Raw genomic sequence first — 40530 nt, forward strand, 5'->3', positions numbered from 1 at the left:
CCGGCTGGTGTGATCGCCGCGCGGGTTACTCCGCGTCAACTGCTCGCGCTCGGCGTAAGCATCGATGTCGATGCATTGCCGGCCGCCATCCGGACTGCCATCGCCGCTTCGAACGCAGCGGTGCTGGACGATCCAGCGATGACTTTAGCGATTTTCAACGCCAATGCGGTTATCGGCCTGCCGATCAAGGACACGAACGCCGACGGGGTCATGAACGCCGCCGCTGGCGACAAGATTGGAACCAGTTGCGCTCTCTGCCACACCACCGCAATGGACGGCAGGATTTTTAACGTGGAGGGTGGCGGTTCAGTCGGCCGGCGGGAAGATGGGCGGGCCTCGCACAATCTCAATTTCGGGCGCCTGATGGCGGTTGGCACCAATTCCAGAGCGCTGTATCCGATTCTCCAGCTCGCTCTGAGCGCTAACGGTGGCGGTACGATCGGCCGGGCGCCCACCGGGCTCAATGAGAACTCCACCGAGGCGGAAGTAGACGCGTATCTGTCGAATCCGGCGTTCTATCCGGTCGGAATGTTCGACGACACGTTCGATGGCAATGGCGATCCGATGCACAATACGCCGCTGTTCCGCCAGGACCTGGCGGGCTCGTTCGGCAGCGAGGGAGCGATCGCACGGCTCGACAACTTCAGCAATCTTGTGTACACGGGCCTGCTCGATCCGACAACTCTGACCACCCCCGGCGGCCGCGCCTTCCTGATGAAGCTCGGCGGAGCGGCGGGCATCGAGATCGCAGACGACTATGTCAAGGTCCTCACCGCAACCGGCGTGACCGGATACCCCTTCGTCACCGCGCCGGCGAGCCCCGCCGCCGGTACCGAAGACGCGCCTCTGGGCATACGGGTCGACAACGCCCGCCTCCTCGCGATGAACGCATATCTTGTCAGCCTGCCCGCGCCACCCGGAGTGGGAACCAGCGATCGCGGCCGCACTTTATTTCGCACAACGGCCGGCTGCACTACCTGTCACAACGTCAATCAGGGAAGGCCCGTTCCGACCACGATTCACGCGATGAAAACCATTTTCCCGGGTGACAACCCAGTGCAGCTCGCGACGCGCATGCCACCACTCAACCCGGTGCTGAACACGGTAAACAACATCTTCGATGACAAGATGGTCATCGTAAACGCCAGCATCCGTGGCGAGAAACGCGGGATTGCGATGCCTCTGCTGCTCGACCTGGCGCGCAAGCCCGTGTTCCTGCACGACAATTCGGTGCCATCCATGGAGCTGTTGTTCAATCCCAGCCGCGGCGCAGATGCTCCGCATCCGTTCTATGTCGCGAATGCGGCAGACAGGGCAGCAATTATCTTGTATCTCCAGGGGCTGGACACCAACAGCAGGTAACTCGTTCCGGCTCGGTGCAGCGAAATCGTGCCGAGGGATGCGCCGCGCCCTTCCTGCTGGACGGTGGGAAGGGTAGCGCATCAAAGCGAGTTCAGTCCCGCCCGCGCCTGCGCCTTGTAATGACCGTCATTTACGTCGCCGATCGGTAGCCTGAGCGCCGTCTCGAACTCTGCCCGCGCTTTTGCCTTGTTGCCGACATCGCGATAAACCTCTCCCATGTCCACGCGGTGGACGACACGGTCGGGTTCTGCCGCTACCGCCTGCTCCATGTAGCGAACCGCGTCCTTCCAGCTCGCTGATCCGAACACCCGGCCGCCAAGAATGTTCTTCGCAACCATCCGGGTGATCCCGTTGAGCCGCATAATCTCGGCGTTCCACATTCCCATCACGTGCATGCATCCCGCATGACGCGGATTGGCCTTTAGACAATCGAGTGCACGAGCGCGAATCTCAGTCCCGTACTTGACCCGTCCGCGCGCACTCCTGGTCAGCGCTGTCTTGCCGAGTGCCCTTGCGAGCGAAAACTGACCCTCGGCCTCGGCGGCACGCAGCGCGACCGCCTTCCGCGCGTATCGCTCGGCATTCGCATACATTGCCGAGCGTCGCGATGCATCCGGCAGATATGAACCGATGTCGATAGCCGAACGGGACGCCTTCCACTGCGCTTCGTAACTTGCAGGATCGGCTGCGAGCGCTTTTTCGTAGTATGCCAACGCTGAAGGTGCGTCCATCGCCGCGTAGTCACGATCACCCTTCACGATGTATTCGGCGGCGGTTTGAGCATTGACCGACGCGGCCGTTAACACGATGAACACTGCAGGAAGAAAAAAACGCATTTGTCCCCGGATTGAGATGTTATTGCAGCGAATTCTTACACCCCGCCGCCGCCAATGATCGTTCCCCGCCTCATCGAGAGAAAGCGGGATGGACTTCGCCTGGATGACCGTGAGTGGCATGAGATCGTGCACGCCTATGCGGACGGCGCAGTCCCCGATTACCAGATGTCTGCCCTGCTAATGGCGGTCTATTTCCAGGGACTGGACAGCGGTGAGATGAATGCGCTCACCGATGCCATGATCGAAACGGGCGGGCGACTCGATCTAGCGCACCTCGCCATTCCCCGCATCGACAAGCATTCCACGGGCGGAGTAGGCGACAAAGTTTCGCTGATACTCGCGCCGCTTATAGCATCGCTCGGTGTCGCCGTCCCCATGATGTCCGGTCGCGGGCTCGGCCATACCGGAGGGACTCTCGACAAGCTGGAGTCGATTCCTGGCTTTCGGACCGACATGTCGCTCGCCGCTGCCCGAAACCAGATCGACGCGATTGGATGCGCACTTATCGGTCAGACTGCCGAAATCGCGCCGGCCGATCGAAAGCTGTATGCGTTGCGCGACGCGACCGCTACGGTCGAGGTAATACAGCTCATCGCTGCGAGCATCATGAGCAAGAAGCTTGCTGAAGGACTCACTGGTCTCGTGCTCGACGTCAAGCGCGGCGCAGGTTCGTTTATCCCCGACGAAAAACGCGGAGTGGCCCTCGCCAACGCGATGATCGAGCTGGGGAAAGCCCGCGGATGCCCGGTCGTCGCATTGTTGACGGCCATGGACAGGCCGCTGGGTTACGCATGTGGCAATGCGCTGGAGGTTGTCGAGTCGATCAATGCATTGAATGGAAACGGGCCGCCGGATCTGATGGATGTCACCTTCGCACTTGGCGCGGAGATGTTGATGCTCGGCGGAGTGTCGCCAACGGCCGAGTCGGCATGGGATTCCATGCAGGACGCGATCTCGTCGGGACGCGCGGCAGCAAAATTCGCGGCAATCGTGGAGGCGCAGGGAGGTGATCCCCGCGTAGTTGACGATCCGTCGCTGTTACCCGCGGCCGCCGTGACAGGAGATTACGTCGCGCCCCGAAACGGCTTCATTACTGAAGTGTCGCCCCGTGCCATCGGACATGGGATCATCTCACTCGGAGGTGGGCGCACGACGATGGAAGACACCATCGATCCGGCAGTGGGATTTGTAATCCTGGCGAAACCCGGCGACCGGGTAGATGCGGGCGACATCCTCGGGACGATCCATGCCCGCAACGAACATTCTTTCGCGGAAGGCGAACGGGTTCTTCGTGACGCAATAAAGATCGGCGGCGAGCCGGCATCATCACTTGAGCTGATATCGCTGCGAATTACCGCCGACGATAATGCGGCGTGGCGAAAACCTGGAAGCGAGCCGCGCTCCTAGATATCCAGATTCGTGACGAACTTCGCGTTCTGCTCGATGAACAACCGTCGCGGCTCGACTTCGTCGCCCATCAGCGTCTGAAAAGTCTGGTCGGCCAGTACCGCATCCTCCATCGTCACCTTCAGGATCGTCCGCGTCTCGGGATCCATCGTCGTCGCCCATAGCTGCGACGGGTTCATTTCACCGAGTCCCTTGTATCGCTGAATGTAGGCGGTCGATTTGCCATCTCCATTGCTGAGGCGGCCGGCGTAGTCATCACGCTCTTTCTCATCGTAGGCATAGTATTCTTCCTTACCCTTCGACACCCGGTAAAGGGGCGGCTGCGCGATGTAGATATACCCCGACTCGATGAGCTCCGGCATCTGGCGATAAAAAAACGTCAGCAGCAGCGTGCGGATGTGAGCCCCGTCGACGTCGGCGTCGGTCATGAGGATCACCTTGTGATAACGCACGTGCTCTACTGAGAATTCTTCCTTGATGCCAGCGCCGATTGCAGTGACGATCGTCCGGATTTCCTCGTTGGAGAGAATCTTGTCGATCCGTGCTCTCTCGACGTTGAGGATTTTGCCCCGGAGCGGGAGTATTGCCTGAAACGCGCGGTTCCGCCCCTGTTTCGCCGAGCCGCCGGCGCTGTCGCCCTCGACGAGATAGATCTCGCACAGCGCGGGATCGCTTAGTGAGCAATCGGCGAGCTTCCCCGGAAGGTTGCCGATGTCGAGTGCCGATTTCTTGCGGGTGAGATCACGCGCCTTTCTCGCCGCCTCGCGAGCGCGCGCCGCCGACACTGCCTTTTCGATGATGATGTTCGCTACCCGGGGGTGCTCCTCGAGGTACTCCCCAAGCAGTTCGTTCACGACGCTCTTCACCGCGCCTTCGACTTCTGAATTGCCGAGCTTCGTCTTCGTCTGACCCTCGAACTGCGGTTCACGGACCTTTACCGACAGGACCGCCGTCAGACCTTCCCGAACGTCGTCTCCACTAAGAGTGAATTCTCCATTTTTCTTTGTCTGGTTTCGCGCGGCATAGGCGTTGATGGTCCGCGTAAGCGCTGACTTCAGCCCCGTGAGGTGTGTCCCGCCCTCATGGGTGTTGATGTTGTTCACGAACGAGAAAACGTTCTCGTTGTACTGATCATTGTATTGGAATGCGAGCTCGATGCCGACGTCATCTCTTTCAGTTTCGATGTAGACGATTTCGGTATGCAACGGCTTTCGGGATGCGTTGAGAAACTGAACCATTTCCCGCAAGCCGCCCCGGGCAAGGAAGATCTCGTGCTTCTCGATGCCTTCGCGTTCATCGTGAAGCCGGATCTCGACTCCCTTGTTCAGGTACGACAGCTCCCGGAGACGGTTTGCAAGTATGTCGTAATCGAATCTGAGCTCGGTGAACACTTCGGGATCTGGTTTGAACCAGACCTTGGTGCCCCGGTCGCGAGGCCCGACCTTGCGGATCACCGACAACGGCGTACGCGTATACCCGCGCACGAAATCCATGAAGTGTTCCTTTCCGTCACGTTTTACCCACACCTTGAGCTGCTCGGAAAGCGCGTTGACCACCGACACTCCAACGCCATGCAGGCCGCCGGAAACCTTGTAGCTGTTCTTGTCGAATTTTCCGCCGGCGTGGAGCACTGTCATGGCCAGCTCGACCCCCGGAATACCCTCCGTTGGATGAATGTCCACCGGAATTCCGCGACCGTCGTCCTCGACAGTGATCGAGTCGTCAGCATGAATCGCGACCTCGATCAGCTTGGCGTGGCCGGCGAGCGCCTCATCGATCGAGTTGTCGACAACCTCGTATACCAGGTGATGGAGCCCGCGCGATGAGGTCGAACCGATATACATACCGGGCCGCTTCCGCACCGCCTCAAGACCTTTGAGTACCTGAATATCGCCGGCGTCGTAACGATCGCCGCCGCCTGAAGGTGTCTTCACCATTATTGACCGTATATAGCTATGGAAGGAGCCGAATACATACCGAAAAAGCGATGGTCGGCAGATTGACTAATCTAAGGCTGAAATGGGATTTACGCAATGGCTGATTGATAGACTAAGCCGTTACGCCAGAATAACTTAGCGTCTCAACAGGAATCGGATTTTCCTGATCGGTACCCGCCCCTCGACGCCGTTCAACGCCCCGAGTAGCTCCGGCTCCAGCAGCGACAGCTCAGTCATCCACCCATGGTTGTTAACCGCAACGAACAACGTTCCGTCCTGCGTCACCGAGATCGGCCAGGTCACCGCCGCAATACTGTCGCCGACCAGCAGCGGCCAGTCCGCTATCGACTCCGCCTGCTCGACACGCTTCTTCAGGCCGCGCCGCGCCAGGAAGCCCGAGACTGCATCTGACATGGGAACAGGTGCGCCTTTTTTTCTGGTCACGCGGCGGCTCTCAGAACTCCGCCGTGAATTTCTCGCCTCTCCAGGTCCAGCAGTTCGGGGGGAATGTCGCTCTCCCTGGGTACCACGAGAATCGTCTGCCCCAGGCCCGCCACGCGCAGCAGCTCGAGAATCTTCGCCGACCGTCTCACGTCGAGCTCGGCAAATGGATCGTCCAGCAGTAACAGCGGCTCGATGCCCCGCGCCGTCCGTAACGTCGCGCCTTCCAGCATCCTGAGCGCAATCGCCGCTGTGCGCTGCTGGCCCGCTGAGCCGAACAGGCGCAACTCGCGGCCGTTCAGCATGAAGGCCAGGTCGTCCCGGTGCGGTCCCGAATGGGTCAAGCCGCGTTTGATATCCATCTTACGCTGTCTCTCGAACGCGTTCGCAAGCGCCCCTCGTACGTCGGACTCGGCTGCTGCTGCACTCCTGTAAGTCATCAGCGACTCGCCCGGCTCGCCTACGGATGTAGCCAGCGCCGAGAAGTGGCTGCTTCGCTCGCTGACCCAGCTCGCCCGCTCGCAAATAAGGGTGGCCCCGTGCTCAGCCAGCGCCGGCTCCCACACCGCGACCGCCGTGCCGTTCCCGTTGCCCCGGCCCGCGTCCCGAAGCGACGCGTTCCGACGGGCGAGTGCCGCACGGTATTGCTGCAGGGCGCGAAGATAAGGTCTTGAGGAAAGCGCCAGGACCAGATCGAGAAACCGCCGCCGTTCGCTTGGCGGACCTGCGATCAGCTGAATATCGCGGGGGGAGAACATCACCGACGGCAATGCTCCAAAAGCGTCGCTCAATCGCGTGATCACCGAGCCGTCAATCGACACCTTCTTTCTCTTGCCGACACTCTCGAATCCCACCGATAATTCGTGTGCCGACTCCGTGCGGGCCCGAAAGCCAAGGTGAAAACCCCTGGCACCGAAACGTATGAGATCGCGGTCTCGGGCACCGCGCACGCTTCTCAACACCTGCATGTAATAGATGCCTTCGAGAAAATTGGTCTTACCCTGGCCGTTTTCGCCGATGATTGCCACACCTGCCTCCGGCAGCTCGACCGACATCTTCTCGATATTGCGAAAATCCGTAAACGTGGCCCGGGTCAGCCAGGCCTTGCTGGCCGTCACCTGCCCTTGAAATCCGGAGCTCGCTTCGCGAGAAACGCCGTCATGCCTTCGCGCATGTCATCCGTCGCGGCGAGCAGGCCGAAGTAGTTCGATTCGAGAATCAGCGCCTGATCGAGCGGCATGCCCAGTCCGCGATCCACAGCCTCGATACACAGGGCAATCGCCAGCGGGCCGTTGGCAAGAATCTGGCGCATCGTCTCGGTCGCCGCCGCCATGAGATCGTCCGCAGGCACAATCCGGTTGACAAGCCCGATGCGAAATGCTTCGGCAGCGTCGATCACTTCGGCTGTCAACAGCAGCTGAAGAGCACGGCCTTTGCCGACCAGGCGCGGTAAACGCTGGGTCCCCCCATAGCCTGGAAGAATTCCGAGCTTGACCTCGGGCTGACCGAACTTCGCGTGCTCCGACGCGATACGAAAATGGCACGCCATCGCCAGCTCGCAGCCGCCACCTAATGCGAATCCATTGACTGCAGCGATGACCGGCTTCGGCGAACTCTCGAATCGGCCGAAGACATCCTGGCCTCCGCGTGCAAGGTCTCTCGCGCTCAGTGGGCCCTGACTTTGCAACTCGGAAATGTCCGCCCCGGCAACGAACGCACGGCCGGCACCAGTAAGAATCAGGCCCTTGATTTCATTCCGGTTACGTACCTCATCGATGGCGACTCCAAGCTCGGCAATTGTCGCCGCGTTCAAAGCGTTGAGCTTGTCGGGACGGTTTACGGTCACGGTCGCAATGTCGGCGTTCAACTCGAGCTTGAGAAACTGGTAGTTCATGGCGTTCGAGTTGAGGTGGTTTGCCGGAAGCTGTAATGTACGCGGCTGATCTTTCCTTCGCCTGAGGCTGGATGGCAGACAAGTGGATTCTCCGTAAAGGCTCGAAAGACGACGGATTTCGCTACACCGGGCCCGACGGCAAGGCGATTCGGGCAAAGGGCAAGCTCGAGCGGATTGATCTGCTGCGGATCCCGCCCGCGTGGCAGGACGTTCATATTGCCGCCAACCCGCGTGCGGCGATCCAGGTTTGGGGGCTCGACGCGCGCGCGCGCAAACAGTACCGGTATCACGCGCGTGCGGTTCAGAAGGGGCAGCTGCGCAAATACTATCGCGTGCGTCAGATGGCCAACGACCTTCCCGGGATCCGGAAAAAGTTCGACAACGATTTCAGCGCACGCGGCTTCACACGCGATAAAGTGTGCGCCGCGATAATGCTGCTCATCTCGGACTCATTCTTCCGGGTCGGCAGCGAACGCTATGAACGGGAGAACAGCACTTTCGGCCTTACCACGCTGAAAAAATCTCACGTCTCCGTTTATCGCGACAGGCTGATCTTTGACTATGTGGGCAAGAGAAACATCCCGCAGAAGCAGACCGTCACCAGAGGCGGGATCGCTGAGCTCACTTCCGCCGACATGGCGGTATTCATACGCTCGCTGCTGAAAAAACCGGGAGATCGGTTGTTCCGGTACAAGGCAAACGGCGTCTGGGCCGACGTCGACGCCACAGACGTAAACGACTATTTGCAGGAGATCGCCGGCTTCCCATACACCGCCAAGGATTTTCGCACCTGGGGAGGAACCCTCCGAACCGCCACCGTGCTCGCCGACATAGGTTCGGCACCTTCCAGAACGGCGCGTAACCGCATCGTCGTCACCGCGGTTCGGCTGGTTGCCAGTGAGCTCGGCAACACGCCGGCAATCGTGCGCAAATCATACGTTCATCCGGTTGTGATCAGCCGCTTCCTGAAAAGCGGTGAGACGATTGTCGCGCCTCACGCTCCCAAGGCCAGGCGTTCCGCCGTCGATCAGCTTTTGCCCGAGGAGAAGGCATTGGTGAGGTTTCTCGATACCCACTTTCCAGAACGACGCAGCGAGCGGCGCGAGCGATAAATGGGCTCCCATATGATTTGTGAGAACAGTTTCTCTGCGGGCCGATAGATGAAACATGTTCTCGCCATCGACCAGGGGACTACGGGCTCCACCTGTCTGGTTCTGTCCGCTGACGGACTGATTACCGGCCGCGCGTACAGGGAAATCACGCAGCATTTCCCCCGCCCCGGATGGGTCGAGCACGATGCGACAGAAATCTTAGATCGAACACTGGACGCGGCACGGGAAGCCATCCGAGCCAGCGGAGTCACCCCGGATGCGATCGGCATCACCAATCAGCGGGAGACGGTTGTCGTCTGGGAGAAAAGCTCAGGGAGACCGCTCGCGCCGGCGATCGTCTGGCAGGACCGCCGAACCGCGGAGCGATGTCGGACACTGGCTGATCGCGCGGAATGGATTAGCTCGCTAACCGGGCTTCCGCTCGATCCATACTTCTCGGCGACAAAGCTGGAAGTGCTGCTCGCACTTCCTGAGGTCAAGGCCCGCGTGTCCGCGGGTGACGCGCTTGCCGGAACGATCGATTGCTGGATGACATGGAAACTCACTGGCGGGAAGGTGCATGCTACAGACCCGACCAACGCGTCGCGAACGATGCTGTTCGACATCGGCGAGCGGCGCTGGAGCGAAGAGCTCTGCTCGCTGTTCGGGGTCCCGATGGAGATTCTTCCTGAGGTAAGGCCGTCCAGCGGGGATTTTGGCGCAACAGTACCATGGTGCTTCGGGACTGAGATTCCCATCCGGGGTATTGCGGGCGACCAGCAAGCGGCGCTGTTTGGCCAGGGATGTGTCAATGCCGGCGAGGCGAAGAACACCTATGGTACTGGTGCATTCCTGTTACTCAACACTGGCGACGTACGGCCAGAGCCGGGTGACGGCCTTCTCTCGACCGTCGCATGCGATGCAGGCGGCGAGTACGCGTATGCACTCGAGGGCTCGATCTTCATTGCTGGTGCTGCCGTACAATGGCTGCGTGACGGGCTTGGAATCATCGACGCTGCCTCCGACGCGGAGCCATTGGCGCGCAGTCTCGAATCGAATGATGGAGTTTATTTCGTCCCCGCTCTGGCCGGCCTCGGCGCACCGCATTGGGAACCCGAGGCCCGGGGCATGATCACTGGTCTTACACGGGGCACTTCACGCGCGCATCTCGTACGTGCGGCGCTTGAAGCGATGGCCTGCGGAACTGCGGACGTGTTCGATGCTATGAAGGAGCGCAGCGGTGTGCCATTCACGCGATTGAGGGTGGACGGCGGTGCTGCAGTGAACGATTGGCTGATGCAATTTCAGTCGGACATGTTGAGAGTGCCGGTGGAGCGTCCGGAGATGGTAGAGACAACCGCGTTAGGTGCTGCGGCACTTGCAGGCCTTGCGGCAGGGGTCTGGAGCAGCGCCGCCGACTTCATGGCGGTGAAGCGCTACACCGTATTCGAGCCAGCCATGGACGACGTAGCCGCCAGCGCCGTACGTTCCGGCTGGGACCGTAGCGTCAACGCCGCGCTGTACTGGGCGCGCAACCCTCGCATCAGAGAGGATCATTCGTGATCTACCGTGTTTTCCGTACGCTGGCCGCACCATGCTGCCTGGTTGCAGGCGCGTGCGCGACGCAAGCTCCGTCCGTTGTGACGGCGCCAGCGCCTGTAGCCGCAACGCAGAATTCCGTCACCCTCTCCACTGCGACCGGGGGCATTGTCGGCACACTCAATCTGCCAGCGGCAAGTCTGCCCGTACCGGTGGTGCTTATTATCGCCGGGTCCGGACCAACCGACCGGGATGGCAACAGCCCCGCGCTTCCGGGCAAAAACAACAGCCTCAGGATGCTTGCCGACGGCCTTGCCTCGAGCGGCATCGCTTCGGTGCGTTACGACAAGCGGGGAATCGCTGGCAGTAAGGCGGCAGCCGGGGCAGAGCAGGACCTTCGCTTTACTCATTACGTCGAGGACGCGACTGCCTGGGCCCAAAAACTCCGGGCGGACTCCCGGTTCTCGAGCGTGACAATCGTGGGCCACAGCGAAGGCTCGCTTATCGGAATGGTGGTTGCCCGCGAAGCAGAGGCCGACGGATACGTTTCAATTGCCGGTGCCGGCCGAAAGCCCGCGGAAATAATCATTGAACAGCTTTCGGGGCAGGTCCCGCCGGAAATGCTGCGACAATCACAGCGGATTCTTGATCAGCTATCGCGCGGGGAAACGCCCGACTCCGTGCCTCCCGCTCTGTACGCTCTCTTCAGGCCGAGCGTTCAGCCGTACATGATGTCGTGGTTCGGGTACAGTCCGACTGACGAAGTCGCCAAACTGACCATCCCCGTTTTGCTGCTTCAAGGCTCGACCGATCTCCAGATTACCAGGAAGGATGCGAAGCTCCTTTCAGCAGCGATTCCCGCCGGCCGGTATGTATTGATCGACGGAATGAATCACGTTCTGAAGAGTGCGGCAGCAGATCGCCAGGAGCAGATGAAGCTGTACAGCGACTCGACGGCCCCCGTCGTGCCGCTCCTTGTTGAAGAAATCGCGACCTTCGTGAACGGCCTGCCCAGGCGCGTAGCAGTACATCGTTCGCCGCCGCTGTTTGGGCCGGACAAGATCAAGCATTTCTTCATCTCGGCGTTTATCGGAGCAGCTGGCTTCGGCGCACTCCAGGCCGTTGGCGCGGGCCGGGACCTGGCGCTGGCCGGCGCGCTTGGAGCGACTGCGGCTGCGGGCCTCGGCCGCGAAGTTTACGACCGGCGGACAAAGGGCGATTTCAGCATCGCCGACCTCGTATGGGATGCGGCGGGCGCCGGGGCCGCCCTGCTCGTAATCAACAAAACACAGCGATAAAGGCCGATTGTGCGCCCTGTGACTTGCCTGTGCCACGCCCTATATTCCTCTCCGTGAAAGCGCGCTCGAAATTTCTCCTTGGCGGCGTCGTCGTGCTTGGATCGGCCGGCTACCTCATGGCCAGCTCCATTCGCGACACGGCGGTCTATTACCTGACGCCCGCAGAACTTTCGGCCAAGACAGTCGCTGACCCTACTTTCTTCGGGACCGGTGTCAAAGTCGGAGCGCGAGTCGTTCCGGGCTCGATTGTCCGCGAAGCCGGCGGTCGTCAGGTTGCGTTTGTAATGACCGACGGAGCCACCAACTACAACGTCGTGTACCGTGGGATCACGCCGGACACGTTTACTGATGGAGTAGATGTGGTCGTCGAAGGCAGGCTCGGCCGCGACGGTATTTTCCACGCAACGACACTTCTCGCGAAGTGCGCTTCGCGATACGAAAACGCACCAGAAAAATACAAGTCCACCCCCGGCTACCGCGCGGCGGCTGACAGCGCGTGATCCTGGTCGGCGAGCTGTCGCTGTGGGTCGCACTCCTCATGGCGATCTGGGCGGCAACAGTATCCTTCGCCGGCGGTGCACTTAATCGGCGTGACCTTGTACTGAGTGGCGAGCGCGCTGTTTACGCCACACTCGGCATGGTCGTGCTCGCATCGGCGGGCCTCTGGACGGCGCTGTTCACTCACGATTTTTCGATCAAGTACGTCGCGTCGTTCTCGAGCGCGAACCTCCCGAAGATCTACACTTTTACGGCGTTCTGGGCGGGGCAGGCCGGGTCGATGCTGTTCTGGTGCCTCATCCTCGGCATTTATGCGGCGCTGGCCGTGTACTCGAACCGCACGCGCAACCGGGCGCTGATGCCCTATGTGTCGGGCACGATGGCGGTGGTCCTCGTTTTCTTTCTGGCCACGATGTGCCTCGGCGCGAATCCATTCGAGCGGCTGGACTGGATTCCACCCGATGGTCGCGGAATGAATCCGCAGTTGCAGAATCCCGGTATGGCGATACATCCGCCGACTCTTTATCTGGGCTACGTGGGGACCACGGTTCCGTTCGCGTTTGCCATTGCGGCGCTGCTCACACGGCGGCTCGACGCCGAGTGGCTGGCTGCCGTCCGGCGGTGGACGCTTTTCTCATGGTTCTTCAATACGATAGGAATTCTGCTCGGCATGTGGTGGGCCTACGTCGAGCTCGGATGGGGCGGCTACTGGGCTTGGGATCCGGTCGAAAACGCATCGCTCCTGCCGTGGCTGGTCAATACCGCATTCCTGCATTCAATCATGGTGCAGGAAAAACGGGGAATGCTCAGGAAGTGGAACGTGACGCTGGTGGTTTCGACGTTTCTTTTGTCGATTTTCGGCACCTTCATTACGCGTAGTGGAATTATCTCGAGCGTGCATTCCTTCGCCCAGTCGCCGGTGGGCAACTGGTTCGCGGTTTTCCTGGTGTTCGCCATCGCCGTCACCGCGTATCTCGTCACGACCAGACTCAAGGATCTCGAATCCAGGGCCAATCTCGAGAGTATGGTCAGCAGGGAAGCGGCATTTCTGTACAACAATCTGATTCTGGTCGGCATCGCGTTCTCGGTGCTCTGGGGCACCGTGTTCCCGATCATCACCGAAGCTGTTCGCGGCGAGAAGATCACGGTGGGGCCGCCGTTCTTCAATGCGGTCAATGTGCCACTCGGTCTGTTGCTGCTTCTCCTCACCGGTATCGGGCCCCTCATCGCCTGGAGGCGCGCTTCAATCGGCAACCTCCAGCGCCAGTTCGCGGCGCCGGTGATTGCCGGCGCGACAACCTGTTTCATCGTGCTGGTGTTTGGAATGCGTGACGTCACCGCGATCCTGGCCTACAGTTTCGCCGGGCTGGTGACGATGACGATTACGCAGGAGTTCTACAAGGGAGTCGGTGCGCGTCGGAGGATGTACGACGAGCAGGTAGTGCCGGCGTTTGCGCGATTGATTGCCCGGAACCGTCGGCGCTACGGCGGCTACATCGTACACATGGGGATCGTTGTGATCTTCGCCGCGTTTGCAGGCCTGGCGTTCAAGAAAGACTACGACGTGACGATGAGGGCGGGTGATGTAAAGGAGCTCACCGACCCGTTCGGGAGGAAGTGGCGGTTCGTGAGCCAGGGCGTATCCCGGTATGACGTGCTCAACCGGCAGGTAACGGCGATTGCTCTGGATGTCAGTCGCGATGGGGAACGGCAAGGCGTACTGACGAGCGAGAAAAGACAGCATGTCGACAGCCGTGGCGCTCCTACCTTCGAGCCGTCGACTGAAGTTGGAATCATGGAGTCGTTCAAGGAAGATCTGTATGTGGTGCTCGCTGGTGTCGGTGCAAGCGACACGGCGGAGATGCGGATTACGTTCAACCCACTCGTGCGATGGGTCTGGATCGGTGGTGCGCTGATGGCGATTGGTGGCCTGATCGTGATGTGGCCGCAAGCCCGGCGGCTCCGCCCGGAAAGCGGATACGCGGCCGTGATGCCATCGTTCGATGCGGGTGAGCCGGCGCCGGCGAGAGAGCTGGTCGAGGCGTGAAGGTCACGCGGCGTGAATTTGTTGGTGCACTGGCCGGAGGAGCAGCGTCTTTTGCGGCCACCCGCAACGTTACTGCGATGCAGATCACGCAGCCGGTCGTCGGTCCTCCAATGCAGCAGGACGCGTACCGGCCGGTGAAGCTCGAGGCGCGAGCAGGCGCCGGTCCGTCGATGACTGCTGAACAGCGCGATGACCTCGAGCACGACATCAAGTGTCAGTGCGGATGCGTGCTCGATATCTATACGTGTCGCACCACGGACTTCACGTGCGGCGTGTCGCCGGCCATGCACACCGATGTCATGGGGCTGGTCGCTGGCGGGTTCGGGGCGCAGGAAATCCTCAACGCGTTTCAGGCGGTTTATGGGGAACAGGTTCTGATGGCTCCGCTGAGGCAGGGGTTCAACTGGGTGGGATATCTGATGCCATTTGCGGCGCTGATCACTGGCGGCGTGACGATCGCCGCGCTGATCAGACGCTGGGGTGCGCGAGGCAAGCTGCATGCGTCGGCCCCCATTCCGGCCCTGGATGCAACTCCTGCGGAGATGGAGGCATTGCAGGCCGCAATACGTGACGACCGATGACGGCACTTATCGTTGGAACGTTGCTCGCGCTGACGGCGCTGTCGTTTGTGCTGTATCCGATGCTGACAAGCGCCGGCGAATCGGTGACAGTTCCCGAAGCGCGCCCGATGGTTTCCAGCGATACAAGCCAGGCTGCGGCGGTCGATGCGCTGCGCGAGATCGAATTTGATCGAGCTACAGGCAAGCTTTCGGATTTCGACTACGATTCGCTCAAGGCTTCGTATACGCAGCGCGCTTTGACGGCGATGCGCGGCGAAAAAGGGAGTGTTTGCGAGAACTGCGGTCCGCGCTCCGAGACTGGCGCCATCTTCTGCTCGAATTGCGGGACAGCTCTGAGCTGATTCCGCAACAGCTCGGAGCACTACTCACGATCCACGTCTGGCTACAGCTCCAGGCTTTCCAGCCTCCGCTTGGCCAGACGAAGCGGAACGACCGTAGCGACGACACAGACCACGGCCGCCAGCCCGAACCCGATCCACATCTCACTCGGGTTTTGCGGCGTGCCGAACGTGCGTGACGCCAGATAGCTGAACACCGGCCTCGCCTCGAGCGTGATCGCGGCACCAATCACCACGATTGCCGCCATCATGAACAACAGCCCCCCGAACGACGTAGGAATCTGCGCTGCGTTCTCCGAATCGAATCGGGGAAACAGTGTTCCGAATCCCACCGCGAGGCCGGCAATCGCAAAAGTCATCATGGTGATCGTGAAAACCGACACCGCCATGATGAACTCGGTCACCTGCATCAGAATACTGGTGATCAGCACGAGACCCACGGCGAATATGAGCAACGGCAATGTTCCCACCCAGAACTTGGACCAAAGGAGCTCACGCATCTCCAGCGGACTTGACCGCAACAACCACATCGTCCGGCCTTCGAGACTCACTCCCGGGAAGATGAATCGCGCCGCGATCGAGGCCAGCACGAATCCGGAGAGTACGAGATTGAGAAACGGTATCAGGTTGGACACGAAGAACGTCACGCCCTCGCCTCGGAGCGGCAGAAACTTGATGTTGAAGATGTACACCACGACCAGTACCGCCAGCAGAATGAGCTGAGACCATTGGGTGGTGTCGCGGAAGAAAAGCCTTACCTCCTTGAGCACCAGCTCCCGCCGCACCAGTCCGAGCGGTGTCAGCATTTTCGCGAAGATGCGGGACATCAATCCGGTTCTGATCCCCTGGCCGGCGCCTTCCTGTGCTTTGGTAAACCCCTTGGAAAACAGCGAGTTGTGCAACGCCGCTCCGATAACCAGGAACGCAGCCGCGGTTGACCAGAGCAGATAAAACGGCAGGGCATCAGGTTCTTCCCGTAGCCAGCTCATCACGCCGGTCTGCACCCACTCGCTCGGCAGCCACGGAGACGTGGGAGTCTTGAGCAACGAGACGAACTCGATCAGCGACGTGAATCCCTCCGGACGCGCGAGCGGTTCGGGACGCATGAGGCGGAATAGCAATACCACTCCACCGGCTGCAAGCACGGCGATCACGCTCAGGATGTCCTTTGTGCGGCGCGCCGGAAAAATGTTGACGAGCAGCATCGTCAGCGCCGTGCCGATAACTGACGGCAGCAGCAGAAACGGAATGAACGTGCAATCACCACCAGCAGAAAAACCGGCTCGCCGTCGTACGCAATGCCATATGCCAGGAACATCGGCACCGCCATCAGCACCACCATCCAGCTCGAGAGAAGACACGTCTCGGCCAGCTTCGCAAAGTAGAACCGCAGCCAGTCCACCGGTCCGGCGACGATCATGTCCAGATCTTTCGCCAGGAAAAAAGTCGCCAGCGAGCTGATCACATTCGACAGCAGCAGCATTCCGAAAAAGCTGATGAGGATGAGACCGAGAAGCTTGCCAGCGAGGAGGGGTCCGATCTCCGGTATCCCCTTGAAATAGCTGAGCAGCCGATAGAGCACGACGAACACGAATCCCCAGAAGAACACACCGACCCCGCCAAGCACAAGGGTACGTCCAGCGGTCCCGGAGTCCTTTTTTGCGGAGCGTGCACGCATGCTGTTCCATTTCGGCGACAGCAGGTGCAGTAAGGTCGCGCCCTAGGCAGCTATCGGCTGTGTGGGCGTTTCTGTCGCAGAAACGGTCACCACCGCCGCAGGCAAGACACATCAGGCATCAAGCACACCCACGAACTCGCGAGCTGCGTTCTCCCCGGTAAGCTTGAGGAAGATTTCTTCGAGGCCATCGTTGCCGGTTGCGGAAGCGGCGCGAAGCTCATCCATCGTGCCGAGTGCCCGGATCGTCCCACCCTGAATGATGCCGATGCGGTCACACATCGTCTCGGCCACTTCGAGCGTGTGGGTGGACATCATGATCGTGTTGCCGCGCCGCGTATACTCGGCGAACAGATCCTTCAGAATCCGCGTCGCTTTCGGGTCGAGCCCGACCATTGGCTCATCGACGACAATGACAGCGGGTTTGTGAATGAACGCGCTGGAGATGATGAGCTTCTGCCTCATGCCATGGCTGTAACTCTCAACGAGCTCGTCCCGCCATTCATCGAGGTCGAAGAGAGCGAGAAGCTCGCGACCTCGATGCTCGATGGCCTTGCCATTCTGACTGTAAAGCCCGGCAACAAACCGCAGGAATTCTGCGCCGGTAAGCTTTTCATAGATGAACGGTCGGTCCGGGATGTATCCAAGCATTGCCTTGGCGGCCATCGGGTCGACAGCGACATCGATACCGGCAATGCGCGCGGTGCCCGCGGTTGGCCGGAGAATTCCGGCGATCATCCGTAGCGTGGTCGTTTTTCCGGCGCCGTTGGGGCCCAGAAAACCAAAGAGCTCGCCTTTGGGGACTTTGAGGTCGATCGCGTTGACGGCCGTAAACGTACCGTAGCGCTTCGTGAGTGCGTTGAGTTCTATCATGGCGGTACCATAGGACGAACGCATGGTGCAAAGGGTAAGCGCACTGCCCCCCGTGCCGTCGTAGACCGCGTTGCTCCACCAACGTCAGGGACTCGATCCGGTCAGCGAGTCACAAATGTATTGTCGCCGCGGCTGGGTATTGCAATGGATTCCTGGTATTGCCATCTTGGCCCCTGAAAATCTTCCACCTCTGACACGATTCAGACCCCAATGACCCGTAGCGTCACATTGTCAAGCGTGTTGGCACTGAGTTTGTGGCCCGGACTTCTCGCTGCTCCAAATACGCGCGAACTCCACGCGGGCGCTTCGCCGCTCGAGGCGAGCCGGTTTGAGAATCCGCCGGCGATGGTCAATCTGTCCAGGGTTCCCCGGACTGTCGAAGTGAAGCTCGCCGCCGCGGAAACGAAGCTGTCGATCCTTCCCGGTACATCCACTGATGCGTACACGTACGAAGGGAAGCTGCCCGGTCCGACGCTTGAGGTGCGGGAGGGCGACCGGGTAATTGTGCACTTCACGAATAACCTGCCGGTCGAGACAACTGTGCACTGGCACGGACTGCACCTCCCGTACGAATCAGACGGCAGCCCTTTTCATCCGATCCCGCCAGGTGGGAAGCGTGATTATAGCTTCACGCTGCGGCCAGGCAGTGCGGGCACCTACTGGTATCACCCGCATCCCGATCACAAGACAGGATACCAGATAGCGAAAGGACTTTACGGCGCGATCATCGTGCGCGCAAAGGACGATCCGCTCCCGGCGACACTCACCGAAAAGCTGATCGTCCTTTCCGACAACCGGTTCGACGAGGCCAGCGGCGTCGCCATTCCCGAGCCGCACACCGTGCAGGGGCTGATCGATCGCGAGAACGGCCGGGAGGGCGCCGTCATTCTCGTGAACGGGCGCGTGACTCCGACCATCGACATCCGGCCCGGCGAAGTGCAGCGATGGAGGGTTGTAAACGCGTCGGCCGCGCGGGTGTTCCGGCTTGCCATTCCGGGGCACACCCTTACACAGGTCGGCACCGATGGCGGGTTGTTCGAGAAACCGGTGGAGATGAAGGAGATCGTCATCGCGAACAGCGAGCGAGTAGAGCTGCTCGTTAGAGGCACGGGGAAGCCCGGCGAGACCGCCGTTCTTCAAACGCTTCCGTACGACCGCTACGTGCCGCAGACGCGTCCCGCTGACTGGAAAAATTCGCGCGACGTGCTGACGCTTCGCTACACGAACCAGCGGGCCGCGGCTGCGTTCGTGATCCCTGCGACGTTGCGCCGGATCCCCGCTCTCGACACAACGAAGGCCACCGTGCGGCGGACGATTACGCTCTCGCAGGGGCTCATCAACGGCAAAACGATGGACATGAACCGGATCGACGTCAGCGCGAAGCTGGGCGCGACAGAGATCTGGGAGATCGAGAACATCGTCGGCATGGACCACCCGTTCCACCTGCACGGATTTCAGTTCCAGGTGCTCGACCGAAATGGCATTCCGGAAAAGGACAGGCGGTGGAAGGATTCGATCAACCTGCCGAAGCACGAAACTGCGCGATTCATAGTGAGGTTCGACAACTACCCGGGAAAGTGGATGTTCCATTGCCACATTCTGGATCACGAAGATCATGGAATGATGGGAATTCTCGAAGTCAAATGACAAAGGGAGGCAACATGATGAGACGGCTTAACAACGCGTGGCGGGTGTGCGGATCATCGGGCGTTGCTGTTCTGTTCGCGGGGTGCACGGGGCAGACCGCTGTGCCGGAACCGGCCGCCACGGCCATCGCATCGAGCCAGGCACCGATGGACCAGGTTCGGCGAGGCAGGGCAGCCGTCCTGTCGAGCGCATGCGGAGACTGCCACGGACCTGGCGTGTCGAACCCGTCGCGTGCCGGCTGGCTTGCGGGTTGGGCGAGTCCGCAACAGGATATGCCCGTGGGGCCTTTCATGACCCGGCCGCGCAATCTCACGCCAGACAACGCCACTGGTACTGGGCATTACACCGAGCGCCAGATCTTCAACGCATTGCGCTACGGGCTTCGGCCCAGCGCAACGCCTGACCTCGAGATTACCTCGAGCACTCCCGGCCAGGGCAACCACCCCGCAAAACCGAACTACCTCGCTCCGACCATGCCGTGGCTGGAGTGGAGGCACAAACCCGATGAGGAGCTGCGCGCAATTGCTGCATATCTCAAGCGTGGTCTCGCACCAGTCACGAACAAGGTGCAGGACAGTCAGGCGCCTCCGGATCTCTGGGCAAGCGAGTTCACGGTTGCCAAACATGGTCCTTATCCCGCACTCCCGTTCCCCACAGCGAACGAGGCGGCAGGCCGTGGGGATCAGGCAAAGGTGACCCGGGGTCGAGCGGTATTAATCAAGAGTGGTTGTGGGGGTTGCCACGGTGGCGGGGGAAATCCGGCCGCCACTGGATGGCTTGCAGGGATCAAAGACTCGACCGGCGATTTCGCGATTGGTCCCTGGAAGACCCGGCCACGCAATCTCACTCCTGACAACACGACGGGGATGGGGCGCTTCAGCGAGCGGCAGATCTTCAACTCGCTGCGATACGGGCTTCGCCCGGGAGAAACGCCTGATGTGGAGATCACTTCGACCACACCCGGCCAGGGCAACTTCCCGGCGGTTCCCAAATATCTCGCGGTGCCCATGCCGTGGCCCTCGTGGCGCCACATGGCTGACGAAGACCTTTGGGCTATCGCAGCCTACCTCAAACACGGCGTCAAGCCAGTTAGCAACCGAGTCGCGGACAGTGAGGGGCCGCCAGACTTCTGGGCCGGCGAATATACCGTTGCGAAAATCGGAACTTATCCCGCGCAACCGTTTCCAAGCGTGAACGAACGGAAGTGAACCGAAGTCGATGAGGTGATGGCTGGAGCCGCATGCGTCGTACGCAGTTTCGGCATGCGGCGCCATTTTGCTGCGAGAGGTTGTGCTACCTGCCCGGCGTCCTGGCCGGAAACGGACTGCTACCGCGCCCCTTGCCCGCATTGGCGAGCCTCCAGTTCTCGAACGAGAGCTCGAATGTCGTTCGCACCAGGGAAATGCCCCCTGGCTCGCTCGCGGCGAGAAGCCGACCCGAAGCATCCACCCACGCTGTGATAGGCGCTTCGGGCGTGGTGATTCGCCATCCGCGCACAGACGCCTGACGCGCTCTCACCCAGCGGCCGGTCGGGGAGTGAAATCTGGCGCTGTCGGAGACGAGAAAAAGCGAATCGGCCTCAATTCGCATGGTGACGTCACGAATGCGGCGCGAGACCGGGTCGAAGATCGCGACCTGCGCCGTGTCGCCAATGCGCGGTGTACCACGCAGCAACAGCGGAAGTGGTGACATCGTCGGCACAAATAGCGCCCGTGAGACGATCATCTCCTGAGTAATGGCGCGATCGCCTTCATTTTTGGAGGTCAGGAGGAGAGTATTATCCTCCCCTTTCTGCATCACGCCCCGGAGGGCAAGAGGAGCGAGATCGCCGGTCGCGCGAACGTTGAAGTCGCGGAGCCTCAACCCTCTCGTGAAGCTCGCTTCCGATCGTGCCTCGAGTCGCAATGTATCGGGCCCGACCGGCACCGCGCCACGGAGAAAATCGCTCGACAGGATCATCGACGTAGTCGTGTCGATTGCCGAGGACGCTGCGCCCACCTGATTCCCGTTCTGCTCCAAGATGTAATACCATGTTGCCGGCGAAATGCGGAGCGCGGCCTCGGCGAGAATCTGCTCGGGGGTACGCAGCGTGTTGCGGCGGTAGAGCCACCCAATACCGACGGCCCAGATTGCGAGAACTGCCAGCGCTATAACGCGTCGATTCACGCGAGCGTCAAGCTGGTTTCGCTGTTTATCCAGCCGAGGTAGCGTTCGAGGCCTCCAGTGACTGGGATGGCGAGCAGCTCGGGCACCTTGTAGGGATGAAGCTCGGCGAACGCGCGCCGCAGACCTTCGATGCATCCGGACCGCGTCTTGAGCATGACAACCGCTTCTTCCTCGTCGGCAATCTTGCCTTCCCAGCGGTAAATAGAACGAGCACCGCCCGTCACCGTTCCGCAGGCGATAAGCCGCCGGTCGAGGAGCGCGCGAATGAGTGCGACCGCTTCGTCAGTGGTCGCGATGGTGGTGAGAACTACGACTGCATCGGTGTGCGACAAGCGGGTGCCCCGGAAAAAAGTCTGGTCAAGATAATACCGCGGCTGATGGTTGGCTGGCGGAATTTGCTCGCTTCCCTACATTGGACTGCCGAGGACTAACCAGCTTCGCGACCAGCCGGAGCCACCTCCGGTAACATAGGATGCAGGGTGGAGAGAATCGCGGCAAAATCGGCATCGGACGGGGACATGATACCAACGTCAGTTCGCATATGTTGTGGCCTCGTCGTAGCGCTATCGGCCTGCGCGCCATCGCCTCGCACGACCCCTGAACCGCTTTTGTCTCCAGGGGTGGAGGCAATCTCATTCCTTGGCGATTCTCTTCGCACTTTCCCGCTGGCGGCCGATACGCGCGCGCGTTACGAAGCACTGCTCGCGGAGGCGCGTGCATCATCCGACCGTGCGCCAACAAATGCCGATTCCATCGTGTGGCTCGGCCGGCGCCTTGCGTACCTCGGCCGCATTCGCGAGGCAATCGGCGTTTACACTCGCGGGATCGCCATCCATCCAGACAATGCGTGGCTGTATCGTCACCGCGGGCACCGGTACATTACGGTGCGCGGCCTTCCCCGCGCCATCGCCGATTTCGAACGCGCGGCCGACCTCGTTCGCGGCGCACCTGACCAGATCGAGCCCGACGGGCAGCCGAACGCGCGCAACACGCCGATAGGCACCCTTCACTCGAACATCGACTATCACCTCGCGCTCGCGTATTACCTCTCCGGCGATTTTGCACGCGCCCTTCCCGTGTACCAGCGCGAGCTTGCCGGCCGAATCAACGACGACCGCCGCGTGTCGATCGCGCACTGGTATTACATGGCGCTCCGCCGGCTCGGCCGCGTCGATGAGGCCGCTCGTATTCTCGTGCCGATCAGCCGTGAGATGAAAGTGATCGAGAACGAGACATACCTGCGTCTGCTTCTGATGTACAAGGGCGAGCTTCCCGCGGATTCGGTGCTCTCCATGAATGCTTCCGGCGAAATGTCTGTCACCGACGCGACCGCGGCCTACGGCATCGGGAACTGGCATCTATATAACGGACGCGCGGCTGAGGCGGAGCGGATTTTCGGGCGGATACTTGCCGGTGGCCAATGGGGCGCATTCGGATATATCGCGGCGGAGGCGGACCTCGCGCGCATGCGGTCAGGTTTACGATGAATTTGGTGGAAGGCGAAAAAAGCGAGTTTTTAGGTCGCCCAGAGTCCCGAACAGCCGTTTCGTCCCGCTAAGTCGTTTAGGTGGCGCAGCGCGCGGAGTCCGCTAAACCTGCGGACTTCGCATGTTCTTTCGCTAAAAATGGTTGATATTTCGCGAAATCCGCTGAGAATAGATGGGAATCGCGCCTGCAAAACCCGAATCCGCTGTGCCGCAAGGTTGTCTTCCAAAATCGTCGGCGTATGGTGAGTCTTGTCTGATCCAAGGTCTATCCGCGGGGTGACCGCATTTTTTCTCGCCCTAATGGGCGCGATTTTTCCGCGGTCGAGTCCTGCGCAAGGCATCACGGGTGCATCGGTTCAGGGACGTATCGCGAGCGCTTCGGGAGCGGCAATGCCAGGGCGGCAGCGCGCTGTCAGTGAGCGGTCAACATTCACGGTTCAACGCGATTCAGATCGGCGGCGGTTCCAGCAACGATTTAGTAGGGATCAGTGCTACGCCCGGAGCAAGTGTGGGCGGAAAAATGATTTCGCTCGAAGCTCTGGAGGAGATTCGCGTCCTGGTCGCGCCCTTCGATGTAAGGCAGGGTGGATTCTCCGGCGGGCTGATCAACGCCGCGACGCGATCCGGAACAAATCAGCTTCGCGGGTCGGCATTCCTTTCTCATTCCCGTGCGGCGCTGGTTGGCCGGGACACGGCGGGCGCCAGTACGCCGACGTTCAATATTCTGCAATACGGATTGAGTCTCGGCGGGCCAATTCTCCGGGACCGTGCCCATTTTTTCGTTGTAGCCGACCTTCAGGCACGCGATGCAACGTTTGCCGGCCCGTCGACTGCCGATCCGTCAACAGGTATCAGCGACTCCACGGCAGCGCGCGCCAGGAAAGTATTCAGGGATACCTACGGATTCGACCCAGGGGGTAGCGAGTCGCCTGTAATCAACCAGCCAAACCGTAATATCTTCGTCAAGCTGTCGGCTCAACCCGCTCAAAATCACTGGCTTGAGCTTAGCCACAGCCGCGCCAATGCCAGCAGCTACGTGTTTAACCGGCTGGTTCGCAATCTGGAAGATCGGCAGGGCTGGCAGCTCTCCAATAGCGGCATCACGCAGCGGTCGAGCAGTGCGACCACGCGGCTGCGAGTGACCAGCGGTTTCGGCGAATTCACAAATGAACTCATCGCGAGCGCTGGAAGCATCGATGACAACCGGGATTCGCGCATCCGCACCCCCCTTTTCCTCGTGCAGGGCGATCTGTCTGGCAGGTACCTCGCGGCTGGTTCCGAAAAGAGCGCTCAGCGCACTGCCATCGAACAGCGCAGTATCGAGCTGACCGACAACGTGTCGTGGCACTACGGCAATCACATGATCACGGCTGGAACCCAGAACCAGTTTCTCAGGGACAACTTCTTCCTGGGTGCCTGGGGGGTATGGACGTTTGCAAACGTCGGCGCACTTGAGCGTCGCGAGCCGTCGCGTTACGAGGTCGCACTCCCACTCCGCGAGGGAGGGCCACTCGCGGACTACTCTGCCAATCTGCTCGCAGGGTATCTCCAGGACAGGTGGAGCGTGACGCCACAGTTTACGCTGACAGGGGGACGAGGATCGACGTCCCCATCATGGATTCACCTCTTCGCAACCGGGCGCTCGCTAATAACGCACCCCTCGGCAATATCGACACGGGCGCGTTTCCATCGGGAAATCGTGTCATCTCGCCGAGGGTTGGATTCTCATGGCATAATCGAAGCTCGATGCTCCGGGGCGGGGTGGGTGGGTTTGCCGGCCGACCACTTTTCGCGTGGCTTACGAATGCCTATGCAGGCACCGGGATGGAGCAGACTGTATTGATCTGTAATGCGCCCGGCACCGCGCCCGCGCCAACAACGGACATTGCGCGGCTTCCACGAAATTGCATAAACACGCCCGCGGTGCCTGCCCCACCGCGAATCACATATTTTGCGTCAGACTTTCGCTTCCAGCAGGCCATCAAGTACGTGCTAGGCGTGGACCATCAGCTGGGCCTCGGTTTCACGACTTCGCTCGATGTGATTCATACGAGGACGAGAAATCACCTTCACGTGGGTGACGTGAATCTGGTAGAGCGTGGAGTTAATGCCGAAGGCCGGATGGTCTATGGAACGCTCTCGACTTCTCAGGGTGGTGTCGTCTCGCACCCAACCCGTGTCGACAGTCTGAACTTCGGGCCGGTTTATCGCTTTGGCAATATCTCGGCCGACCGGTCGACCTCGGTTGCGGCAGAGGTCCAGAAGCACTGGACCGGCGGGGGGCAGTTGCAGTTTGGATACAGCTGGTCGCGGTCGGAAGACGTCATGAGTCTCTTGGGGTTTAACGGACTCGTAATCCTGACAACCAATCCCATCGACGGCTCCATCGCGAAACGCAACCTCCGTCGGTCGGCGCGGGACATCCCTCACAATCTTGTCGCCACGGCTGTTGTGCCCGTCCGCTACGGACTCACGGCATCGATATTTTTTCGCGCGCGCTCGGGAACCCCTTACGCCTATGTGAATAACGGTGACGCCAATGCCGACGGTACCCAGGGCAACGACCTTGCTTACATACCACATGACGCGGCTGATGTCAGCCTGGCGAATCCGGCGGACTATGCGCTGCTGGATGCCTTCATAGACACCGAGTCATGCCTTCGGAATCAGCGCGGTCACATCATGTCACGCAACTCGTGCCGCAATCCAGCCGTGCAAAGCCTCGACCTCCGACTTGCAAAGAGTTTTGGTACGCGAAGGGAAGAGAGGTTGGAGGTCAGCGCCGATGTTTTCAATCTTCCCAATCTGTTGAACCATGGCTCGGGGCTGGTGCGGGAGACGACCGGCCGGGAAGAGACGCAATTGCTGACGGTCGTTGGCTGGGACGGGGCCGCGAATCGCCCGCGGTATCGAATTCCCACGGCCAGCGGCCAACTCGCCGTGAGAAGGAACGGAATCGTGGTCGATGCGTCCCGGTGGAGAATGCAGCTCGCCGCCAGATACAGCTTTTGAAGGATGTCGCGGGGCAGTTTCAGAATGCCAGAAGCCTGCGATCCGGCGTCTGCCGTTGCCAGATCGCAGGCTCCACTCACCATCTAAAGTCCTTTATATCACCCGAATGGGTAGCCCTCGAGTGATTTGATTGTCATGGCGGGCAATTTCGCGCGGCATCGTAGGCTACGCGGGAGCCATTCGGCATCGTTTGCCCATCGACAAGCAGCGTGTTCCCATTCCCTGCAGGATGAGCGAACCACGCATCTTTCCAATCGAGGTCTCCACCCAACTTGAGAGAATAAGTGGAATTGCGGAGGTACGCACTGCTCTGAAAACCAGCCGACGAGGCTACGCCGAGGCCCGTCGAGTTCCTGGCGAAAGAAACGAGCAGGTTATTCTGACAACTGCCACTGATCGTGTTGCCCTGTAGTGTAACATCGATGTCGCCCCTGAGAGCTGTATTGGCAACAGGGAAGGCCGCTTCGACCATTACCCCGAATGTGTTGTTGACGAAAGTGTTGTCGCGTGCAGTCACCCGTGAAGATCCGATTACATCAGGTGCACCGGGTCCCACTCCCCCGACCCGAAGCCCTGCCCCCACCGGTTTCTGCTGGTGATTTCGAACTTCGTTGTTGATCACAGTGGCTGTAACGGTGGCCGTGGCCGGAAGTACGAGCGGCTCAACGATTGCAGGAACGCGGTAAAAACCCATTGGCAGAACAATGATGCCAGGGATGCCACCCGGTCCTATCAGCCGGTTGCCGGATACCTGATAATCGCCGGGGCCGTCGAGGCAGATCCCGCACGATCCGCCGCGGCCGCTGAAGTAGTTCTTGTCCACGCGTCCGCTGGCTGCCTGCAAATGTATCGGTTCGCTGAATCCTCCCTCGAACCGATTGCCCTGGATCACGAGATCCTGTGCCCGCAATGCGATCACCCCCTTTCCGGCGGGTACAGCATCAGCGCTGCCATTGCCTGACTGGAAAACGAAGCCTTCGATAACAATCCCATGGCCCTTGGGACCATCGGGGTGCGCGTTGACGATTATCATCGGTTCAATGAGGTGACTCTGAGGTCCGGTAGTCCCCCTTTCAACTGCAAGGCCGGGACTCGCGACGAGTGTTGTAACTTCAGCCGCTTCGCCCGTACCGGTCGCCCTTCCGCCGGCGTCAATCTGCATCTTGAAGGATCCCTGCAGCGTTATACCGGGAACGTCGAAAACCAGCGGGAAGCGCTCGAAAGCAGGGTCTGATGACTCCTTTGTGCTTCCCTGAAAAACTCCCGGGCCTACCGCGATGGTGATCCGACAGGATGCAAGCGCACCTTCGTTCCGCGCCAGGCGAATGGTGCGTGCCGCCGCAATCGCATCGCCGATGCGGGTAAAGCGGTTGGAGTCGGGAATCGCGCTGGCCTGCTTGTCCACAACCAGGCGGGTAACGTAGTCACCGTGGCTTCGATGGGTCGAAAGCTCTGAAGAATAAATCTCGAGAAGGCTTCCGGTCGTGCCCGAGAGGTGGCACACGGTGAGCTGGTCTCCTGTCGGGCCGACGGGCTCGCTGCACGAAACCACTGCTGCGGTGACGATCGCCGAGCAAAGCACTGCGACTACCTTTCCTGGGCGGGCGTTGAAGGTTGGGGGAGAAGGGGCAGGTGAGTAAGGAGCAGGCGGATGATTCAAAGGGCTCTCGCAGAAAAAGGATAAGCCGAATGTGGCGTGGCCGGGTGATTTGCCCGTGATTCTGCCGTCCTACGGGTGTTTTCCCCTCGAAGTATCTATTGCATCGGGGTTAAGCAAGCATCCCGGCGGCGGTTCCAGGGTCGACTTCATCTCAAAGGCATCGGACCTACGCGCGCCATTATCGCCTCAAAGCGGGGTGTGCCTCGCACAACATCTACTCCAGGCATGCAGGGGAGACGGAATAGATTTGGATCTTTCTCGGCGGCAAGAAGCTCGAGCTCTCGGTATCCGCCGTAGATATCACCCGATTCGAAGCGAAGCTGCATGAGCTTCAGCGGAGACGTCCACCCACGCTTTCCTTGCTCCTGAAGCTTCTCGAGCTTTCGGCGTCCGTCCAAACGCTTAGCGCTCCAGTATCCCTCATCGCCACTCGCACGGGCGAGTGCCCTCGCAAGCGCGGTATCGCCGGCATCCGATGCCAGAATTCGCCAGGCAACGATTGCGTCATCGTACCGGCTCATCCGCGCGAATGAGCGGATCTGTCCCGCGCGCGCGATCGTGTCCGAGGGATTCAGTACAAGCTCGGCTTCGTACAGCTTGAGTGCTGCGTGCGGCAGCCCGGCGCATAGCTCGGTGGCAGCTTCCCTGTCCAGATAGTAAGAATTGAGGGGATCAAGCTGGCGGACGAAGCGAATGGCGTCTCTGGCCGAATCCCATCGCCACGCACTCCTATAGAGAGAATTTTCGACCTCAAAGATTTGGGCATTGCCAGGCTCAACGGCCTTTGCTTTTTGAATCAGCTCGAATCCGATTGCGAGATTTCGGTAGCGCATGGCTCGAAGGAGACCGAGACTCGCCCATGCTGTCCCCTCGAGACTGTCAAGAGCGAGCGCCCGTGCCCCTGCCGCCGAAGCACGGTTGTATCCTACGTCAAAGGGAATCCTCTCGCCGGCCACGTGGAACGTCCACGCCGCGGTCAATCCCGCCCAGGCCCTGGAGTTCGACGGGTCAACGGCGACAGCCTTTTCGAAGAGTCGCTTTGCAGCGGCATGGTTCCGTATGGTCATTTGCTGGTAGAATCCTTCGAGCATCAGCCTATACGACTCGGGATTGATCGCGCGCTCCGATACGCGGGGGACAGCCGGCATGGGAACGCGAAAAATTTCTCCGGCTACGGCCGCCGCCAGCTCACTCTCGACGGTGCGGAGCCCAGCGATGGTAAAGCGGCGCGGCGGTATGTGCTTCTCACCAGACGTTTCAACGTCCAACACTGCGGCTCGCACTTCGAAAGAGCCTCCTCTCCGGGCTAACGTGGTTTTCAACAGGATATTGGACCCGAACTGCCGTCCGACCGCCTTAAGATCATGACGAGTCGCCGCCGGCCATTCGGACCGAGCGCCCGAGCGGACGGTGAGCCCTCCCATTCCTTCAAGGCGGCGCGCCACTCCCTCTGCGAGACCAGCGGCAAGGTAGGCCTGCTTTGGGTCGCCTGTTTCGTTCTCCATCGGCAGCACTACAAGGCTTCGTGACGAAGAAGCAACTTCGGCGGCCGTACCCGCGGTGTTCTCCACGCGCACGGTGTTCTCCGCGCGCGCCGTGTTCGCTTGACGCCGGAGCCCGGCAAACACCACAATCGCCGCGGCGAAGCCCGTGACCACGACGGCAAACCACAACCGCGGACGCGCTTGCCTTCCGGTTGTACTCGATGGGGCAGGCGCAGCGAATGGAAGGACCCCGCCACCGGCTTCGGTTTCGGCGATTGGACGCGAGGCTGCCGACGAGTGTTGCGGCGAAGAGGAAACACCCTTTGACGATGAAGCGCCTGCCGGCGTGGTCTGTAAATCCCTCCGCGTCCGCACGGCGTCCAGCAGCGCGACGGTCTCTGCAGATGGTCTTACGCCAAATTCTTCAGCAACATGATCCCTGAACCGCTCGTAAACCGCGAACGCCTGTGAGCGATCGCCGGCACGATCGAGCAGCGTGATCCATCTGCGCGCCGCTACCTCATCGTCCGGGTTCAGCTCGGAGCAGCGGCGTGCGGCGTCGACAGCACCAGCAATATCGCCTGAGCGCTCCCGACTCTCGGCGAGTAGAACGGCCGCGTTGAGAGCTTGCTTTTTCAACCGGCTGCGCTCATTGCCGAGCCACTTCTCGAACTCCTCGGCGTCCGGTATGTGAAGGCCAGGCAACAGGTCTCCGGCATATCGCGCGAGAGCATAAGCATGACGGCCGGCGGAAAGATCTTCCGCCAATGCCGCCACGTCTGTCGTGATCAGCGCCGGATCGAGGCTTACCTCGTCGTCGCCGCGGCTTCGAATTGCTCCATCGACTAGATGCCCGCGTAGAACGTAAAGAGCGCGACGAAGCGCAGGTCGAGCCTTACCCTGATCGAGCTCGGGCCAGAATGTGACGAGCAGGGAATCGCGACGATGCCAGGTTCCTGGCCGAGGCATCGCGAGATATGAAAGAAGGGCCAGATGCTTCGGCTGCCGAAGCAGCGCGTCCAACTCTCCACCTTCCGCGTCGGACAGGCCGATGCCGCCAAGCATCCGCAACGTATACATGTGAGTGAAGCTAGGGGCGTTCCGCAAATGTCGCAAAAACGGGCGAGCATCAGCTGCTAAGACCCGGGATCCGCTCCGACTCCGCTGCGCTTGTATCTCATTGGTGAATCCGTCACCTTGAGAGCTATGCCAGAAGAAGCGCTCATCGTCCGCGGAGCGCGAGAACACAACCTCCGCAACATCGATGTAACCATCCCCCGCGACCGCCTCACGGTCATTACCGGCCTCTCCGGCTCGGGGAAATCGTCACTTGCATTCGACACCATCTACGCCGAGGGCCAGCGCCGCTACGTCGAGTCGCTGTCCGCGTACGCCCGCCAGTTCCTCGGCCTCATGGAAAAGCCGGATGTCGATTCCATAGAAGGTCTTTCTCCCGCTATATCCATCGAGCAGAAAACCGCCGGACACAACCCGCGCTCCACTGTCGGGACGGTCACCGAGATCTACGACTATCTGCGCCTTCTTTATGCGCGAGCGGGGATCCCGCATTGCGCGAATTGCAGCCGGCCGGTCGAGCGGCAGAGCGCAGGCCAGATGGCCGCCACAATTCTCGCCTGGCCCGAAGACACGAAAATCGAGGTCCTCGCACCGCTGGTCCGTGGCCGGAAAGGCGAATTCAAGGATCTCTTCGAAACCGCTCGCAAGGGCGGCTTCGTGCGGGCATACGTCGACGGTGAGCTCGCTGAAATCGCCAATCCCCCGCGCCTGAACCGCAGGCTCAATCACAGTATTTCGGTCGTGGTCGACCGGCTCGCAGTCCGCGCCGACGATCGCGGCCGCATCACCGATTCGATCGAGACGGCGCTGCGCCTTTCGGAGGGGTTGATCGAAGTCACCCGGCAGGACGACAAGTCCACGCATCTGTTCTCCGAGAAGTACGGCTGTCCCGTCTGCGGCATATCGCTGCCCGAGCTCGAGCCCCGTCACTTCTCGTTCAATTCGCCCTTCGGCGCGTGCCCCGATTGCGGCGGACTCGGCGTTCGCCGCGAGGTGAGCGAACAACTCATTCTTGGTGATTCGAGCATCTCGATTCTCGAAGGCGTCATCCTTCCCTGGGGCGAGCCCGACGGCTACCTGCGCAAGGTGATTCTGCCGGGCCTCGCCAAACAGTTCGTATTCTCGCTCAATACGCCATGGGGACAGCTCTCCCAGAATGCGCGCACTGTGATGCTGTATGGCTCAGGCGGCAAGCAGGGTAAATCCGGCGATGCCACCGGCAAGTGGGAGGGCGTCATCTCCAACATTCAGCGCCGGTATAATGAGACCGAGTCCGACTCGGTGCGGCTCGGCCTCGAGGACTACATGCAGGCGCGGTCATGTACCACCTGCGACGGACGTCGCCTGAAGCCCGAGTCACTCGCCGTCACGGTGGCGGATAGAAACATCGGCGAGGTGGTGGAAATGCCCATCATGGGCGCGCTGAGTTTCTTCGAATCCGTACCCATCCGCGAGAACGGGAATCCAGGTCTCGACGCCGACATCGCAGGGCCCATTCTCAAGGAAGTTCGCGAACGCCTGCGCTTCCTCAACGATGTCGGGCTTGATTATCTCACCCTCGGACGCTCCGCCGAGTCGCTCTCCGGAGGCGAAGCGCAGCGGATCCGCCTCGCGACTCAAATCGGTTCGAGACTGGTGGGCGTGCTGTACATTCTCGACGAGCCGTCGATCGGCCTGCACCAGCGCGACAACGCCCGCCTCCTCGCGACACTGCGCCAGCTCCGCGACCTCGGCAACACTGTCATTGTGGTCGAGCACGACGAAGAAACGATGCGCGAGGCGGATCACCTGATCGATCTCGGCCCGGGAGCCGGCAAGCACGGCGGGATGGTCATTGCCGAAGGAACAGTGGCCGACGTTGCGGCGCACAAGACGTCCATCACTGGACAGTACCTTCGTGGCGAACTTCATATTCCGATCCGCGACGAACGACGACCGTTCGACCCTGTAAAGGCGATAAAGATTCAGGGCGCCCGCGAGCACAACCTCAGGGACATCGATGTCGACATTCCTCTCGGGTTATTCGTTGCCGTGACCGGAGTGTCGGGCTCGGGAAAGTCGACGCTTATTGAAGACGTTCTGCACAACGCACTTGCCAGGCATTTCTATCGGGCGCGGGTAATACCTGGCGAGCACGATCGTATTACCGGGCTTCAGTACGTGGACAAGGTGATCGATATCGACCAGAGCCCGATCGGACGGACGCCGCGGTCGAATCCCGCAACCTACACAGGACTCTTCACGCCCATCCGGGAGCTATTCGCCGAGATGCCCGAGGCGAAGATCCGCGGATATGGTCCGGGCCGATTTTCATTCAACGTAAAAGGCGGCCGGTGCGAGGCGTGCGAGGGCGACGGTCTGGTAAAGATCGAGATGCACTTCCTGCCCGACGTGTACGTTCCGTGCGATGTCTGCAAAGGGAAACGCTACAATCGCGAGACTCTCGAGGTGAGGTTCCGCGGGTTGAGCGTTGCAGACGTGCTCGATCTCACCGTGGAAGATGCGCTCGCGTTCTTCGAGAATCAGCCGCGGATCTACCAGAAGCTCCACACGCTCAATGATGTCGGCCTTGGGTATATCCATCTTGGCCAGAGCGCGACCACGCTGTCAGGCGGCGAAGCGCAGCGTGTCAAGCTCGCTACAGAACTTTCGAAGCGCGATACCGGGCGCACGTTTTACATTCTGGACGAGCCCACCACCGGTCTTCATTTCGAAGACGTACGCATGCTGCTCGAGGTTCTGCACCGCCTCGTTGACCGTGGCAATACTGTGCTCGTTATCGAGCACAACCTCGATGTAATCAAGACAGCGGACTGGATCATCGACCTCGGGCCGGACGGCGGGCTGCGCGGCGGCGCGGTCGTTGCTGTTGGAACTCCCGAGGATGTCGCCGCCGTCAAGGCGTCGTACACAGGTCAATTCCTGCGCCCCCTGCTGGGGAACCGGCTCCGGCGCAAAGCCGGCTGAAAACCAAGGGATCCCATATATATGGTATCACTGCTGGATATCATCGGTCCGGTGATGGTGGGCCCCTCGTCGTCGCACACGGCGGGCGCTTGCCGACTGGGGTTGCTTGGCCGCGGACTCGTCAGCGGTACTCCGCACTCCGCGCTGCTCCAGTTGCATGGTTCGTTTGCACGCACCGGTGAAGGACACGGGACCGACAAGGCGCTGGTCGCCGGTCTGCTGGGCTTTCGGCCCGATGACGACAGGATCCGCACCGCGCTGCAGATTGCCGAAAGGGAAGGGCTTGACTACCGGTTCGAGAAGATCACGCTCTCCGATTCGGCACATCCGAACACCGTCAGGATGACGCTCGAGCAGGGGGGAATCACCGCTACCCTGGTGGGTTCGTCGCTCGGAGCGGGGCGCGTGCTGGTGACGGAGATCGACGGTTATCCTGTCGAGATCTCGGGAAACTTCCACACGATCGCGCTCGTAGCGGAAGACAGGAAGGGCTCGATCGCACGTATCACCGGCATTCTCGCGGAACATGAAATCAACATTGCGACCCTCAAGTTGACGAGGAAGCAAAAGGGAGGCGACGCATTCATGGTCATCGAGTGCGACGAGTCGCCGGGCGAAGGAGTGCGCGACGAGATTCGCACGCTCGACTGGGTACGCTGGGCAAGACGCCTCGACCGGGTAAGCGGAGGCTAAAGTGTACCGCGCGCTTGGAGACGCAATTCGTGATGCCGAAACCCGCGGCCAGAAACTCGCGCAGGTTGCCCTCGAGCAGGAGGCCGCCGATCAGGGGCGAACGGTGGCCGATATCCGCGCGGCGCTTGCACGCGCACTTGATGTGATGAGGAGCGCAATTGGCGACGGGATGACGGGTGATCTCATGTCTTCGTCCGGTCTGGTGGGCGGTGATGCCGCCAAGCTGCGCACCGGCCCTGCCGGCCCTCTCGCCGACACCCCGTTCCGCGATATCCTTGCAAGAGCACTGGCAGTGCAGGAAGTCAACGCCGCAATGGGTGTGATCGTCGCGGCGCCGACCGCTGGCGGTGCAGGCGTGCTCCCGGCGGTGCTCACCGGGCTCGCCAAATCGCGATCGTTGCCCGACGATGTAGTCCTCGACGGGCTTGCCTGCGCTGGTCTGATCGGGGCAGTAATCGCCGAGCGCGCGTCACTCTCGGGGGCCGAGGGCGGATGTCAGGCGGAGACCGGGGCGGCGGCCGGAATGGCAGCAGGTGCGGCAACCGAGATGCTGGGAGGCAGCCCGTCACAGGCGGGGCATGCAGTCGCGCTTACGATGCAAGGCATGCTCGGACTAGTCTGTGACCCGCTTGGCGGACTGGTGGAGCTGCCGTGTGTTTTCAGAAATGCAACTGGCTCCGCAATCGCGCTGGCGGGGATCGAGATGGCAATGGCGGGCATCACTTTCGCGATTCCTGTGGATGAAGTGATAGACGTGATGGGTGAGATCGGCAGAGAAATGGATGTGCGGTATCGCGAGACGGCGGGCGGTGGTCTGGCGGCGACGCCAACCGGCAGACGGCTTGCGAAAGAGCGGCTGTATCAGATCAAGCGGTCGTGAATCGAACGCGGGTTCAACTGGTCAACATTGGTCCATTCAAGTATCTTCGCGACGTAGTTCACTCCCGAGGCAACAGGTACAAATGAGCATCTTCGATCGCATAGCACGTTTATTCAGGGCAAACGTCAATGACATGATCGCTCAGGCTGAGCAGCCTGAGAAAATGTTGAATCAGATCATCATCGACATGCGCTCGCAACTGGTGAAGGCGAAGCAGCAGGTGGCAGCTGCGATCGCCGATGAGAAGCGGCTTCAGGATCAAACCGCTCAGGAGTTGCGTGAGGCCGAGGAATGGGAGCATCGGGCGATGCTTGCTGTAAAGGAGGGGCGCGATGATCTCGCCAAGCAGGCGCTGATGCGACGCGGCGAGCATGTGTCGCGGGGACAGCAGATGCAGCTCACCTGGGAAGCGCACAAACAGGAAACTGACAGGCTCAAAGACTCGCTGCGCGGCCTCAACGACAATATCGAAGAGGCGGCGCGCAAGAAAAATCTGCTTCTCGCGAAGCAGCGCCGCGCCGATGCCCAAAAGCGAATCTCCGAGACGATGTCGTCGATGTCCGAGAAGTCGGCGTTCGAGGCATTCGCCAGGATGGAGGAAAAGATCGATCAGAACGAAAGGCAGATACGTGCGCACTCGGAGATCAACGAGGAATTTTCCGGCGACAAGCTGTCGAACGACTTCAAGCGCCTCGAGTCGACGGCCGGAACTGCCACCGCCGATGCTCAACTCATATCGCTCAAACAGAAGATGGGGTTGCTGGCCGCTCCGTCCGAGGACGCGAATCGCCAGCTCGCTGCTGGAGATCTGGCGCCCGGGGAGATTCCTGACGCTGAGGAAGTTTCCGATGAGAATTCAACGAGATGACTGACGCTGTAGCGGTAGATCGCCCGAAGTTGGGCAGCGCGCTCACCACGGTCGTTCTCACTGTCCTGATTCTTTGGATGGTGGGAAAGACGGCCAGCATTTTCCTGCTGCTTTTCCTCGCAGTAATTCTTTCGCTGTACCTCGGTGCGCTTCGCGATTTTCTGGTAGAGCGCGGTCACATGAACGATCGCCTTGCATTTTTTCTTGCCGTCGTCGGCACTCTCGTCGGCATCGTGGGGCTGGTTGCGCTGCTGGTTCCACCGGTTCTCGATCAAACCCGCCAGTTGGTGCAGGTGCTGCCGGCGACGATAGCCAACTGGGAAGGCGGCATCGACAAGTTTGTGGCACGGTTCCCGGCGATGCGCGATTTCTGGGAGCCGGGCCAGCACCAGGTTCTCAAGGCTGTGTACGATCGTGTCTCGACATCGGCCGGTGACGTCGTGCCCAAGGTGTTTTCGCTCGTCCACGTCATGATAGAGATTTTCGCGGTAATGGTGATGAGCATCTACATGGCGCTGCAGCCGGGCATCTACCGCGAGTGGATGATCGCGCTGTTTCCGCCAGTACACCGGGACTTCATTCGCGACGTTTTGCGCGATATTGCCGATGCACTCCGGTCGTACATCGTGGCGCAATTGCTGGCGATGACGGTGCTGGCGGCGTTTACCGCAATCGGGCTTTATCTCCTGAACGTCCCGTACTGGCTCACATTCGGGATCTTCACCGGTGCGGTTGCCATTGTTCCATTTTTCGGAACGTTGCTCTCTACTCTTCTGCCGGCGCTTTTTGTACTCGGCGGCCCCGATGGCGGCACACGGTCGCTGCTGGTGGTACTGCTTGGCGTCGTCGTCCATTTGTTCGAGGGCAATGTCGTAGCGCCGCTCGTGATGTCGCACAAGGTCGAGTTGCCGCCGGTGCTTACGATCATGGCGGTGCTGGTTATCGGAAAATTGCTCGGTCCGCTCGGGCTGGTGATTGCGGTTCCGACACTGGCGATGATAATGGTGATCGTGCGTCGGATTCTCATCAGCCGCATCTATGAGGGCAAGGGATTCCGCAAGGCGACGCGAGACAGGATGTTCGTGCTCAGGGTGCCGGCACCGGATGGGGGTGTATTGTTGCCTCGGGCACCGGCCACCGACATGCTGGCGCTCGGACAACGGGGTGCTGTGGCGATTCCGCCGGTGGTCGTCAAGACTGCCTGAGAGGAATATTCCGATGCTGACCGGCTGCATTTGGTCAGTGGCGTCGGCGTTGGCAGGGATAGTCTGAGGTAAGCCCTAAGGCTGCGATTGTTCCCCGATGCCCCGTTTCGCAATGGCCTGCAATCTCAGAGTCGCCGACAGCCCCGATCGTTCACCCGTGTTGCGCATTCGCTCGCTCCACAAGTCGTTCGCCCGCGGTCCCGCAACCTCACCCACGCGTTCTGCGGCCCTGGTTGATGTCAGTCTCGACCTGATGCGCGGAGAAGTGCTTGGTATTGTCGGAGCGGCGGGTGCGGGGAAGACAACCCTGCTTCAGTGTGCGGCCGGCATTCTGCGCCGCGATCGTGGGTTTGTCGACTGGTTCGGGGAGCCGTTCGCCGGAGGCGGATGCTTGCCCGACGTCGCCTTCGTTCCAGCTATGCCAGTGTACTATCCATTCCTGACGGTGCGTGATGTGCTGGAGTACCGCCTCGCGAAAACCGGGATGACGCTTCTGCAGCGGAACCGGGCGATCGAGTCGGCGCTCGACCGCCTCGACCTCAGCGCCAGTTCTGCGGCCAGCGTCAGCGATCTTGCGCGCGAGGCAGTGAAGCGGCTTGCGATCGCCGAAGCACTGACCGAAGAACCGAAAATCATTTTCCTCGATAGTACGCCGGCTGACATGCCTTCTGTGTGTCCACCTCCCGTACTGAGCGCGCTCGCATCCGAAGCAGCAGGCGGCAGAGCCGTCGTTGTTGCTGTTCGCGATGCAGGGGTGATAGCGCCAATTGCATCGCGCATTCTTCTGCTGGAGAAAGGAAGGAACGCCGGAGTTTTCTCCAGCGAGCAACCCCGGCTTGAGGCGGCTTTTCCGCAGTTCCCGGTGATTGAGACGCGAATCCGATTTGTAGCTGAACGCATGCATTGAAACCGGTCAGTCTGTGTTGCCCTGTTTCGGGGAGCGGTCTAGCTTCCCGATGATGTCCGATTTCCGGCTTTACAATACGGTGTCACGCACTCTCGAGTCTTTCGAGCCCGCGGACGGAAAAACCGTGCGGATGTACACGTGCGGCCCGACTGTCTACAACCCGGCGCATGTAGGTAATTTCCGCACGTTTCTGTTCGAGGATCTCCTGCGGCGGACGCTACGCTTGCGTGGCTGGGAGGTTCAGCAGGTCATGAACCTCACCGATGTCGACGACAAGATCATCAAGCGGGCCAGCGAGCGCGGGCTGACAATTACCGAAGTAACGGAGCCGATCGTCGACGTGTTCCATGCCGACCGGAATTTTCTCCGCATTCAGGATGCCGAGGAGTATCCGAAAGCCACCGATCACATTGCGGGGATGATTGCGCTCGTTTCGACGCTCATCGAAAAGGGCATTGCCTATCTCGCCGAGGATGGCTCTGTTTACTACGCAATCGACCGATTTGAAGGTTATGGACGGCTGTCGCGACTTGACACTCGTGAGATCAGAGCCGGCGCCCGCGTCGCGCAGGACGAGTACACGAAGGAAAACGCACAGGATTTCGCCCTCTGGAAAGCGGCGAAGGATGAGGATGAGCGCGCCGGTGCTGCGTGGGATTCACCATGGGGACGCGGCCGTCCCGGCTGGCATCTCGAATGCTCAGCAATGGCGATGCACTACCTCGGCACAACGATGGACATTCACTGCGGCGGGGTGGATCTCGTGTTTCCGCATCATGAGGATGAGATCGCCCAGTCAGAAGGTGCGACGGGAGAAACTTTCTCCCGCTTCTGGTGCCACGGGGAATTTCTGCTCACCGATGGCAGCAAGATGGCGAAGCGGGTCGGAAATGTTGCGACTGTTGCGGATTTGCGGGATCAGGGCGTGTCCGCGGCGGCGTTCAGGCATTTCGTTTTTTCGACTCATTACCGAAAGCAGCTCAACCTGTCGCCCGAGGCGCTCGAGGCCTCTGTAGAGGGAGTGAGGCGTGTAGGGGAGTTCGCCGAACGGCTCGCATCGGCCACCGCCGGAACTCCGGAGCTGGCGACAGTTGCAGAAGAAGCTATTCGCGATGCAACGAACGCGCTGTTTGATGATCTGAACGCGCCGATTGCGATGGGCGCGTTGTTCACTTTCATAAGGAAGGCGAATGCGGAGCTCGATCGTGGCTCGAGCGGCAATTTCCGAGGAGATACGGAGTCGGTCGAGAAGGCGAGAACGGCTTTCGCTCGCATCAATGGGGTTCTGGATATCGTCCCCGAAGGAAACGCCGCGGACAACGCCGCTGAGGTAGAGGCGATGCTTGCTGAGCGCCGCGAAGCCCGGGAACGGCGCGATTTCGCGCGTTCAGACGCAATCCGGGGTGAGCTGGAGGGGCGGGGGATCGAGATCAAGGATGGGCCATCCGGCACGACGTGGAAAAAGGTGCGATGAGTTTGCGCTCGGCACGGGGGCGATGGGCGGGTCTGCGATGCTTGTGTCTGTCTGTTGCTGCCCCAATTCTGGCTGCGTTCCCGGCAGATGCACAGGCACGGACCCCTCGCCAGGTCGCCGAGGCGTTTTTCTCCAACGTTGCTGAAGGGCGATGGAACGCGGCGGCGGGCCTTCTCGATCTGGACTCGTTCGACGCGTATCGAAAGTCGGTCATCGCCTCATCGCGGAAGCCACAAGCGGAGTACGGGATCACCGCGGAAAGGTTGATGCGTGATGACCCGAAAATGCCGCGCGCCGTGGCAGAGTATCGCGTGAAGGAATTTGAGGAGGCGGTGAAAGGCACGGGACAGTTGACGAGATATGAGTTCGCGCGTATCAGCTCACCTGATTCCCTGGCAGCGCTGACCGTAACTGACGCGGCAGCGAGGTGGATCGAGGCGCAGGACTTCCGATATCAGGTGTGGCTGGCCGACAAAAATTCTGTTGCTCGCGGCTGTCCTGTAACCGCTGCATCAGCGGATTCCCCGGGCAAGGTGCAGCCCCACCGCATTGTTGGCGTGGTGGTCGCCGATTCGACCGCGTACATAGTGCACACGGATCCTCGACATGAAATGACAGGGACCGACCCTCGATCCTCAAACGAGGCGAAAATGGACCCGGTAAGTTCGGGATTGGCCCAGTGGTATGCGGCTTCCCCGTCGGTGATGCGCCTCCGCCGGGTAAACGGGAGCTGGCTCATCATTGGCGGACATGCGCTGCTGAGCAGCGGCTTCGGTGTTATGGTATCCTGCGATCCCACACCGTAACGCGTTCGCCGGTTGACGCACCTGACGAAACTCGGCTATTATTACGGGCTTATGTAAAATCGCTGTTTGCTGACGTAGCTCAATTGGCGGAGCAGCTGATTTGTAATCAGCAGGTTGCGAGTTCGATTCTCGCCGTCAGCTCTGTCCGGCTGGTGGTCGGGCGTGTCTCGTTCCGGGTTGTGCCAGCCTGCCGCGTGAGCGGAAACTGGGTGGGGTACCTAAGTGGCCAACGGGAGCAGACTGTAAATCTGCCGGCTTACGCCTTCGAAGGTTCGAATCCTTCCCCCACCATGTAGTTCGATGGGGCGGGTTTTTTGTTTGTAGTGCGGGAGTAGCTCAGTTGGTAGAGCACTAGCCTTCCAAGCTTGTGGTCGCGGGTT

General features: G+C 60.5%; 34 protein-coding genes and 2 tRNA genes. 24 read left to right on the forward strand and 12 right to left on the reverse strand.

The genetic code is table 11. The annotated features are described in order from the left end of the window. The coding region (locus WKF55_14675) for a hypothetical protein (GenBank protein ID MEJ7760824.1) at positions 1 to 1362 on the forward strand (1362 nt) is incomplete at its 5' end. 80 nt (positions 1363 to 1442) lie between these two features. Here WKF55_14675 and WKF55_14680 read toward each other — a convergent pair. Next, the gene (locus WKF55_14680) at positions 1443 to 2198 is read right to left on the reverse strand and encodes a hypothetical protein (GenBank protein MEJ7760825.1); all 756 of its coding nucleotides are present in this window, start codon (positions 2196 to 2198) and stop codon (positions 1443 to 1445) included. Positions 2199 to 2252: 54 nt separating this feature from the next. Here WKF55_14680 and WKF55_14685 point away from each other — a divergent pair, with 54 nt between their 5' ends. Beyond that, the gene (locus tag WKF55_14685; protein ID MEJ7760826.1) at positions 2253 to 3605 is read left to right on the forward strand and encodes a thymidine phosphorylase; all 1353 of its coding nucleotides are present in this window, start codon (positions 2253 to 2255) and stop codon (positions 3603 to 3605) included. Here the strand turns inward: WKF55_14685 and gyrB are convergent. The 4 genes from gyrB to WKF55_14705 all read right to left on the reverse strand — a co-directional run bounded on the left by gyrB (position 3602) and on the right by WKF55_14705 (position 7877). Next, entirely contained in the window at positions 3602 to 5539 is a 1938-nt protein-coding gene (gene gyrB, locus WKF55_14690; protein ID MEJ7760827.1) for a DNA topoisomerase (ATP-hydrolyzing) subunit B, read from the reverse strand. The genes WKF55_14685 and gyrB overlap by 4 nt on opposite strands. 138 nt (positions 5540 to 5677) lie before the next feature. Further along, positions 5678 to 5986, reverse strand: a complete 309-nt coding sequence (locus WKF55_14695; GenBank protein ID MEJ7760828.1) for a DUF721 domain-containing protein — start codon at positions 5984 to 5986, stop codon at positions 5678 to 5680. Then, positions 5983 to 7101, reverse strand: coding sequence for a DNA replication and repair protein RecF (gene recF / locus WKF55_14700; GenBank protein MEJ7760829.1), 1119 nt, complete (start codon positions 7099 to 7101; stop codon positions 5983 to 5985). The genes WKF55_14695 and recF overlap by 4 nt, the downstream gene beginning before the upstream one ends. Beyond that, positions 7098 to 7877, reverse strand: coding sequence for an enoyl-CoA hydratase-related protein (locus WKF55_14705; protein ID MEJ7760830.1), 780 nt, complete (start codon positions 7875 to 7877; stop codon positions 7098 to 7100). Before WKF55_14705 ends, recF begins: the two co-directional genes overlap by 4 nt. A 71-nt stretch (positions 7878 to 7948) precedes the next feature. Between WKF55_14705 and WKF55_14710 the strand changes: the two genes are divergently transcribed. The 7 genes from WKF55_14710 to WKF55_14740 are packed head-to-tail and all read left to right on the forward strand — an operon-like array spanning position 7949 to position 15272. Continuing rightward, positions 7949 to 8989, forward strand: coding sequence for a hypothetical protein (locus WKF55_14710; GenBank protein ID MEJ7760831.1), 1041 nt, complete (start codon positions 7949 to 7951; stop codon positions 8987 to 8989). Between the two features lie 48 nt (positions 8990 to 9037). Beyond that, positions 9038 to 10531: a glycerol kinase GlpK gene (glpK, locus tag WKF55_14715; GenBank protein MEJ7760832.1), complete on the forward strand. Its 1494-nt coding sequence runs from the start codon at positions 9038 to 9040 to the stop codon at positions 10529 to 10531. Next, positions 10528 to 11805, forward strand: a complete 1278-nt coding sequence (locus WKF55_14720; GenBank protein ID MEJ7760833.1) for an alpha/beta hydrolase — start codon at positions 10528 to 10530, stop codon at positions 11803 to 11805. Before glpK ends, WKF55_14720 begins: the two co-directional genes overlap by 4 nt. A gap of 53 nt (positions 11806 to 11858) precedes the next feature. Beyond that, positions 11859 to 12305: a cytochrome c maturation protein CcmE gene (locus WKF55_14725; GenBank protein MEJ7760834.1), complete on the forward strand. Its 447-nt coding sequence runs from the start codon at positions 11859 to 11861 to the stop codon at positions 12303 to 12305. Then, positions 12302 to 14350 (forward strand): heme lyase CcmF/NrfE family subunit, encoded by a 2049-nt coding sequence (locus WKF55_14730; GenBank protein MEJ7760835.1) that lies wholly within the window; start codon positions 12302 to 12304, stop codon positions 14348 to 14350. Before WKF55_14725 ends, WKF55_14730 begins: the two co-directional genes overlap by 4 nt. After that, the gene (locus WKF55_14735; GenBank protein MEJ7760836.1) at positions 14347 to 14931 is read left to right on the forward strand and encodes a cytochrome c-type biogenesis protein CcmH; all 585 of its coding nucleotides are present in this window, start codon (positions 14347 to 14349) and stop codon (positions 14929 to 14931) included. The genes WKF55_14730 and WKF55_14735 overlap by 4 nt, the downstream gene beginning before the upstream one ends. Next, positions 14928 to 15272, forward strand: a complete 345-nt coding sequence (locus tag WKF55_14740) for a hypothetical protein (GenBank protein MEJ7760837.1) — start codon at positions 14928 to 14930, stop codon at positions 15270 to 15272. The genes WKF55_14735 and WKF55_14740 overlap by 4 nt, the downstream gene beginning before the upstream one ends. A 41-nt stretch (positions 15273 to 15313) precedes the next feature. Here the strand turns inward: WKF55_14740 and WKF55_14745 are convergent, their stop codons facing one another. The 3 genes from WKF55_14745 to WKF55_14755 all read right to left on the reverse strand — a co-directional run bounded on the left by WKF55_14745 (position 15314) and on the right by WKF55_14755 (position 17841). Beyond that, positions 15314 to 16474, reverse strand: coding sequence for a hypothetical protein (locus tag WKF55_14745; protein MEJ7760838.1), 1161 nt, complete (start codon positions 16472 to 16474; stop codon positions 15314 to 15316). Between the two features lie 2 nt (positions 16475 to 16476). Then, positions 16477 to 16947, reverse strand: a complete 471-nt coding sequence (locus tag WKF55_14750) for a hypothetical protein (protein MEJ7760839.1) — start codon at positions 16945 to 16947, stop codon at positions 16477 to 16479. 111 nt (positions 16948 to 17058) lie between these two features. Further along, positions 17059 to 17841, reverse strand: coding sequence for an ABC transporter ATP-binding protein (locus tag WKF55_14755; GenBank protein MEJ7760840.1), 783 nt, complete (start codon positions 17839 to 17841; stop codon positions 17059 to 17061). A 216-nt stretch (positions 17842 to 18057) separates the two neighbouring features. On the opposite strand from WKF55_14755, the gene WKF55_14760 reads away from it, so the two are divergent. Both WKF55_14760 and WKF55_14765 read left to right on the forward strand, forming a co-directional pair. Continuing rightward, entirely contained in the window at positions 18058 to 19464 is a 1407-nt protein-coding gene (locus WKF55_14760; GenBank protein MEJ7760841.1) for a multicopper oxidase family protein, read from the forward strand. 14 nt (positions 19465 to 19478) lie between these two features. Continuing rightward, the gene (locus WKF55_14765) at positions 19479 to 20672 is read left to right on the forward strand and encodes a c-type cytochrome (protein MEJ7760842.1); all 1194 of its coding nucleotides are present in this window, start codon (positions 19479 to 19481) and stop codon (positions 20670 to 20672) included. An 85-nt stretch (positions 20673 to 20757) separates the two neighbouring features. On the opposite strand, the gene WKF55_14770 is transcribed toward WKF55_14765, so the two are convergent. Continuing rightward, positions 20758 to 21630 (reverse strand): hypothetical protein, encoded by an 873-nt coding sequence (locus WKF55_14770; GenBank protein MEJ7760843.1) that lies wholly within the window; start codon positions 21628 to 21630, stop codon positions 20758 to 20760. Continuing rightward, complete coding sequence (gene cutA / locus WKF55_14775) at positions 21627 to 21962, reverse strand: divalent-cation tolerance protein CutA (protein MEJ7760844.1); 336 nt, start codon at positions 21960 to 21962, stop codon at positions 21627 to 21629. The genes WKF55_14770 and cutA overlap by 4 nt, the downstream gene beginning before the upstream one ends. Positions 21963 to 22238: 276 nt before the next feature. Between cutA and WKF55_14780 the strand changes: the two genes are divergently transcribed. The 3 genes from WKF55_14780 (at position 22239) to WKF55_14790 (ending at position 26129) form a co-directional block, all read left to right on the forward strand. Continuing rightward, positions 22239 to 23117: a hypothetical protein gene (locus tag WKF55_14780; GenBank protein ID MEJ7760845.1), complete on the forward strand. Its 879-nt coding sequence runs from the start codon at positions 22239 to 22241 to the stop codon at positions 23115 to 23117. 415 nt (positions 23118 to 23532) lie between these two features. Continuing rightward, a complete protein-coding gene (locus tag WKF55_14785; protein ID MEJ7760846.1) occupies positions 23533 to 24960 on the forward strand; it encodes a hypothetical protein in 1428 nt (475 codons plus the stop codon). A gap of 155 nt (positions 24961 to 25115) precedes the next feature. Next, the gene (locus tag WKF55_14790) at positions 25116 to 26129 is read left to right on the forward strand and encodes a hypothetical protein (GenBank protein ID MEJ7760847.1); all 1014 of its coding nucleotides are present in this window, start codon (positions 25116 to 25118) and stop codon (positions 26127 to 26129) included. A 133-nt stretch (positions 26130 to 26262) separates the two neighbouring features. On the opposite strand, the gene WKF55_14795 is transcribed toward WKF55_14790, so the two are convergent. Further along, positions 26263 to 27711 (reverse strand): hypothetical protein, encoded by a 1449-nt coding sequence (locus WKF55_14795; GenBank protein ID MEJ7760848.1) that lies wholly within the window; start codon positions 27709 to 27711, stop codon positions 26263 to 26265. A 224-nt stretch (positions 27712 to 27935) separates the two neighbouring features. Next, positions 27936 to 30353, reverse strand: a complete 2418-nt coding sequence (locus WKF55_14800) for a BTAD domain-containing putative transcriptional regulator (GenBank protein ID MEJ7760849.1) — start codon at positions 30351 to 30353, stop codon at positions 27936 to 27938. A gap of 126 nt (positions 30354 to 30479) precedes the next feature. Between WKF55_14800 and uvrA the strand changes: the two genes are divergently transcribed. The 10 genes from uvrA to WKF55_14850 all read left to right on the forward strand — a co-directional run bounded on the left by uvrA (position 30480) and on the right by WKF55_14850 (position 40441). Beyond that, positions 30480 to 33317 (forward strand): excinuclease ABC subunit UvrA, encoded by a 2838-nt coding sequence (uvrA, locus tag WKF55_14805; GenBank protein ID MEJ7760850.1) that lies wholly within the window; start codon positions 30480 to 30482, stop codon positions 33315 to 33317. Between the two features lie 21 nt (positions 33318 to 33338). Further along, positions 33339 to 34010, forward strand: a complete 672-nt coding sequence (gene sdaAB / locus WKF55_14810) for an L-serine ammonia-lyase, iron-sulfur-dependent subunit beta (protein ID MEJ7760851.1) — start codon at positions 33339 to 33341, stop codon at positions 34008 to 34010. A gap of 1 nt (position 34011) precedes the next feature. After that, positions 34012 to 34890, forward strand: coding sequence for an L-serine ammonia-lyase, iron-sulfur-dependent, subunit alpha (gene sdaAA / locus WKF55_14815; protein ID MEJ7760852.1), 879 nt, complete (start codon positions 34012 to 34014; stop codon positions 34888 to 34890). 82 nt (positions 34891 to 34972) lie between these two features. Beyond that, the gene (locus tag WKF55_14820; GenBank protein MEJ7760853.1) at positions 34973 to 35758 is read left to right on the forward strand and encodes a PspA/IM30 family protein; all 786 of its coding nucleotides are present in this window, start codon (positions 34973 to 34975) and stop codon (positions 35756 to 35758) included. Continuing rightward, complete coding sequence (locus tag WKF55_14825) at positions 35755 to 36963, forward strand: AI-2E family transporter (protein ID MEJ7760854.1); 1209 nt, start codon at positions 35755 to 35757, stop codon at positions 36961 to 36963. Before WKF55_14820 ends, WKF55_14825 begins: the two co-directional genes overlap by 4 nt. A 97-nt stretch (positions 36964 to 37060) precedes the next feature. Further along, the gene (locus tag WKF55_14830; protein ID MEJ7760855.1) at positions 37061 to 37870 is read left to right on the forward strand and encodes an ATP-binding cassette domain-containing protein; all 810 of its coding nucleotides are present in this window, start codon (positions 37061 to 37063) and stop codon (positions 37868 to 37870) included. A gap of 49 nt (positions 37871 to 37919) precedes the next feature. Then, positions 37920 to 39344 carry a cysteine--tRNA ligase gene (gene cysS / locus WKF55_14835; protein ID MEJ7760856.1) on the forward strand — a complete coding sequence of 475 codons (1425 nt, stop codon included), beginning with the start codon at positions 37920 to 37922 and terminating at the stop codon, positions 39342 to 39344. After that, positions 39341 to 40150, forward strand: a complete 810-nt coding sequence (locus WKF55_14840) for a hypothetical protein (protein MEJ7760857.1) — start codon at positions 39341 to 39343, stop codon at positions 40148 to 40150. The genes cysS and WKF55_14840 overlap by 4 nt, the downstream gene beginning before the upstream one ends. A gap of 68 nt (positions 40151 to 40218) precedes the next feature. Further along, a tRNA-Thr gene (locus tag WKF55_14845) sits at positions 40219 to 40291 on the forward strand. A 67-nt stretch (positions 40292 to 40358) separates the two neighbouring features. Further along, positions 40359 to 40441 (forward strand) — tRNA-Tyr (locus WKF55_14850). Positions 40442 to 40530: the final 89 nt, after the last annotated feature.

Source organism: Gemmatimonadaceae bacterium (assembly GCA_037721215.1).
GTDB lineage: Bacteria > Gemmatimonadota > Gemmatimonadetes > Gemmatimonadales > Gemmatimonadaceae > UBA4720.

Excerpts from the sequence above, each read along its gene's own strand:
- WKF55_14680 (MEJ7760825.1), bottom strand. The coding sequence starts at position 2,198 with ATGCGTTTTTTTCTTCCTGCAGTGTTCATCGTGTTAACGGCCGCGTCG.
- WKF55_14685 (MEJ7760826.1), top strand. The coding sequence starts at position 2,253 with ATGATCGTTCCCCGCCTCATCGAGAGAAAGCGGGATGGACTTCGCCTG.
- WKF55_14705 (MEJ7760830.1), bottom strand. The coding sequence starts at position 7,877 with ATGAACTACCAGTTTCTCAAGCTCGAGTTGAACGCCGACATTGCGACC.
- WKF55_14710 (MEJ7760831.1), top strand. The coding sequence starts at position 7,949 with ATGGCAGACAAGTGGATTCTCCGTAAAGGCTCGAAAGACGACGGATTT.
- glpK (MEJ7760832.1), top strand. The coding sequence starts at position 9,038 with ATGAAACATGTTCTCGCCATCGACCAGGGGACTACGGGCTCCACCTGT.
- WKF55_14740 (MEJ7760837.1), top strand. The coding sequence starts at position 14,928 with ATGACGGCACTTATCGTTGGAACGTTGCTCGCGCTGACGGCGCTGTCG.
- WKF55_14745 (MEJ7760838.1), bottom strand. The coding sequence starts at position 16,474 with ATGCTGCTCGTCAACATTTTTCCGGCGCGCCGCACAAAGGACATCCTG.
- WKF55_14750 (MEJ7760839.1), bottom strand. The coding sequence starts at position 16,947 with ATGCGTGCACGCTCCGCAAAAAAGGACTCCGGGACCGCTGGACGTACC.
- WKF55_14755 (MEJ7760840.1), bottom strand. The coding sequence starts at position 17,841 with ATGCGTTCGTCCTATGGTACCGCCATGATAGAACTCAACGCACTCACG.
- WKF55_14765 (MEJ7760842.1), top strand. The coding sequence starts at position 19,479 with ATGATGAGACGGCTTAACAACGCGTGGCGGGTGTGCGGATCATCGGGC.
- WKF55_14800 (MEJ7760849.1), bottom strand. The coding sequence starts at position 30,353 with ATGTATACGTTGCGGATGCTTGGCGGCATCGGCCTGTCCGACGCGGAA.
- uvrA (MEJ7760850.1), top strand. The coding sequence starts at position 30,480 with ATGCCAGAAGAAGCGCTCATCGTCCGCGGAGCGCGAGAACACAACCTC.
- sdaAB (MEJ7760851.1), top strand. The coding sequence starts at position 33,339 with ATGGTATCACTGCTGGATATCATCGGTCCGGTGATGGTGGGCCCCTCG.
- WKF55_14820 (MEJ7760853.1), top strand. The coding sequence starts at position 34,973 with ATGAGCATCTTCGATCGCATAGCACGTTTATTCAGGGCAAACGTCAAT.
- WKF55_14825 (MEJ7760854.1), top strand. The coding sequence starts at position 35,755 with ATGACTGACGCTGTAGCGGTAGATCGCCCGAAGTTGGGCAGCGCGCTC.
- WKF55_14830 (MEJ7760855.1), top strand. The coding sequence starts at position 37,061 with ATGCCCCGTTTCGCAATGGCCTGCAATCTCAGAGTCGCCGACAGCCCC.
- cysS (MEJ7760856.1), top strand. The coding sequence starts at position 37,920 with ATGATGTCCGATTTCCGGCTTTACAATACGGTGTCACGCACTCTCGAG.
- WKF55_14840 (MEJ7760857.1), top strand. The coding sequence starts at position 39,341 with ATGAGTTTGCGCTCGGCACGGGGGCGATGGGCGGGTCTGCGATGCTTG.